Here is a 56787-nt window from a genome sequence, read left to right on the forward strand (position 1 = left end):
TTCGTGAGCCAGTTCGCGCGGCGGACTGTCGCCGGCACGCGCCGCGGTCTCCAGATCGTCGATGATCGCCTGGACCGACGCCGCGTCGGCGACGATCGTCTCCGCCATCGCGCGATAGGGGCCGCTGACCGGGCCGAACATCTGTCCCGAAATGATCTGCGCGAAGCCGGAGATCGCATTGAGCGGACTGCGCAGTTCATGGATCAGCTGGCGAATCGAGTCGCCCGAATCCGCCGCGGCGGGCTGGCCATAGGGGGTTTCGTTGCGGTACGGCCGGCGCGCGCTGCCGCGATAGCCGCGAAACTGTCCCGTCGCCGGATCGAACCAGGGCAAGGCCGAAAAACGCCATTCGCCGGCATCGGCGGGTGAACCGTCGAGGATCATCCGCGCGTTGATCATCTCGGCACGCTGGCGGAATGCGCCCGCCGCGACACCATCGGTACCGGGCTCGCCACCGAACGCCGCCTCGGCAATCGACAGCCCGATCGCGCTGCCGCGCGTGACTCCGTCGACCCAGTGAATGACGCCGTCGGGGCCGGTTTCGAACAGAAAATTCGCGCGCGGCGTCCGGGGCGCCGCGGACTGCCCGCGAGTCGACTGGAATTTGTCGATACGCCGGACCAGTTCGCTGATCTGGTTCGATCCCGTATCATTGGCCGGAACCGCCGCTTCGGCGCTTTCGGCCCCTGTTTCGGCCCCGGGTTCGATCATGGTTTCGACGGGCAGCGGCGGCACCGTTTCGGCGGCAATCATCATCGGCTGCGGCAAGGCCATCGAGCCGCTGCCCAGGCTCGCGAGCGCGCGGCGGACATTGGCCGGAAGATCGTCGCGGCCGGCGAGGATCGAACGCGCCATCGCCCCCGTAGCCGGGAGCAGCGCCAGCCAGTCGGCTTCCGAAAGCCGGGCGCTGCCCAGCATCACGGCCGACACCGCCGGGACGTCATTGGCATAAAGCGCAACGAGCGGCGCAAAGCGGCCGTGCCGCGCGATCGCCCGCGCGCAGTCGCGCCGGACATTTTCGGGGACCTGGGGCCGAAGCACGGCGAGCGCATGCAGGCTGCGGCGAATATCGCCATCAACCAGTTGATTGCCGCGCTGCGCCAGAATATCGGAGAGCTGACGCCACGCGGCGATGCTCGCCCGGCGGTCCCCGGGCGCCTGACGCAAGATGGTCGTAATCATCGAGTCAGCAGTCACGCGAAGCCGGCCCCACCCTCATATCGTTGTTAGCATATGCTTACCGGCTAGCGTGAATCGGCCGGTCATGAAAGCACCTTAACCATCCGCGTCGCATTGTGGGACAATTGCATTCGCCTGAAATATTATTATGGTCATGGCCTTGCTAGGAAAGCGGAAGTTACAAAATGGCGAGCCAAAAATTCGATCAGATCGATTTGCAGATATTGGGCGAGCTGCAGAAAAACGGGCGAATGACGAATGTCGAACTGGCGCAGATGGTCGGCCTGACCGCGCCGCCGTGCCTGCGCCGCGTCCGTGCGCTCGAGGAATCGGGGGTCATCCGATCCTATCATGCCGACCTCGATGCGGCGAAGCTGGGTTATGGCATCACGGTGTTCGCGATGGTCAGCCTGCGCAGCCAGGCCGAATCCGACCTGAAGGCGTTCGAGGATTATGTCGGCGGCCTCGCCGAGGTGCGCGAATGCTACATGCTGAATGGCGAGATCGACTTTCTGCTGAAGGTGGTCGCGCGCGATCTGCAAAGCTTCCAGTCGTTCCTGACCGCGCATCTGACCTCGGCACCCAATGTCACGAGCGTGAAGACGTCGCTGACCATCCGCACCGCGAAACAGCTCGCCGGGATTCCCGTCGAGGATTAGGGCTTCAGCCTGTCAAGTGCGGGTCGTTCGGATATGTCCGTTTCCGGCCGGAAGTGCAGTTCCGTTCCTCGTCACCCCGGACTTGATCCGGGGTCCCGCTTGGCGTCACAAACGGCTCGTTCCTCAAAAAAGCGGGATCCCGGGTCAAGCCCGGGATGACGAGGAAAGAGCGGGAAGCGGCCAGTTGCGGCTGGAAGTGACGTTTGATTTCCTATCCGTGTCATCCCCGCCAAAAAAAGGGCGCCGCTCCCACCGGGAAGCGGCGCCCGTTAATCCGAGTGATGCGTCAGCCGCCCGTCGCAGGGGCGGCGCCATTGCCAAGCTTGATCACCCACAGGTCGGCAAGCCGCTTGCGGGGACCGGCAATCTGCGCGAAGCTCGCCTTGGCGGAGGCCGCGTCGCCGGCGAGAGCCTGTGCCACGCCCATGCGATAGGTCCACAATTCCTTGTCGCCGCCCGCCGCCAGCGCCGCCTTGTAGAGCGGCACGGCGTCCGCATAACGGCCATAGCTGACAAGGGTATCGCCGGTTGCGCCGGCGACCTTCGGATTCGACAGGGTCGTCGGCTTCTGGGCGTAAGCGGTAAGGGTCGATTCCTCGTCGCCGGCGCGCTCGCCCTGCGTCTTTGCGATCGCATCGAACGTCGCGTCGGGGGTCGGGATCACCTTGCTCGCCTTGCCCTCGGCGACCAGCGCGACAACCTCGCCGGGCAGCGCCGCTTCGGTGGCCAGCGCCGCATATTCCGAATATTCGGGCCGCTGGAGCATCGATTTGGTGGCACGCATCAGCCGCAGCGTATCGAGCGCGATCTCCTTGTTCTCGCCCGTCTGCTGGAGCAGGATGAACAGCGTCTGGCGCCATACCTGCGGCTCGCCATAGTCGCGCATGCGCAGCGTCATCATGTCGAGCATTTCGTTGGTCCGCTTGGCGGTCTGAAGCGCCTTGATCGGGCGAACATAAAGTTCGTCCGAGGGACGCTGACCGGCGGCGCGGCTTGCCTCGATGCTTGCCTTGGCCATCGCGATGCCCTGATCGACCTGCCCTTGCTGCAGATAGCTGTCCATCAAGAGCACCGACAATTGGGGCTCGGTCGAGCCCGCGGCCTTCGCCGCTTCGAGGCGCTTGACCGCCTTGGCATAATCCTTTGCGCCATAGGCGAAGTTGCCCGAGAAGAAATTATAGACCGCGACGCTTTCGGGCGGGGTGATGCCCGAATCGATCATCGCGTCGAGTCCCTGCGCCTGCATCGCCTGATCCTTGTTCAGAATCCCGAGCTGGAGCTGGTAATAAGCCAGCCAATAGCGATCTTCATTGGTGCTCGCGCCGCCCTGCCCCTCGGCCAGCGCCGCCTGCAGCGCCGCCGCATCCTTGGCGGTGTTGGCATCCATCATCTTCTTGACCGCGGGCTGGAATCCCTTGCTGACGCTGATCGTCGTGCCCTTGGCCGCTTCTTCCTTCTTGTCCTTCTTTTCTTTCGCACCGGCGGGCGCGGCCGAAATCATCAGTGCGCTGCCCAGCACAGCGGCCATCGCCGTCACCGGCATCGAGCGAAAACGCTTCACCATCGAAATCTCTCCTCAAACAGGCGGCCGCCTTGCCTCAGCACACAAATGGGCTCGGCCGCGGTTCGGTAACGCGGCTAAACCCGTCGCGTTGCCAAGGCAAGACGGCCGGGATCGATATTTATGATAGGAAGGCGCGACTGAACGGGGATTGAACCCGGATCGGCGCAGAACAGGGTCAGGGCCCTGAGGGTCGGGGCCCCAAGCCGATCAGAGTTCGTCGATCGCCCGGTTGATCTGGCGCAGCACGGCAGGGTCACCCGGCGCGCCGGCCATCGCGGCCTCGGAGAGCTGAATCAGCGGAATGATGCCGAACGTCGCGGCCAGCCCTTTCAGGCGCAGCGCCGCGGCGTGCCAGTTCGCGTCGCAGCGCGCGCGGCGCATCAGATCCGAAAGTTCGCGCGCGCTGCCGGTGAAGGCATTGCGCAAATCGATCGCGATCGCCGCATCGTCGCCGACGGCGGAGCTGAGATACCGGTCGAGGGGGCCACTATCGAAAGACATTCCACAGGCTTGGCAGCTTGTCGTTAAGTTTCCGTTTCGTGAAGCGTATTTGGTGCTAAGATGGGGGGATGACGGGGGAAAAGAAAATAGTCGGATTGTGGCGGGATTCTGCGGCAAACCAGGAAACGGACGGCAAGGTCCAGGATCAGGCCGCGGCGCCCGAAGCGACGCCAGCGCCCGGAACCGAGGTGCCTGCCGAACGGGATTGGCTCGATATGTCGCCGCTTACCGATGCCGACACGACCGGCGAAGAATATGACGCAGGCGTCGATGCGCCCCGGCGGCGCGATCGCTTTGCCCCCGCCCTCCTCCTGCTTCTCGGCGCAGGCTGGACGTTGTTCGCGCTTCACGGTGCGACGGGCGGTTTTACCGCCGCGCCCGCCGCCGGCAGCTGGCCGATGCTGATCGCGACGATTTCGATGCCGCTGACGCTGCTCGCCATTTTGTGGATGGTGCTGCTGCGGTCGAGCCGTTCCGAACAGGCGCGTTTCGCGCGCGTCGCGACCGCTTTGCGCAACGAGAATATGCTGCTCGGCCAGTCGATGCATTCGCTGGGCCTGCACCTTGCCGATGCACAAAGGCAACTCGCCGAGCAGGCAAAGATCGTCCAGCAACTCGGCCTCGACACGGTCGCGCGGCTGCACGACAGCAGCGACCGGCTCGCCAGCAATGCGTCGGTGATCGCCAACGCGCACGACCAGCTCGCCCGGTCAGGCGACGTCGCGATGCAGCGGATGGACGGGCTGCTTGCCGGCCTGCCGCGGATCGATGATGTCGCGCAGCGCCTCGCTGTCAATTTCCGTGAAGCCGGGCTCGTCGCGCATCAACAGGGTGCGAACCTCGAAGCACGGCTCGCCGCGCTGGGCGAGGAAGCGGCGAAGACGGCGCAGACCGGCGATGCCGCCACCGCCAGCGTGCTCGAGGCGATGGTCGCGTTGCAGGGACAGGCGAAAGAGACCGAATCGGACCTGCTCGCCGCGTCGGCCCAGGTCGCCGGCGCGCAAGGGGCCGCGCTCGCCCAGATCACCAGGGTCGCGGCATCGGCCCGCGACGACATGACCGCGACCGTCAGCGCGGTGACGGGTCAGATGGACCAGAGCTGGCAGCAGTTCCGCGATGGCGTCGATGCCGCCGCCGCGCAGCTGGACGCGAAACTCGCCGCGGCGCGCGAGGCGGGCGAAGCGATCGGAACCCAGCTGACGGCGCATGGCGAAGCGAGCGAGACGCTTGCGGCGCGGATCGCCGCGCATGTCACCGATGTCGAACGGCAGCTCGCCGGGCTCGATACCAGCGTCGCGAACCGGACCGCCGTCATCGGCCGCGCGATCGACGATACCAAGGCCCAGCTCACCGCCTTCTCCGACCAGGTGACGAGCGGCAACGCATCGGCGCAACAGCTCGTCAGCCATGCCGAATCGCTGCTGCTCGCGCTCGATGCGGTGACGCGTGAACTCGACGAATCGCTGCCGCTGGCGCTGGGCCGGATGACCGCACACGGCAGGACGGCGGAGACCGCTTTGTCGCAGCTGCGTCCGATGCTCGACGCGTCCGAACTCGTCGCGCAATCGACGCTGTCGCACGTCAATGCGGTGCAGGCGACACTCAGGACGAACGAAGACCAGATGGCGAGCCATGCCGAGAAGCAGCGGATGCTCGTCGACCGCGTCAACACGTCGCTTGCCGAAGCCGACGCGGCGCTGGCGAAGCTTCGCGAAGGCGCCGACGAATTCGCCGAACAGGGCGGCGCGCGGATGATCGCGACCTTGGCAGAGGTGCGCGGGACCGCCGATTCGGCGGCAGAGCAGGCCCGAGAGACACTCGACCGGCTGATCGCGGGCGCCCGCGAAGCCATGCAGGCGACCGCGAGCGAGACGATCGATGCCGCCTTCAAGACCGAGATCATGACGCAGCTGGGCGCGATCGAGGACGCATCGCAGCGCGCCGTCGCCGCGGCCAACGGCGCCGCCGACCGGCTGATGCGCCAGTTGATCACGATCATGGACACCAGCGCGAGCGTCGAACAACGCGCGCTCGAAGCCGAGCAGGCGATCGCCGCTTCGGACCGCGATTCGCTCGCGAAACAGGTCGGGGTCCTGACCGAAGCGCTGAAATCGACCGCGATCGATGTCACCAAGATCCTGTCGAGCGAAGTCAGCGACGCCGCATGGGATGCCTATCTCAAGGGTGATCGCGGCGTCTTCGCGCGCCGCGCGGTCAAGCTGGTCGAGAATAGCGAAGCGAAGGAAATCCTGCGCGTCTACCAGAATGACGACAATTTCCATGCCGCGGTGAACCAGTTCATCCACGATTTCGAAGCAATGCTGCGCCTGCTGATCGGCGCGCGCGACGGGTCGGCGATCAGCGTGACCTTGCTGTCGTCCGACATCGGCAAGCTTTACGTCGCGATGGCGCAGGCGATCGACCGCCTGCGGGGTTGAACGCGTCGCGCGTCGAGCGGAGTCTGTCATCTCGGCGAAGGCAGCGATGCCGTTGGTGGTAATTTCCGACCGGCTTCGGTCCGGCAGGAAGCGACAACGGGATTTTTTCTGGTCCCGGCCAGACACGTCCGCTAGATAGACCGGGAAAGATCTTGCGATGAAGCTGCGCCTGGCAGCGTAGGCTTCCTGGCCGACGTTTACCGTGCAGAAACATCGATATGGAGATCCGAGCATGCCCGACAAAGATCCCGCCGCACCGGTCGATGTCACAAAGGACTGGCAAGCAACCCAGGGCCAGACATCGTCAGCCAAGCGTCTTCGAATTTTTGCCCTGCTCGCATGGATCGTCGCCATCGGCGGCGAGGTTGCTGGCATCGTCTTGCTGTACCAGCACAAGTTCGACCACGGAAACCTCGGGCTGCTGATTGGCCTTCTGATCGGGATCGCAGTCTTTGCGATTGCCGGCAGCTTGATGTGGAAGGCGGCCAACAAGCACGATCCGGCGCGTGCGTCGGAAAAGTTCCGGTTCTTTGTCCAGAACCAGCTTGGGGCGATCATCGCCATGGTCGCCTTCCTCCCGCTGGTTCTCCTGATCTTCATGGACAAGGACATGGATCCGAAGAACAAGAAGATTGCCGGGAGCGTCGGGGCCGTCCTGGCTGTCGTCGCGACCCTGATCGGTGTGAGCTATAACCCGCCGTCGGTGGAGCAATATACTCAGGACATGAACCAGTGCGCAGCGCAGATCAAAGGCGGCCAGCCGACAACAGCCTGTTCGCCCGAGGTGGCCGCTCAGGCGCAGGACATCGCCCGTGACTCGAGCGCCGTGGCAGATGCGACGAAGAACGCCGAAAACCCGGCTGGCCAGGATGTCGTATATTGGATCGCGCCGGAAAACGGCGCCAAGAAATCGGAGACCCCGCATGTCTTTCATCTTTGCGCGAATGTGAGTCCGCTGAATGGCAAGACCGTGAATCAAGGCTCCGTGACCGAAGCTTATGCGGAGAATGCCAGCCGTATCACCAAGCAGATCGAGATGGAGCAGGCACAGTGCGGGTTCGCAAAATCGCAGTGAACCCGCCCGACACCAAAGCTCAAATTACTGTTTCTTGGGAATTATAACGTGGGCGCCCCCCGAAACGCCGGAGTGACAGTTTAGCCTTCAGGCCCGCCCGCTGAGTTTGTCGGGGTCGGCCCAGCCGTTCACATAGGCAATATAGTAGATCACGAACCCGATCGTCGCGACGATCGTCATCTGCAGCAATATGCGTCCCGGACGAAAGCTCGCCGGCGCCCCGGGCTCTTGCCCGCGTACCAGCGGCGTGGCGTCATCGCTCGCGCGGCGGCCGTGAAAGGGCAGCACGAAGAAGGCGCTGAACGCCCAGAAAAGCAGGTAGATGGCAAGCGCCGAGGTCCATTTCATCTTCGCTGGTCCGTTCAGATGGTGACAAGCATCACGTCGACAACGGGCTTCTTGCCCGTCCAGTCGGTCGCAATACGACGCACGCCAAGGCGGATCGCCTCGCGCAGCTTTTCCTCGTCGCGCGCGGGACCGGTGGCGGCCTGTTCGGCGGCTTCGCACATCTCGTCGATAAAGGCTTCGCGCTCATCCTCGACCGGAACGCCGCGATAGCTGATCGCGGCCTGCGTAAAGCGCTTGCCGGCAAAGATGGCTGCAACCGTGATATGGCCATGAAGCGACAGTTTGCGCCTCTCGTTGATCGTCTCGCCATCGGCAGGCAGAATCACGTCGCCGTCGAGGATCAGGCGGCCGGAATGAACGCGCTCGACGATCTTCGCCGGTCCGGGCGCAAGGCGGACGAGGTCACCATTTTCCTGGATCAGGGCGTCGGGGACGCCGCGTTCGAGCGCAAAGCGCGCCTGTTCGTGCATGTGGCGAATTTCGCCATGCACGGGCACCACCAGCTTTGGTCGCAGCCAGCCGTAAAGCGCGGCGAGTTCGGGCTGCCCCGGATGGCCGCTGACGTGGATATGCGCCTGTTTCTCGGTGACGGTCAGGATGTCCTTCGCCGCCAGCTGGTTCATGATCCGCCCGATCGCGACCTCATTGCCGGGGATCTGCTTGGACGAGAAAACGACGGTATCGCCCGCTTCCAGCTTGATCTGATGCCCGTCGGCCGCCATGCGCGCCAGCGCCGCGCGTGGTTCGCCCTGCCCTCCGGTCGCGATCACCATGACCTTGTTGCGCGGCAGCCGCATCGCCTCGTCGAAATCGACCGTCGGCGGAAAATCCTTGAGGTAGCCGACCGAACGCGCGACGCCGAGGATGCGGTCGAGCGAACGCCCCGCGACGCACAGCGTGCGTCCCGTCGCCTTCGCTACCTCGCCCAGCGTCTTCAGCCGCGCCGCGTTGGACGCGAAAGTCGTAACGATCACCCTGCCCTTTGCCGCGCCGACCGCCGTCCGCAAGCCATCGAACAACCCGCCCTCGCTGCCCGAAGCCTCGGGATTGAAGGCATTGGTCGAATCGCCGACGAGCACATCGATGCCTTCGTCGCCGAGCTTTGTGAGCGCCGCCGCCGACGATGGGGTACCGAGCACCGGATCGTCGTCCAGTTTCCAGTCGCCGGTGTGAAAGACGCGGCCATAAGGGGTGTCGATCACCGCCGCGCTCATCTCCAGGATCGAGTGCGCGAGCGGCAGGAAACGGATACCAAAGGGGCCGAGTTGGAACGTCGCGTCGATGTCGACGACATGAACCTTGACCTGCTTTTCCAGCCCTTCTTCGATCAGCTTGCCGGCGATCAGTCCCGCGGTGAAACGGTTGGCATAGAGCGGCACACCGAGTTCGGCGGCAAGATAGGGCAAGGCGCCGATATGATCCTCATGCCCGTGGGTCAGCACGATGCCGAGCAGGTCCTTCTTGCGATCCTCGATGAATTCCAGGTCGGGCATGATGATATCGATGCCCGGATAATCATGGGTGCCAAAGGTCACGCCAAGGTCGAGCATGATCCATTTGCCGTCGCAGCCATAGAGATTGGCATTCATGCCGATCTCGCCCGACCCGCCGAGCGCGAGGAAGAGCAGTTCCTTGCCGGGAACGGTCATGCGCCAGTTCCCCGCTGGTTATAGAGGTGCATCAGGCCGTTCAGCGTCAGGTCGGGTTCGATGCGGTCGAACAATTGCCCCTGTTCCTGGAACAGGGTCGCGAGGCCGCCGGTCGCAATGACCGTCAGCGGTTTGCCGATTTCATTCTTCATGCGCCCTATTAGGCCTTCCATCATGGATACATAGCCCCAATAGACGCCGATCAGCATCTGGCTTTCGGTGGTGCGGCCGATGACGCTGTTCGTCGCCGGCGCCTCGATCGCGATGCGCGGCAACTTTGCGGCCGCGGCAACGAGCGCTTCGAGCGAGAGATTGACACCCGGGGCGATGATGCCGCCGAGATAGGCGCCGTCAGGGCCGATATGATCGAGCGTCGTCGCGGTGCCGAAGCTGATGACGAGCTTGTCCTTGCCGGGTTCGACGGCCTGCGCCGAAATCGCGTTGACCGCGCGGTCGGCGCCGACCGATTGCGGTTCGTCGACCTTGAGCGCGATGCCCCAGGTCACCGGCTCACGCCCCGCGACGAGCGCGTCGACGCCGAAATATTTGACCGCGAGCAGTTGCAGATTGTGGAGCGCCCGCGGCACCACGGTCGAGATGATCACCGCGGAGACCCCCGCGCGGTCATAGCCCTCGATCCGCATCAACTGGTCGAGCCACACCATATATTCGTCGGCGGTGCGGCGGTCGTCGGTCGCGATGCGCCAGCGGGTGAGCGGCTGCCCCGCGTCTGCTTCGGGGTCGAAGAGCGCGAATTTGGCGTTGGTGTTGCCGACATCGATCGCGAGCAGCATCCTAATTCCCCTCTTCGACCGGACGCCGCAACTCGACGTCGCCCGCGTGGACAAGCATGGTCTCCCCACCCTCGCGGCGCAAGCGCAGCGCGCCGTCGGGGGCGAGGCCGTCGAAAAAGCCGTCGATACCCTGTTCGGATACGCGAAGCGGTGTGCCGGCGGGGTGCGCTTGCGACAGCCAGGCGCGGATGATCGATCCGATGCCTTCCTGTCGCCAGGTCCACAGCGCGTCGATCATCGCGATCGCAAGCGCCTCGGCAAAGCGATCGCGGTCGATCGCGGCACCGTTGGCGGCCAATGTCGCGGTCGGACGGTCGGGCAGTTCGGGGGCGGCGACCAAATTGACCCCCATCCCGATCACCACGGCGTTGCCCGTCCGCTCCATCAAGATGCCCGCGCATTTGGCGCCGCCCACGAGCAGGTCGTTCGGCCATTTGAGCTGGGCATCGAGACCGGGGGCCAGCGCCGCGACCGCCTTCGCGAGCGCGACCCCGGCGACGAGCGCGAGCGTCGCGGCTGATGGATCGGCGGCGGTCAGGTGGACGACGGTCGAGCCCATGAAATTGCCCTGCCCGTCGTTCCAGCCGCGCCCGAGGCGCCCGCGCCCGGCGGTCTGGCGGTCGGCGACTAGCCAATGGCTCTCGCCGACATGCTCGCCGCTGGCCAGCCGCGCCAGCAGGTCGGCGTTGGTCGAACCTGTCCGCGCTACCCGCTCTATCGGCGGTATCAGAACAGCACCGACGCGGCGCTCGCCGAAGCGATCGCGAGCATGGGAATGAACAGGTAGCCGATCACCGACAGCCACAGCGCGCTTACGGTGACGAGCGTGCCTTCGACAGCGTTGCCGCCGCCCGTCACCTCGACGTCCGACTTGTCGTCGAAATACATCGTCTTGATGATCGCGATATAATAGAAAGCACCAATCACCGAGGCGACGATACCCGCGACCGCGAGCGGCACGAGGTTCGCGTTCACCGCGGCTTCGAACACCAGATATTTCGGCCAGAAGCCGAACAGCGGCGGGATGCCGGCAAGGCTGAACAGGAACACCGCCATCGCCGCCGCAAGGCCGGGGCGACGCTGCGACAAGCCGGCAAGCGCTGCTATGCTTTCGACCTGGTTGCCCGCCGGATCGCGCAGTTGCAGGACGACGAGGAATGCGCCGAGCGTCGTCACCATATAGACGAGCAGATAGGTCAGCACCGCTTCGACCCCCTGCTGCGTTCCGGCAGCGAGGCCGACGAGCATGAAGCCGACGTTGTTGATCGACGAATAGGCGAGCAGGCGCTTGATATTCTTCTGCCCGATCGCGCCGACCGCGCCGAGGATGATCGATGCGAGCGACAGGAAGATGATGATCTGCTGCCACGCGCCGACCGCGGGGCCCATCGCGTCGATGACGACGCGTGTCATCAGCGCCATTGCCGCCACTTTGGGCGCGCTGGCGAAGAAGGTCGTGACCGGGGTCGGCGCGCCTTCATAAACGTCAGGGGTCCACATATGGAACGGCACGGCGCTGATCTTGAAGCCGAGCCCTGCGAGCACGAAAACGATACCGAAGATCAGCCCGATATTCATCTCGCCGCCCATCCGCGCCGCGATGCCCGCGAAATCGGTTGTACCGGTAAAGCCGTAGAGCAGCGAGATGCCGTAGAGCAGCATGCCCGAGGCGAGCGCACCGAGGACGAAATATTTGAGGCCGGCTTCGCTCGACCGCTCGTCGGTGCGCATGAAGCTCGCGAGGACATAGGCGGCAAGGCTGTTGAGCTCGAGGCCGACATAGAGCGTCATCAGGTCGCGCGACGACGCCATGATGCCCATGCCGAGCGCCGCGAACAGGATCAACACCGGATATTCGGCGCGCATGCCACCGGTGAAGAAGCGCGGCGCAACGAGGATGCAGACAAAGCTCGCCGCATAGATCAGCAGCTTCGCAAAGCCGCCGAAACCATCGACCGACAAAGTACCCGAGAAGACGGTCGCATCGACGCCGAACAACGCGATAACGGCCGCCGCAGCCGCGGCCAGCGTCAGCAGTGCGCTGAGCTGATACAGTCCGACCTGCCGGTCACCGGCGAAGGTGCCCAGCATCAGCGTGATCAGCCCGCCGATCGTCAGGATCAGCTCGGGCCAGATGAGGGCGAGATCGGCGCTCATTGGACGCCTCCTGCATGGCTCGGTCCGTGGGCCGCTTCGCCTTCATGGGCTTTCGCGGCTTTCGGCTTGCCCGCGGCAAGATGCGCGTCGCCCGCGGGCTTCGCCGGGGCGAGGCGGGCGACGACCGTGGTCACATCACCGCGCATCGGCGCGAGGAAGCTTTCGGGATAAACGCCCATCCACAATGCCACAGCGGCCAGCGGCGCGAGGATCACCCATTCGCGCGGGTTCAGATCGGCCATCGCCTTCACATCGTCCTTGGTCAGTTCGCCGAACACGACGCGGCGGTAGAGATAGAGCATATAGGCGGCACCGAGGATGATGCCGGTGGTGCAGACGAACGCCACGACGCTCGACGCCTCATAGATGCCGAGCAGGCTCAGGAATTCGCCGACGAAGCCGCTGGTGCCGGGGAGGCCGATCGACGCCATGGTGAACAGCATGAAGAACAGCGCATAGGCCGGCATGTTGACCGCAAGGCCGCCGTAACGGTCGATCTCGCGCGTGTGGAGCCGGTCGTAGATCACGCCGACGCAGAAGAAGAGCGCGGCCGAGACAACACCATGGCTGAGCATGATGATCAGCGCGCCTTCGATCCCCTGCTGGTTGAACGCGAACAAACCCGCGGTGACGATCGCCATATGCGCGACCGACGAGTAAGCGATCAGCTTCTTCATGTCGCTTTGCACCAGCGCGACGAGGCTGGTGTAGACCACCGCGACCATCGACAGGCCAAAGACGATCCACATCAGCTGCGCCGAGGCGTCGGGAAACATCGGCATCATGAAGCGCAGGAAGCCATAGGCGCCAAGCTTCAGCAGCACGCCCGCCAGGATCATCGAACCCGCGGTCGGCGCCTGGACGTGCGCGTCGGGAAGCCAGGTGTGGACGGGCCACATCGGCATCTTGACTGCGAGGCTGGCAAAGAAGGCCAGCCACAGCCACGTCTGCATTTCGGGCGGAAAATTATAGGCGAGCAGGGTCGGGATGTCGGTCGTACCCGCTTCGCGGATCATCGCGATCATCGCGATCAGCATCAGCACCGATCCGAGCAGCGTGTAGAGGAAGAATTTGAACGCCGCATAGATGCGGTTCGCGCCGCCCCAGATGCCGATGATGAAATACATCGGGATCAGGCCGGCTTCGAAGAAGATGTAAAAGAGCAGCAGATCCTGCGCGCAGAACACGCCGATCATGATCGTTTCCATGATCAGGAACATCGCCATGTAGAGGCCGACGCGTTGCTTGATCGCGTCCCAGCTGGCGAGAATGCAGAGCGGCATCAGGAAGACGCTGAGCATGATCAGCATCAGCGCCATGCCGTCGATGCCGAGCGCCCACTGGAAACGCCCGAACAGGTCGGCGCGCTCGGTGAACTGCCATTGCGCACCGCCGATGTCGAACTGCGCCCACAGCACGCAGCCGAGGACGAACGTCACCAGCGTCGCACCAAGCGCGATCAGCCGCGCACTGCGGTCACCGGCGAAGATGCAGACGATCGCCGCGACCAGCGGGACCGCCAGCATCAGCGAAAGGATTGGGAACCCGCCGCTCACAGGAAATTCACCATGGCCCAGCTGGCGAGGCCGACAAGACCGAGCAGCATCACGAACGCATATCCATAAACATAACCCGATTGCAGCCGGACCGCGAGACGGGTCCCCCCTTGCACGAGCGCCGCGGCGCCATCGGGACCGAAGCGGTCGATGGTGCCTTCATCCCCGCGCTTCCAGAAGAAGCGGCCGATCGCGAAGGCGGGCTTCACGAAGAGGAGATGATAGAGCTCGTCGAAATACCATTTGTTGTACAGGAACTGGTGGAGCAGCTTGAACTGCGCCACGAAGCGCGCCGGCAACGTCGTGTTGCGGATATAGCTGTTCCACGCGAGGAACAGGCCGATCGCCATCGCGGTGAACGGCGTCCACTTCACCCAGGTCGGGACTTCGTGCGCGGCGTGCATCAGATGCTCGTCGAACGCGAGGCTGCCCTTCCAGAACGCCATGCCCTCTTCGGGATAGATGAACTGATGGTGGAAGGCGATGCCCGCGAACACCGCGCCGATCGACAGCACGACCAGCGGGATCAGCATGCTCAGCGGGCTTTCGTGCGGGTGATAGCCCGCCGTGCCGTCGCCCTGAACGCCATGGGGCGCGTCGTGGTGGTGCGCGTGCGCATGATCGTGACCCGCATCTTCTTCCGACGGCGCATCGTGATGGTCGCCATGCACCGCATGCTGGATATGCTCGCTCTGTTCCCAGCGCGGCTTGCCGTAGAAGGTCAGGAAGACGAGGCGCCACGAATAGAAGCTGGTGAGGAAAGCCACGAAAATGCCGACCCAGAAGGCCACGACCCCGCCGCCGCCGCTTGCGAAAGCAGCCTCGAGGATGCCGTCCTTCGAATAGAAGCCGGCGAAACCCGCGACACCCGCGATGCCGACGCCGGTGATCGCCAGCGTGCCCAGCATCATCGCCCAATAGGTGATCGGGATCGATTTGCGCAGATTGCCGTAATAACGCATGTCCTGTTCATGGTGCATCGCGTGGATCACCGAACCGGCGCCGAGGAACAGCAAAGCCTTGAAGAAGGCGTGCGTGAACAGGTGGAACATCGCGGCGCCATAAGCGCCCGCACCTGCGGCGAAGAACATGTAGCCGAGCTGCGAACAGGTCGAATAGGCGATGACGCGCTTGATGTCCCACTGCGTCGTCGCGACCGTCGCGGCGAAGAAGCAGGTCGCGGCGCCGACGAACATCACGACGCCCTGTGCGATGGGTGCTGTTTCGAACATCGGCGACAGGCGGCAGACCATGAACACGCCCGCGGTGACCATCGTCGCGGCGTGGATCAGCGCCGACACCGGGGTCGGGCCTTCCATCGCGTCGGGAAGCCAGGTGTGCAGGCCAAGCTGCGCCGACTTGCCCATCGCGCCGATGAACAGCAGCAGACAAAGGATCGTCATCGTGTCGAGACGCATCCCCATGAAAGTGATGGTCGACCCCGCCATGCCCGGCGCGGCCGACAGGATCTCGGGGATCGAGACGGTGCCGAAGACGAGGAAGGTGCCGAAGATGCCGAGCATGAAACCAAGGTCGCCGACGCGGTTGACGACGAACGCCTTGATCGCCGCGGCATTGGCGCTCGGCTTCTTGTACCAGAATCCGATCAGGAGGTATGATGCGAGACCGACGCCCTCCCAGCCGAAGAACATCTGGACCAGATTGTTCGCGGTCACGAGCATCAGCATCGCGAAGGTGAAGAGCGACAGGTAAGCGAAGAAACGCGGCTGGTCCGGGTCTTCCTCCATATAGCCCCAGCTATAGAGGTGGACGAGCGCCGACACCGTCGTGATCACGACGAGCATCACCGCGGTCAGCGTATCGACGCGCAGTTCCCAGTTGAACTGGAGCGCACCCGACGAGACCCAGTGTAGCACCGGCGTCACCGTCGGTTCGCCCGATCCGGTCACGAACGACAGGAAGATCGGCCAGCTCAGCGCACAGCTGGTGAACAGCGCACCCGTCGTGATGATTTTCGATGGCATATTGCCGATCACGCGCTGGCCAAGGCCTGCGACAAGCGCCGCGAGGAGCGGCAGGAAAACGATCGCCTGGATCACCGGTTTACCCCTTCATCCGGTTGGCATCGTCGACGGCAATGGTGCCGCGGCCGCGGAAGTAAATGACGAGAATGGCGAGACCGATCGCGGCTTCACCCGCGGCAACGGTCAGCACGAACATCGAGAAGACCTGCCCGACGAGATCGCCGAGCGCGGCGCTGAACGCAACGAGGTTGATGTTCACCGCGAGCAGGATGAGCTCGATCGCCATCAGGATGACAATGATATTCTTGCGGTTGATGAAGATGCCGAGCACGCCGAGCGTGAACAGCACCGCCGAAACGGCGAGATAATGACCAACCGAAATCACAATTCCATCCCCTGCCCGACGCCCGGATCGACGAGGCGCGTCGCGTCCTCGGGACGGCGCCGGTTCTGCGCCGAAATATTCTGGGTCCGCACGCCGCCGCGCTGGCGGTGGGTGAGCACGATCGCGCCGATCATCGCGACGAGCAGGACGATGCCCGCCGCTTCGAACAGGAAGATGTAGCGCGTGTAGAGCAGCTCACCGATCTGCTGGATATTGCTGGTATCGGTCGCCGCCGGCGCCGCGCGCGCCGCGAGGTCGACCCCGCCTGCCTGCCAGGCTCCCACCGCAAACACCAGTTCGGCGACAAGGATGATCGCGACGAGCGCACCGAGCGGCAGATAGCGCACGAAACCCGCACGCAATTCGGCGAAATCGATGTTGAGCATCATCACGACGAACAGGAACAGCACCGCGACCGCGCCGACATAAACGATGACGAGCAGCATCGCGATGAATTCGGCGCCCGCGAGCAGCATCAGCCCCGCCGCGTTGAAGAAGGCGAGGATCAGCCACATCACGCTGTGGACCGGGTTGCGCGCGAAGATCACCATGGCCGCGGAGGCGATGACGATGGTCGCGAACAGATAGAAGGCAAAGAGCTGGATCATGTGCGCGCGCCCTTATCGATAGGGCGCGTCGGCGGCAAGATTCGCCGCGATCGCACGTTCCCATTTGTCGCCGTTGGCGAGCAGCTTGGCCTTGTCATAGAGCAGTTCCTCGCGCGTTTCGGTCGCGAATTCGAAGTTCGGCCCCTCGACCACCGCATCGACCGGGCACGCTTCCTGACAGAAGCCGCAATAGATGCACTTGGTCATGTCGATGTCGTAGCGCGTCGTGCGGCGCGAACCGTCGTCACGCGGCTCGGCCTCGATCGTGATCGCCTGCGCCGGGCAAACCGCTTCGCACAGCTTGCACGCGATGCAGCGTTCCTCGCCGTTCGGATAGCGGCGCAGCGCATGTTCACCGCGGAAGCGGGGCGACAGCGGGTTCTTTTCGAACGGATAGTTGATCGTCGCCTTCGGCTTCCAGAAATATTTGAACGTGAGGGCGTGCGCCTTCACAAACTCCCACAAGGTAAAGCTTTTGATGAGGTGGGCAATGGTACTCATGAATACCTCGTCAGCATCAGATAGCCGGAGATCAGGAAGATCCAGAGAAGCGAGATCGGCAGGAAGACCTTCCAGCCCAGCCGCATCAACTGATCATAGCGGTAGCGCGGGACGGTCGCCTTGACCCAGCTGAAGATGAAGAAAAACAGCAGGATCTTCGCGAACAGCCAGATGATGCCGGGGACCACATAGAGCGGCGCCCAATCGAGCGGTGGCAGCCAGCCGCCCCAGAACAGGATCGCGTTGAGCGTGCACATCAACAGCACGTTCGCATATTCGCCGAGCCAGAAGAGCGCGAAGCTCATCGACGAATATTCGGTCTGATAGCCCGCGACGAGCTCGCTTTCGGCTTCGGTCAGATCGAACGGCGCGCGCGCGGTTTCGGCGAGCGACGAGATCAGGAACATCACCGCGAGCGGGAAGAGCAGCAGGTTGAAGCCGAAGGCGTTGACGATGCCGAGACCATGGCCGATCTGCGCTTTCACAATCTCGTTCATGTTGAAGCTGTCGGCGAACAGCACGACGCCGATCAGGATGAAGCCGATCGAGACTTCATAGCTGATCATCTGCGCCGAGGCGCGCATCGCCGAGAAGAAAGGATATTTCGAGTTCGACGCCCAGCCCGACAGGATCACGCCATAGACGCCGAGCGACGAGATCGCGAGGATGTAGAGCAATCCGACATTGATGTCGGCGAGCACCGCGCCCGAATTGAACGGGATCACCGCCCACGCCATCAACGCGACGGTAAAGGTGATGATCGGCGCGATCAGGAACAGCCCGCGGTTCGCTGACGTCGGGATGATCGTTTCCTGCAGGAACACTTTCAAACCATCAGCGAAGCTCTGCAGCAGGCCGAAGGGGCCGACGACGTTCGGACCACGGCGCAGCGCGATCGCCGCCCAGATCTTGCGGTCGGCATAGATGATCATCGCGACGCTGAGCATCAGCGGCAGCGCGATGAGCAGGATGCCGCAAATCGTCGCGACGCCCCATGCCCAGGTCGGGTCCATGCCCCAGGAAATGAAAGTCTCGGTCATTGCCCGGCTCCGTCCTGGTTCCGCCAATTGTTATGCGGGCCGGGCCTTTTCGACTTGCGCGGGTTGAAGCCGCGCCACACCGAATAGCCCATTCCGACCAGCAACACGCTGGCGATGGCATGTGCGGGAGTCATTCTGCGGCCTCCGCGAAATCGGCGCCATGGATCAGTTCTTGCGAGCAGCGCTGCATCGTCGGCGACGCGCGGCAGATGGCGTTGGTGAGGTAGAAATCCTTGATCGGCGACGGGATCGCGCGCGCTTCGGGCTTTGCGGGCAGCTTGGGTACCGTCCAGCCATAGTCGGCGATGCCTTCGACGCCGAGCGCGGGCACCGCCGCGATCATCGCCGCGCGGCACGCGTCAAAGCTGTCGAAGCCGAGCGTCACGCCAAGCGCATCGGCGAGCGCGCGGAAGATGCTCCAGTCCTCGCGCGCGTCACCCGGCGCGAACACCGCCTTCTCGCTACGCTGGACGCGGCCTTCGGTGTTGACCGTCGTGAAGTCCTTTTCGGTCCACGCCGCAGCCGGCAGGATGACGTCGGCGGCATGCGCGCCCTTGTCGCCATGATGGCCGACATAGACTTTGAACGTGTCCGGAAGCGCCGCAAAATCCACCTCGTCGGCGCCGAGGAAGAAAGCGAGCTTCGGCTTCGCCACGACGACATCCTTGATCCCGCCCGGCAGGCCGTAGCCGAGCATCAGCGACCCCATGCGCGCGGCCGAGAAATGCACGACATTATAGCCGTTCCAGCCATCCTTGATCGCGTTCACCGACTTGGCGAGCGCGAGGCCCGCGCCGTGGACGCCGGGCACCGACAAAGCGCCGCCGCCGAAGACCAGCATCGGCCGTTCGGCGCCCTTCAGCGCGTCCGTCACATGCGCGGGCAGCTTCGACACGAGCGAAGCGTCGTCGCCGAGCCAATCGGCCTTGTACGTGAGGTCCGCTTCGGGGCCGATGGCGAAAACCTTCGCGCCCTTCTTCCACACCGCCTTGCGGACGCGCGTGTTGATCAGCGGCGCTTCCCAGCGCAGGTTCGTGCCGACGAGCAGGATCACGTCGGCGTTCTCGGCCTCGGCGATCCCGGTGTTGAAATTGACCGCCGACAGGCTGGTGACGTCATAGTCGAGCCCGGTCTGGCGTCCTTCGAGCAGGCTGCCGCCGAGCGCGTTCACCAGCGTCTTGGCTGCAAACATCGTCTCGCAATCGGCAAGATCGCCAGCGATCGCGGCAACCGACGAACCAGCGTTCACCGCCTTGATCGCGGCAAAGGCTTCGGCCCAGCTTGCGGGCTGGAGCGCGCCGTTCACGCGGACATAGGGCTGGTCGAGGCGGCGACGGGTCAGCCCGTCGACATGGTGGCGCGTCTTGTCGTTCGCCCATTCCTCGTTCACGTCGTCGTTGACGCGCGGGAGCACGCGCAGGACCTGACGGCCCCGCGCGTCGATGCGCACATTGGTGCCGACCGCGTCCATCATGTCGATGCCGAGCGTCTTGGTCAGTTCCCACGGCCGCGCTTCGAAGGCATAGGGCTTGCTGGTCAGGGCGCCGACGGGGCAAAGATCGACGATGTTGCCCGACAATTCGCTGCCCACCGCGCGTTCGAGGTAGGAGGTGATCTGCATATTCTCGCCGCGATAGATCGCGCCGACATCCTCGACGCCCGCGACTTCCTCCGCAAAGCGGACGCAGCGCGTGCACTGAATGCAGCGGGTCATCACCGTCTTGACGATCGGACCCATATATTTCTCGGTGACCGCGCGCTTGTTCTCGTCATAGCGCGTCGCGCCGCGGCCATAGGCGACCGATTGGTCCTGAAGGTCGCATTCGCCACCCTGATCGCAGATCGGGCAGTCGAGCGGGTGGTTGATGAGCAGGAACTCCATCACCCCTTCGCGCGCCTTCTTCACCATCGGGCTGTCGGTCTTGATCACCTGCCCCTCGGCAGTCGGCAGCGCGCACGACGCCTGCGGCTTCGGCGGTCCGGGTGCGACCTCGACGAGGCACATACGGCAATTGCCGGCGATCGACAGGCGTTCATGGTAGCAGAAGCGCGGAATTTCCTTCCCCGCCATCTCACACGCCTGCAGCACGGTCGCGCCCTGCGGGACGTCGAGTTCTACGCCATCTACGGTAACTTTAGGCATTATTCGGCTGCCTCCAGCGCGCCGCCATTCTCGCGGATGCGGCGTTCGATTTCGGGGCGGAAATGCTTGATCAGGCCCTGGATCGGCCATGCCGCGGCATCGCCGAGCGCGCAGATCGTGTGGCCTTCGACCTGCTTGGTGACGTCGAACAACGTATCGATCTCGCTGATGTCGGCATCGCCGGTGCGCAGCCGCTCCATCACGCGCCACATCCAGCCCGTGCCCTCGCGGCACGGCGTGCACTGGCCGCAGCTTTCATGCTTGTAGAAATAGCTGATGCGGCTGATCGCCTGAACGACGTCGGTCGACTTGTCCATCACGATCGCGGCAGCGGTACCGAGGCCCGATCCGACAGCTTTCAGCCCGTCGAAGTCCATCGGCGCGTCCATGATCTCGGCCGCGGGGACGAGCGGGACCGACGAGCCGCCGGGAATCACCGCGAGCAGATTGTCCCAGCCGCCGCGGATGCCGCCGCAATGCTTGTCGATCAGTTCGCGGAAGGTGATGCCCATCTCTTCCTCGACGACGCACGGGCGCTCGACATGGCCCGAGATCTGGAAGAGCTTGGTGCCCTTGTTATTCTCGCGCCCGAAGGAGGAGAACCACGGCGCGCCGCGGCGCAGGATCGTCGGGACGACCGCGATGCTCTCGACGTTATTGACCGTCGTCGGGCAGCCATAGAGGCCCGCACCCGCGGGGAACGGCGGTTTCAGGCGCGGCTGGCCCTTCTTGCCTTCGAGGCTTTCGATCATCGCGGTTTCTTCGCCGCAGATATACGCCCCGGCGCCGCGATGGACGAAAACGTCGAAATCATAGCCCGACTTCGCCGCATTCTTGCCGAGCAGGCCGGCGTCATACGCCTCCTGCACTGCGGCAAAGAGCGTCTCGGCCTCGCGGATGAATTCGCCCCGAATGTAAATATACGCGGCGCGCGCGCGCATCGCGAAACCCGCGATCAGCGCGCCTTCGATCAGCTTGTGCGGATCGTGGCGGATGATTTCGCGGTCCTTGCACGAACCCGGCTCGGATTCATCGGCGTTGATGACGAGGAAGCTCGGGCGGTCGGCGCGCGGCTCCTTCGGCATGAACGACCATTTGAGGCCCGTCGGGAAGCCCGCGCCGCCACGGCCACGCAGGCCCGACGCCTTGACCGTCTCGATGATCGCGTCCTGCCCGGCCGCCATCAGGCCCTTGGTATTGTCCCAATCGCCGCGCGCCTGCGCAGATTTGAGGTTCCACGGCTGAAAGCCGTAGAGATTGGTGAAAATGCGATCCTTGTCGGCGAGGCTCATGCACCCTCTCCCACATCGTCACCCCGGACTTGATCCGGGGTCCACGACTTCAACGCTGCGGTGGATGCCGGATCAAGTCCGGCATGACGAAGGAATGAGGTGCTGGTCATGTTCACCACTCCTTCCGGTAATCATGGTTCGACGACACCATTTCCTTCAGCGTCGTCGGGCCGCCCTCGGGCTCGCTCGTGTGGCGCTTTGGATTCTGGGGGCCGGTCTTGGGCTGCTTGCCCGCCGCCAGGGCATCGAGGATGCTCGACATGCTGTCGAAATCGAGATCTTCGTAATTATCGTCGTTGATCTGGACCATCGGCGCATTGGTGCAGGTGCCCATGCATTCGACCTCGGTCAGCGTGAACAGGCCGTCGGGCGTGGTCTTGCCTTTGACCATGCCGCGGTTCTTGCACGCCGCCATGACATCGTCCGACCCGCGCAGCAGGCACGGCGTCGTGCCGCAGACCTGCACATGATAGCGGCCGACGGGGACAAGGTTGTACATGGTATAGAAGGTCGCGACCTCATAGGCGCGGATGAACGGCATATCGAGCGCTGCGGCGACATACTCGATCACCGGCACGGGCAGCCAGCCCTGCGTCTGCGTCTCGGCGCCGACCTGGCGCTGCGCGAGGTCGAGCAACGGCATCACCGCCGAGCGCTGGCGCCCCGCGGGGTAGCGCGCGATGACCGCCTTTGCCTTTTCGGCATTTTCCGCCGTCCACGCAAAAGCGCCCCAGCGCGCGCGGGTTTCGGCCTCGTCGGGGATTTGGGGTGCGTCAGCCATGGGCAACATGTCGCTTGTGAGAGATGAAAAGAACCGACTGCGTCACAACGCAGCCAAGTGCGGCGACTGCCACCGCAAGAACAGCATAGGATCCGATCGCCATAGCCCCTTCAGCCGCAATCAAACCGCCAACGCCAGCCGCCAATACAGCGAAATAGCCCAACAAACTGAGCGCCAGCGCAATGCGAAAGGCAGCTAGCGCCTTCACCGGTCGCACTCCCCGAACACGACGTCGATCGCGCCGATGATCGCGGTGGTATCCGCGAGCATGTGGCCCTTCGACATCATGTCCATCGCCTGCAGGTGCGAAAAGGCTGTCGGGCGGATCTTGCAGCGGTACGGCTTGTTGGTGCCGTCGCTGACCAGATAGACGCCGAATTCGCCCTTCGGGCTTTCGGTCGCCACGTAAACCTCGCCCGCGGGGACGTGGAAGCCCTCGGTATAGAGTTTGAAGTGATGGATCAGCGATTCCATCGACTGCTTCATCTCGCCGCGCTTCGGCGGCACGACCTTGCGGTCGAGGCTGGCGATCGGGCCGGTGGGCATGTCGCGCAGGCACTGCTTGATGATCTTCGCCGACTGATAGACTTCCTCGACGCGCACCATGAAGCGGTCGTAACAGTCGCCGCGCGTGCCGACGGGAATGTCGAACTCCATCGCCGCATAGGCATCATAGGGCTGCGACTTGCGCAGATCCCATGCGATACCGCTGCCGCGGATCATCGGGCCCGAGAAGCCCCAGGCCAGTGCGTCTTCCTTGCTCACCGTCGCGATATCGACGTTGCGCTGCTTGAAGATGCGGTTGTCGATGACGAGGCTCATCGCGTCGCCGAACAGCTTCGGCAGGCGCTTTTCGCACCATTCGCCGATGTCGTAGAGCAACCGTTCGGGCACATCCTGATGGACCCCGCCGGGACGGAAATAGGCGCTGTGCATGCGCGCACCCGAGGCGCGCTCGAAGAAGTTGAGGCAATCCTCGCGCAGCTCGAACACCCACAGGTTCGGCGTCATCGCGCCAACGTCCATGACGTGCGACCCGATGTTGAGCATGTGGTTGCAGATGCGCGTCAGCTCGGCGAACAAGGTGCGCAGATATTGCGCGCGCGCCGGCACTTCGAGGTCGAGCAGCTTCTCGATCGCGAGCACATAGCTGTGCTCCATGCCGAGCGGCGAGCAATAGTCGAGCCGGTCGAAATAGGGCAAAGCCTGCAAATAGGTCTTATATTCGATCAGCTTCTCGGTGCCGCGGTGAAGCAGCCCGACGTGGGGATCGACGCGCTCGATGATTTCGCCGTCGAGCTCGAGCACCAGACGCAACACGCCGTGCGCCGCGGGATGCTGCGGGCCGAAGTTGATCGTGTAGTTGGTGACTGCCTGGTCGCCCGCCGTATCGGCGGTGTCGACCGGATAGCCTTCGAACAGGTCGCCGCCATAGTGATTGACGTGAGGAGAGTCGGTCATGCGTCACCTCCTGTTTTGGGCTTACGCGGCGTGCGCGGCTTTGGCGGCACCTTTTCGGCCTCGGCGGTAGCGGGCGTTTTCGCGGCCTTGGTCGCGGGTTTTGCCTTGGCACCGTCACGGCTCGTCTTCGCGGCCTTGATGTTGGTTTTTGCCCCTGCCCCGGTCTCGGTCGGCTTTTCGGTCGTCTTGGGGGTCGGTGGCGGCGGGGCCTTCGCCTTGTCGTCGGCGGCCTTCACCTGTGCTGCGGTCAGCGGCGACGGCGCGCCCTTGCCCGACGCTTCGCCCGTACCGCCGGCCTTTTCATCGCCCGGCAGCACATAGTCGGCGCCTTCCCACGGCGACATGAAGTCGAAGTTGCGGAAATCCTGCGCCAGCTTCACCGGCTCATAGACGACGCGCTTGTCCTCTTCGCTATAGCGAAGCTCGGTATAGCCGGTCAGCGGGAAATCCTTGCGCTGCGGATGTCCCTGAAAACCATAGTCGGTCAGGATACGGCGCAGGTCCGGGTTGCCGCTGAACAGCACGCCGTACATGTCGAACACTTCGCGCTCGAGCCAGCCCGCGTTCGGCCACACCGGCACGATCGTCGGCACCGGTGTCGCTTCGTCGGTCGACACGCGGACGCGCAGGCGATGGTTCTTCGTGACGCTGAGCAGGTGATAGACGACCTCGAACCGCTCAGGTCGGTCGGGATAGTCGACCCCCGCGATCTCCATCAGCTGCTGATATTCCAGCTTGTCGCGCAGTTCGACCATCACCCCGGCGACGGCTTCGCGCGTCACCGTGATGCTGTCTTCATCGACGGTGAAGACATGCGCGACGAGGTCGGTGCCGAGCAGCGTCTGCAGCGCGGCCGCGAGCGCGGGCTGCGGCGCAACGAGAGGTGCAGGATGGGCCATCAGCGTTCGATCGTCCCGGTGCGGCGGATCTTTCGCTGCAACTGCATCACGCCGTAGAGCAGCGCCTCGGCAGTCGGCGGGCATCCGGGAACATAGATGTCGACCGGTACGATGCGATCGCAGCCGCGCACCACCGAATAGCTATAATGATAGTAGCCGCCGCCATTGGCACAGCTGCCCATCGAGATGACGTATTTCGGGTTCGACATCTGGTCGTAGACGCGGCGCAAGGCGGGCGCCATCTTGTTGCACAGCGTCCCCGCGACGATCATCACGTCCGACTGGCGCGGGCTGGCGCGCGGCGCGGCGCCGAAGCGTTCCATGTCATAGCGCGGCATGTTGACGTGGATCATCTCGACCGCACAGCAGGCGAGTCCAAAGGTCATCCACCAGAGCGACCCGGTCCGCGCCCAGTTGAACAGATCCTCGGTCGAGGTGACGAGAAAGCCCTTGTCGCCGACTTCGCTGTTGAGGTCGTCGAAATAGGACATGTCGGGGTTGGTCCCCGGCGCAACCGGCATCTGGCCGGGCGGCAGGATGATCGAGCTGCTCATTCCCAGTCCAACGCCCCTTTCTTCCACGCATACACAAGGCCGAGCGTCAATTCGGCGAGGAAAATCATCATCGTGGCCCAGCCAGCCCAGCCGATTTCCTTGAGGCTCACCGCCCAGGGAAAGAGGAACGCCGCTTCGAGATCGAAGATGATGAACAGGATGGCGACGAGATAGAAGCGCACGTCGAACTGGCTGCGCGCATCCTCGAACGCGGGAAAGCCGCATTCATATTCGGTGAGCTTTGCCGGGTCGGGCTTGTGTGCGCCGGTCAGCCGGGCGACACCCATCGGCAGGAAAACGAACGCCGACGACAATCCGACCGCGATGGCCAGAAAGATCAGAATCGGTAAATATTGCGTCAGGTCGACCATGGGGGCGCGCAGTCCTGTGTTTGTGGCACTCTTATGGTGCCGTTCTTGCGGGCGCTTTAGGCCAGCAAGCCGCGCCTCGCAAGCGCTGCGGGCGCTAAATTCGCATGATATTGCTCAAAATTGCGCGCGCGGGTGGCGGCAGGCGTCGTCGCTGTGTTACGCCCGCGGCAAGGGTCGGCTTTCCGGGCTGCCAGCGCCCGCTTCAGATGGGGAGTTTCCATGCCAAAATTCATTCTGCGGACCGCGTGCGTCCTCGCCGCCGCCGCGGCGATATCCGCCACCCCGGCCCAGGCCGAACTGGTCAACGCCCAAAATCCGGCAACCATCAAGGCGATCCTCGAGTCGCAAGGCTGGCCCGCGACATTGGTCCAGAAGGCGGGCGAGGATCCCTATATCGAAAGCAGCCGCAACGACCTGAAGTTCCTCGTGCTCTTTCTGAACTGCACCGACAGCAAAAGGTGCAAGACGCTGCAATATTATATGGGGTTCAACGACGCCAAGGATATCGCGCTGACGCGGTTCAACCAGTGGAACAAGGACAAGCGCTTTGCCCGCGCCTATAAGGACGACGAAGGCGATCCGGTGCTCGAAATGGATGTCGACCTCGATTTCGCGGGCATCCCGCGCGAGAATGTCGGCGAAACGCTCAACACCTGGGCGTCACTGATGGACTCGTTCCGCGAATATGTGTTCGAGAAATGATTAACCCGTCATCCCGGCGCAGGCCGGGATCTCGCCGGTTCAGCATGACGCGATGTTGAGATCCCGGCCTTCGCCGGGATGACGACGTGGAAAATCAGGCGTTGCGCAAAGCGCCCGCCACCAGTTTCTGCAGCTTCGAATGCACGGCGGCGCTGCCGGCGATAAACTCGCTGCGCTCGATGGCGCGGTCGCCGCCACGGAAATCGCTGACGAAGCCGCCCGCCTCGCGCACCAGCAACATGCCGGCGGCGACGTCCCAGATGTGAAGGTCGCTTTCCCAGAAGCCGTCGAAACGGCCGGCAGCGACCCAGGCGAGGTCAAGGCTGGCGGCGCCGAAGCGGCGGATGCCGGCGACTTCGGGCGCGATAGCGCTGAAAATACGGCCCCACTGCGCCATATTGCCATGGCCCATGAAGGGAATGCCGGTTGCGACCAGGCATTCATTGAGATGGCGGCGCGATGCAACGCGCAGGCGGCGATCGTGCAGCCACGCGCCGCGGCCGCGTTCTGCCCAATAGCTTTCGTCGGTGACCGGCTGATAGATCAGCGCCGCGGTCACCTCGCCCCAGCCGCCGCCGAGCTTCGGCTCCTGCACTGCGATCGAGATCGCAAATTGCGGGATGGCGTGGAGGAAGTTCGAGGTGCCGTCGAGCGGATCGATAATGAAGCGCGGCTTGCCCGGCTCACCCTCGATCTCGCCGGCCTCTTCCATCAGGAAGCCCCAGCCCGGACGCGCGTGCGTCAGTTCGTCATAGAGCGTACGCTCGGCCGCCTGATCCGCTTTCGACACGAAGTCCGCGGGGCCCTTTTGCGACACCTGCAGATGTTCGATCTCGCCGAAGTCGCGGCGCAGCTTGGTGCCCGCCTTGCGCGCGGCGCGTTCCATGACGGTGATGATGCCGGATACGGCCATGATATATCTCCCCCCTCCCGCTTGCAGGAGGGGTCGGGGAGGGAATGTTTCCATCGCGGCGGAGGCCCGTCCCTCGACAGGCCCTCGCCTAGCCCCTCCCGCAAGCGGGAGGGGAGCTTAATCAGTCCGCGCGGCGGACATATTCGCGATCGTACACATGCACGACGATCCTGGTCCCGCTGGTGATGTGCGGCGGCACCATCACGCGCACCCCATTGTCGAGGATCGCGGGCTTGTACGACGACGAGGCCGTCTGGCCCTTCACCACCGCATCGGCTTCGACAATCGTCGCTTCGATCGTTTCGGGCAGTTCGACCGAGATCGGACGCTCTTCCCAAAGCTCGAGCACGACATCCATGCCGTCCTGCAGGAATTCATGCGCGTCGCCGACGACATCCTTCGAGATGTTGATCTGTTCGAAACTGTCCTTGTCCATGAACACCAGATCGTCACCCTCGGCATAGAGGAACTGGAAATCCTTGGTGTCGAGGCGAACTTTTTCGACCGTATCCGCGCTGCGGAAACGATTGTTGAGCTTGCGTCCGTCGATGAGGTTCTTGGCTTCGACCTGCATATAGGCGCCGCCCTTGCCCGGCTGGGTGTGCTGGATCTTGGTGACTTTCCAGATGCCCTTTTCATATTCGATAATATTGCCGGGACGGATTTCAACGCCAGTGATTTTCATCGCGCACACTCACTCAACAAGGATGGAAAGAGCAAACCGCCGCCACGCGGGCACCGGTATCAGGTGCGCGCCTTTAGCCGCGCAAGCCGCGAAGGGCAAGCCGCCGCGTCAGGGCGTCGCGGTGACCATGGTCCGCGTCCGCTTGTAGCTGAGCCAGACGAGCCCGACGAACAGGACGAGCCCGATCCACGGCGCATAGGGCGCATAACCGTCACCGGCCACGGCAAGCGGAGCATCGCTGCCGCTTCCCGCGACGATGCCGGCATAGAGCACGCCGAACAGGCTCTCGCCGACGATCATGCCCGTGGCGGTCAGCACGCCCATACGGTGGGCGAAGCTCGCGTTCGGGCGCCGCGCCGCCCAGCGATCGTAGAACCAGCCGCCAACCGCGCCGATGATCACCGGCAGGATCACCGACATCGGCAGATAGATACCGATGCCGATCGCGAGCGGCGGCAGCCGCAGCTTGTTCGCGCGGCCGAGCAGTTCGTCGATGATGATGAAGCCGACGCCCGCGAGCGCCCCATAGCCGAGCATCGTCCAGTTGAGATCGCCGCCGAGCACGCCCTGCGCGAGCGATGAGATCAGCCCCGCCTGCGGTGCCGCGAGCGCGTTCGGCCCCGCCCCCGGCGTGCCGACGAAGCCCAATGTCTCGTTGAGGACGTTGAGCACCGGCGGCACGACAAGCGAGCCGAAGATCACACCGATGATCAGCGCGACCTGCTGCTTCCATGGCGTCGCCCCGACGAGTTGCCCGGTTTTCAGATCCTGGAGATTGTCGTTCGAAATCGTCGCGATACCGAACACCAATCCGGTGACGATCAACGCATAGGCGACCATCGCCTTGATTTCCTCGTCGCCGCCCGCGCGGCCGAGCAGGCCGAGGAGCAAAAGCGACGCCGCGATGATCGCGAGGATGCCGATCCCCGACACCGGCGAATTCGATGCGCCGATCAGGCCGGCCATATAGCCGGTAACCGATGCGATCATCAGCCCGATGACGATGATGAACAGGATCGCGCCGGCGATCAGCGTCATCGATGACCCGGCAAGCGGACCGCCCGCGAGCACCGACCACAACAGCCAGCCGATCGGCAGCATGAGGAGCAGCGACCCGCCGAACACCCAGGCGATCGGCATATCCTGTTCCTCGATCGCCAGCGCCTGCCCGCCCTGCCGGGCGCGACTCGCCGCCATCGCCGAGCGGATGCCGCCGAGCACCGGCCCAGCGATCTTCATCAGCGTCCAGATTGCGGCGATCGCAATCACCCCCGCGCCGAAGAATCGCACATCGGAACGGAACACCGTGTTCGCCAGCGTCTCGGCATCGCCTGCGCCGCCCTGCGTCAGGATCGGCAGCAACACCCACCATCCGGTGACGAGGCCGACGAGCTGCGCCATGCCGACCGACAGGCCGACGAGATGCCCGACGCCGAACAGCGCGAAGGCGAGCCCGCCCGCAACTCCGGTCGCACCGGCGCCAACGGTGAACCAGCGCGCGACTTCAGCGCCCGCCAGCTTCATCTGCGTGAGCAGGGTAAAGCCCGCCGCGACGATCGAATTCCACAGCAAGGCCGACAGCCCGGCGCGATTCTCGGCGGCGCCCTCGGCGCTTCCGGCGCCAACCTGCAGCACTTCGGCGGCAGCGCGTCCTTCGGGATAGGGAAGGTCCGAATCGACAACGAGCGCGCGGCGCAGCGGCACCGAAAAAAGGACGCCCAATATGCCGCCCAGCATCGTGATCGCGGTGGTCGTGACCATCGGGAAACCCTGCCAGTAACCGACCATCACCAGCCCCGGCAGCACGAAGATGATCGCCGCGAGCGTTCCCGCCGCGCTGGCGATCGTCTGGACGATATTATTCTCGAGGATCGTGCCGCCCGACATCAGGCGCAAGAGCGCCATCGAGATCACCGCCGCCGGAATCGAGGTGGCAAAGGTCAGCCCGACCTTCAGCCCGAGATAGACATTCGCCGCGGTAAACATCAGCGTCAGAACGCCGCCGAGCAATATGGCGCGCAACGTCAGCTCGCGCATCACGGCGATCGGTCCCGTGGCGGGTCTGGTGGCTTCGGTCATCGAGATTCTCCCCGACCGCTGTCTTGCGGGGCGCCGCGCGCGACGCAAGCGAAAAGGCGACGAAGCGAGGCCGATTTGACGTATCGATCCAATCTCGACGCACAGTTATCTGCGATTCCGCCGGCATGACCCATATTCATCTTGCCGACCGCGACAACCGCCGACGGAATCGCACCGACCGTAAACCGCTGCGCACCGTGATCGCGGCCGGCCTTTTCGGCTGGCGCAAGCAGGACGTGTCGAACGATAGCCTTCGAAAGGGCGAAGAGCCGCGGTGATCGATCGTACCGGTTTTCCGGGAAGGAACCAATGACCGCTATCGGCTGATTGCCGTCATTACCCTTATCGTCACCCCGGACTTGATCCGGGGTCCCGCTTGAAGTCAAAGACGGATTATGCGGTCAAAAAGCGGGATCCCGGATCAAGTCCGGGATGACGAAGGTGCGTTAAGCAGCGTCCGCTCCCCACCCCAATAGCCGACATTTATCGTTTCAGTCGTCGCCCAATCCACCCGCGCCGGCCAGCAAGGGATAAGGATTGACCGGTTCGCCCGCGTTCCAGTCGGCATCCGGCGCGGTTCGCAAAATCTGGAAATGAAGGTGCGGAACGGCGGGATCGGCGTTACCGCTCGCGCCGACGGTCGCGATCACCTGGCCGCGCCGCACCTGTTGCCCCTCGGCAAGGCCGCGGCGATAGCCCTGCAAATGCGCGTAATAGAGCATCAGCGAACCGTCGGCCGAGCGCTGGTAAATGGTCAGTCCGCCGCGATCGGACGCGAACAGCTTTTCAATCTTTCCGTCCATCGCGGCAACCACCGGGGTGCCCATCGGCACGGGGATGTCGATGGCACGGTGCAAGCGGCCTTCTGCCCGGCTTTGGTCCCAGCTGTTGATCAACTCCGACGCGCCTATGCCCTCGACGGGGATGACGATCGCCAGCGGTTTGCTGCGAACCGGCTCCGCATCGAGCGCCGCGCCGCTTGCCGGGACGGCGGCGGCGGGACGAGCAGCGAACAGGTCATAGGCGGTAACCCAATAGATGGAAGTCAGGATCGCGGTGACAGTGGCCGTCCATAGCACCAGCTTGGTGGCGGCCTGCCAGCGCATCAGGCGACGAAGTCCACCTTCGTGCCGACCGACACCATCTGCGCCAGCCGTGCCGCGTCCCAATTGGTCAACCTGACGCAGCCGTTGCTTTCGGTACGCCCGATATTCTGCGGCTCGGGCGTGCCGTGCAGGCCATAATGCTCCTTGTTCAGGTCGATCCAGACGACGCCGACCGGATTGTTCGGCCCGGGCGGCAGGCGGTGCTTGCCTTCGCTCGCCGCCACGCCGCGCAACAAGGCCGGGTCAAAGGCATAATCGGGATTGCGCCCCACCCCGCGCACCTTCCATTTGCCGATCGGCAACGGATCATGCGCAGAACCGGTGGTGACGGTAAACAGCGCGATCAATTTTTCATCGGCACCGAATATTTTCATCGTCCCGGCCTTCTTCGACACTTCGATCCGATCGGCCTTCGGCTGGTCGCTCCCGACGCCGAGCGAGGAGAGCGTCGCAAGCCAGTCGGCATTGTCGACATTTGCCGCGACGATATGGTCGCTCCCAACATTGGGAACACGCAGCTTCGTACCCGCCGCGATCGCGGGCGCCGCCGCCGTTTCGGGCGCATCGGGCGCGGCAAGGCCCGCTTCGGGGTTCAGGCCGCGCAGCACGTCGGGCGTCGTATGGAAACGTTCGGCCAGCTTTTCGAGCAGCGATTCATATCCCATCGTCGCAAGCTTCGACTGGTCGCCGGCCTTGTCAGGCAGGGGCGCGAAGGAAGTTTCGACATAGCTTGCCGGAACCGTGACGACGCGGGTTGCCGGAATTTTGTCCCACTCGCCGAGCGCCGCCTTCGTCGCTGCGTCCCGTTCGCCGGTGGGTTTCAATCCCCTCGCCTCCTGAAAGCCTCTCAGCGCATTGGTCGTCGACAGCCCGGTCTTGCCGTCGACCACGCCCGGCGAAAAGCCAAGGCGGTCGAGTACGACCTGCAACTGCATTTCGGGGCGGGCCAGATCGTCTTTTGCGGCATGGTCATCGCGTGACGTCATGCCGTCGCCGGTCCACACGGCCTTCTCCGGCGCGGTCTCCGCTTTCGACCGAGACTCGGACTTGTCGGCAGCACCTCCGCAAGCGGCCAGCGGAAGCAGGGCGACGGCACAAAGCAAGCGAATGAATTTCATCGGTAATTCCCGTGATTGGACCTTGTCATCCAACGCGCGGAAGCGCCTGCGGTTCACCCGGCCAGCAGTTTTTCGAACCGTTTGACCGCCGCGGCAGGTCCTTCGGGATCATTCCATACAGCGCCGGACACGGCGATGAAGTCCGCCCCTGCCTCGACCAGCCCGGCGGCATTATCGGGGGTAATGCCGCCGATCGCGACGCAGGGCAGTTCGAACATGCCCTGCCACCATATGAGGATTTCGGGGTCGGCCCTATGCTCGACGGTCTTCGTCGTCGTCGGGAAGAAAGCGCCGAAGGCGACATAGTCGGCGCCCGCGTCGCCCGCTTCCATCGCGAGGTGGCGGCTGCCATGGCAGGTGACGCCGATCTGCGCGTCGGGACCCAGGATGCGGCGTGCTTCGCGCGGGTCGCCATCGTCCTGACCCAGGTGGATACCGTCGGCACCCAGCCGTTTGGCGAGCGCGACATCGTCGTTGACGATGAAAGCAACCTCGTGCGCGGCGCAGATTGCCTGCAACGGTTCGGCCAGCCGTGCCGCCTCATGCTGCTCGATATCCTTGACGCGGAACTGGAACGCCGCGACCGGCGCGGCGGTCACCGCCTCCTCCAGCCGGGCGGGAAAATCGCCCCCGACGTCGAGCGGCGAGATGAGATAGAGCTGGCACGGCGTGCGGGTCGTTTGGGTCATGGCGGGTTCATAGCGACGCGGCTAGCAACCGGCAAATGCAGAACATGCTCCGCCTCGCCGCCGCCGCCCTGATCGCCACGCTCGCCCTGTCGGCCTGCGCGGCCACCGGCCAGCAGACGCCGCTCCCGGACGCCGGCAATGTCGCGCTGGGCCAGCGCGCCTATGCCGACGGCCCCATCATCCAGCCGGTCGAAGTGACCGAGGACAGCCGCTGCCCGATGAACGCGCGCTGCGTCTGGGCAGGCCGGGTCAAGGTGAAGATGCTCTGGTGGCGCCCGACCGGCGAGAAGCAGCCTTTCGAAGTAACGCTGGGCGAAGCGACGCCGCTTGCCGACGGCAGCATCACCCTCGAATCGGTCCGCCCCGACAAGCGCACCGACGTCACACTCAAACCCGAAGATTATCGCTTCTCGTTCCGCTTTGCCGGCGGCCTCTAAATCACCCGCGCCAATACGAACCCGTCCCATCCCTTCGCGCCGACGGTCTGCACCGCGGTCGCGGCGAGGCGCGGGTCGGCGGCGAGCATGTCGAACAGCGCCCGCGTGCCGATGATCCGTTCATCGTCGCTACCGGCCTCGATTACCCCGCCCTCACGCACGACATTGTCGACGATGATCGTCGTTCCCGGGCACCCGAGCCGGATCGCTTCGGCGACATAAAGGCTGTTGCTCTGCTTGTCGGCGTCGATGAAAACGAAGTCGAAGGGCACACCATAGGCCATCGCCGCGAGGCTGTCCGCCGCCGGGCCGGTGCGGATTTCGACCTTGTCGGCCAGTCCCGCATTTTCCAGATTGAGGCGCGCGACGGCGGCGTGATGCGCTTCGAGTTCGAGCGTCACGAGCGATCCGCCCTCCGGCAAGGCACGGGCGAGCCAGATCGTCGAATAGCCGCCGAGCGTGCCGACTTCGAGGATCCGTTTCGCGCCCGCCATTTGCGCGAGCAGGCAAAGCATCTTGCCCTGCGCCGCGGAGACATCGATCGGCGGCAGGCCGCGCGCGGCGTTATTCACGAGGGTGGCGGCAAGTACGTCATCGTCGCCGAGCAATTTCGCGGCGATATAATCGTCGACGGCTTGCCACCCCCCGCTCATTTCGGGCGTCCTGTCACCTAGGCCACGGAGGCCGCGTGAATCTCGGTAATCGCCCGGCCAAGCGAGTTGTTGAATTCCTCGTCACTCATCTGGTGGCGCAGGTCCTCGAGCAGCGCGCGGCTGAAGCTTGCGATGATGCCCGGGTTCTTCGCCAGTTCGGCGCAGGCTTCGGGGCGCGCGAAGCCGCCCGACAGCGCGACGACGCGCAGCACCTTGGGATGATCGACCAGCGGCTGGAACAAACCGGCCTCGGTCGGCAGCGACAGCTTCAGCATGACCGGCGCGCCGGTCCAGGCGTCGAGCGCCGCCAGCGTTTCATCGAGCAGCAGACGGTCCGCCGCGGCGCGCTCGGCGCTCTTGATGTTCACTTCGGGTTCGATGATCGGCATCAGGCCGTGCGCCGCAATGCGCTTGGCTTCGGCGAACTGCTGTTCGACGATCGCCTTGACGCCCGCCGGGTTGGCGAGATTGACGACGCTGCGCATCTTGGTGCCGAACACGCCCTTGCCGACCGCCCGTTCGCACAGGGCGTCAAGGTCGGCATTCGGCTTCATCAGCTGCACGCCATTTTCTTCGGCTTCCAGCCCCTTGTCGACCTTCAGGAACGGCACCACGCCGCGTTCCCAGAGCAGCGCGGGGACCGGCTTGCCGCCGGCATCGCCGTCCATCGTGCGCTCGAACAGGATCGCGCCGATCACCTTTTCGCCATTGAAACAGGGTGCGGTCACGATGCGGCTGCGCATCGCGTGGATCAGGCCGAACATTTCCTCGTCGTTCGAGAAGGCGTCTTCTTCGATGCCATAGCCCTTGAGGGCCTTGGGCGTCGAACCGCCGCTCTGGTCGAGTGCGGCGATAAAGCCCTGTCCCGATTTGATCTGGTTCAGCATCTCGGCATTGGCGGTGGTCATAACGTCTCCGATGGTTTGCATACGTATGTGGCGGCGCGCATAGCGATCCGGCGGGCCGGATGCAATGCGGCGAAAATCAGGCTTTGAGGGCGTCGACCCCCGGCAGCGGCTTGCCTTCCATCCATTCGAGGAAGGCGCCGCCCGCGGTCGAAACGAAAGTGAAATCGCCGCCGACACCGGCATGGTTGAGCGCCGCGACGGTATCGCCGCCGCCCGCGACCGAAATCAGCGAGCCTTCGCGGGTCAGCGCCGCCGCCGTCTTGGCCAGCGCGACGGTCGCGGTGTCGAACGGCGGCGTCTCGAACGCGCCGAGCGGGCCGTTCCACACCAAAGTGCGGCAGTTTTTGAGCACATCGGCGAGCGCTTCGACCGCGGCGGGACCGACGTCGAGGATCATCTCGTCGGCGGCGACTTCGTGGACGTTGACGGTGCGCGTCGGCGGATTGGGCGCAAATTCCTTTGCCACGACGACATCATACGGCAGGTGGATCGTGCAATTTGCGGCATCGGCGGCATCGAAGATCGCGTTCGCCGTATCGACCAGATCATGCTCGCACAGCGACTTGCCGACATTGACCCCGCGCGCGGCAAGGAAGGTGTTCGCCATGCCGCCGCCGATGATCAGATGATCGACCTGGCCGACGAGATTGCGCAGCACATCGATCTTGCTCGACACCTTGGCGCCGCCGACCACCGCGGCCACCGGATGGACGGGGTTGCCGAGCGCGGCGTCGAGCGCCTTCAATTCAGCTTCCATCGCACGCCCGGCATAAGATGGCAGCCGGCGCGCGACACCCTCGGTCGAACCATGGGCGCGGTGCGCGGCCGAAAAGGCGTCGTTGACATAGAGATCGCCGATTTCCGCCAAAGCGTCGGCGAAGCCGGGGTCATTCTGTTCCTCGCCGGGATAGAAGCGCGTGTTTTCGAGCACCGCGACATCGCCGGCGGCCAGCACCGCGACGCCGGCCTTGGCGCCTTCGCCGATGCATTCGGGAATGAACATCACCGAATGGCCGAGCACATCCTCGAGCCCGCCCATGACGAGGCTCAAGGATTGCGTCGGGTTCTTCGCGCCCTTCGGGCGGCCGAAATGGGCGAGCAACAGGACGATCGCGCCCTTGTCCGACAGTTCGCGGATCGTCGGCATCGCTGCCTCGATCCGCGTCTTGTCGCTGACCGCGCCCTCGAACATCGGGACATTCAGGTCGACGCGGACAAGCACGCGCTTGCCGGTGACGTCGCCGATATCGTCGAGGGTTTTGAACGCGGTCATTTTCTACTCCGTTTCCGAAACGTGCCCCTGCCGGCAGGGGCACATGCGGATTAAATCAGCTTCGCGATCACACCCGCGGTGTCGATCATGCGGTTCGAGAAGCCCCATTCATTGTCGTACCAGCTGAGCACGCGCACCAGCTTGCCGTCGATCACCGCGGTTTCGAGGCTGTCGATGGTCGAGCTGTCGGCATTATGGTTGAAGTCGATCGAAACCAGCGGCTCGTCGGTATAGCCGAGCACGCCCTTCAGCGGACCTTCGGCCGCGGCCTTCAGCACCGCGTTGACTTCGTCCTTGCTGGTGTCGCGCGAGGCGGTGAAGGTCAGGTCGACCACCGAAACATTCGGGGTCGGGACGCGGATCGACGACCCGTCGAGCTTGCCCTTCAGTTCGGGCAGCACCAGGCCGACGGCGACCGCGGCACCGGTCGAGGTCGGGATCATCGACATCGCGGCGGCGCGGGCACGGCGCGGATCGTCGTGGATCTGGTCGAGGATCTTCTGGTCGTTGGTATAGGCATGGATCGTGGTCATCAGGCCGCGCTCGATGCCGATCGCTTCATGCAGCACCTTGGCAAAGGGCGCGAGACAGTTGGTGGTGCACGACGCGTTCGAGATGATCAGGTGATCGGCGGTGATCTTGTCGTCGTTGACGCCGTAAACGACGGTCAGGTCGACTTCCTTGGCAGGGGCCGAAATCAGCACGCGCTTGGCGCCGGCATCGAGATGCTTCTGGCCGCCAGCCTTGTTGGTGAAGAAGCCGGTGCATTCCATCACGATGTCGATGCCATTGGCGGCATGCGGCAGATTGGCAGGGTCACGCTCGGCGGTCACCTGGATGCGCTTGCCGTTGACGATCAGGTCATTGCCGTCGACGTCGACGGTGCCGTTGAATGCGCCGTGCACCGAGTCATTGCGGAACAGACGGGCATTCGCCTTGGCATCGCCCAGGTCGTTGATCGACACCAGTTCGAGATCATGGTCGGTACGCTCCAGAATCGCGCGCGCCACATTGCGGCCGATGCGTCCGAAACCGTTGATTGCAACCTTCACTGCCATGTCGAAAAATTCCTTTTCTGCGTGGGGCGAGCCGGTCCTTAACTGCCGAGCTTTGCCAGGATCTTGGGGGTGATCGCGTCGACCGTCAGGCCGAAATGCGTGTAGAGGTCGTCGATCGGCGCCGAGGCACCGAAGCTGTCGATGCCGAAACGCAGGCCGTGGCGGCCGGTGTAGCGTTCCCAGCCGAAGGTCGTGCCCGCCTCGATCGACACGATCAGCGCGTCGTCAGGCAGGATATCGGCCTGGTAGGCGGCGTCCTGTTCGTCGAACAATTCGGTCGACACCATCGACACGACGTCGGCGCCATGGCCGGCGGCTTCGAGCTTGTCGGCGATGTCGATCGCAAGCGACACTTCGGAACCCGTTGCGACCAGCACGACCTTGCGCGCCGCGGCGGCATCACGAAGGCGGTAACCGCCTTTCAGGCAAAGATTTTCCGTGACGTCATGACGCAGCGGCGGGAGGTTCTGACGGGTCAGCGCGAGCAGCGACGGCCGATCTTCCTGCGCGAGCGCGAGCGCCCAGCATTCGGCGGTTTCCACGGCGTCGGCGGGACGCAGCACAAGCAGGTTCGGCATCGCGCGGAGCGACTGGAGATGCTCGATCGGCTGGTGCGTCGGGCCATCCTCGCCGAGCCCGATGCTGTCGTGCGTCATCACATAGACGACGCGCTGCTGCTGCAACGCCGACAAGCGGATCGCGGCGCGGCAATAATCGGCAAAGACCAGGAAGGTGCCGCCATAGGGCACCACGCCGCCGTGCAACGCCATGCCGTTCATCGCCGCCGCCATGCCGAATTCGCGGATGCCATAATAGATATAGCGGCCTGAATAATCATTCTTCGTCAGCGGCTTGGTCGATGACGTTTTGGTGTTGTTCGAACCGGTCAAGTCGGCGCTGCCGCCGATCAGCGACGCGATGTCGGCGGTCAACGCGCCGAGCGTATTTTCCGACGCCTTGCGCGTCGCGACCTTCGGCGGTTCGGTGACGAGGCCATCGAGATAGGCCTTGAAGGCGTCGCCCAGAACGACCTTGCCGCTCAGTCGATCAGAAAATTCAGCCTTTTTATCGCTATTTGCGAGGCGATCATTCCACTCCGCATGAAGCTTCTTGCCCTTTTCGCCGAACGCCGCCCATGCCGATGCGATATCGGCGGGAATGGCGAACGGTTCGGCGGTCCAGCCCAGTTCCGTGCGCGCCGCAGCGATTTCGTCGGCACCGAGCGGCGATCCGTGGGTCGCAGAAGTCCCCTGCTTGTTCGGCGCACCGAAGCCGATGATCGTCCGGCAAGCGATCAGCGACGGACGGTCGTCGGCCAGCGCGGCATCGATCGCGCGGCGGATATCGGCGGGATCATGCCCGTCGCAGCTTTCGACGTGCCAGCCGGTCGCGGCATAGCGCGCCTTCACATCCTCGCTCGTCGACAAATCGGTCGACCCGTCGATGGTGATCTTGTTGTCGTCCCACAGCACAATCAGGCGGCCGAGGCCAAGATGGCCGGCAAGCCCGATCGCTTCGTGATTGATGCCTTCCATCAGACAGCCGTCGCCCGCGATCACCCAGGTACGATGATCGACGAGATCATCGCCGTACAGCGCATTCAGATGCCGCTCGGCGATCGCCATGCCGACCGAGGTCGCGACGCCTTGCCCCAGCGGTCCGGTCGTCGTTTCGACACCCGCGAGCTCGAAATTCTCGGGGTGCCCCGCGCACGGGCTGTGCAACTGACGGAAATTGCGAATGTCATCGATCGTCGGGCGCGCATAGCCGGCAAGGTGCAGCGTCGCATAGGCGAGCATCGAGCCATGGCCTGCAGACAGGACAAAACGGTCGCGATCGGCCCATCTCGGATCGCGGGGATCGAACTTCAGATAATCGGAATACAGCACCGTCGCGACGTCGGCCATGCCCATGGGCATTCCCGGATGGCCGCTGTTCGCGGCCTGTACGGCGTCCATCGCAAGCGCCCGGATGGCGTTGGCGAGCTGGCGTTCGGGCAGTGTCATTGGTCCCCCGGGGATGGATTATGGGATGGCCGGATTCGGTGGGACAGCCCTTTGCGGGGGTGGGGGCAGGAGTCAACCGCCTGCAGCACAAAATTGCGCGCATTTCGGCGCGGAGAGGCGATTGCGCGCCCGAAGTCGCGCTGCTACCCCTTGGATATGGAACTCGATCTCGACGAATCCAGCCTGGCCATCGGCCGTATCGAGCGCGCATTGAGCCGTATCGAAAAGGCGCTGGCCGAACGGGCGAACCGCCCCCCCGCCCCCTTGCTGGCCGCCGCGACCGATCAGGGCGGCCTGAAAGCCGAGGTTGCGGCGGTGATCGGTGAACTCGACCGGCTGATTGCGGAGGCAAAGCATGGCTGATGTGAAGCTGACCATCGCGGGGCGCCCCTATGACGTGCATTGCGCCGACGGGCAGGAAGCGCAGCTGCTTCAGCTGGCGACGATCGTCGATGAAAAGGCCCGTGAAATTCAGGGCGGAACCGAGGTCCGTCAACTGCTGTTCGCGGCGCTGATGCTTGCCGACGAAACGCAGGAAGCCCGTGCCAAGGTCGAAAAGGCCGAACCCCAGTCCGATTCGCTGCGTGCCGCCGTCGCCCTCGCCGAAAGCCGCGAAGCGGCGGTGCGCGAGGAATTACGCGAGGCGCTCGAACGCGAAAAGACCGCGCGCAAGGAACTCGAAACCGCACGGCAGGCCGCGCCGGCCGCCCCGGCGGCGACACCCGTGAACGACCGCGCGCTGATCCAGATCGCCGATCGCATCGAGGCGCTGGCGGCGAAGGTCGAGCAAATTCCTTGAGAAACCCGCTGTTTGCGGAGGCGCTATTCCCATATTCGTCGCCCCCGCGAAGGCGGGGGCCGCTGGAGGTTTTGTCCCGCATCGCTGCGTAAACCGACAGCGCCCCCGCCTTCGCGGGAGCGACGCTTTCTTAGCGGCCGCCAAACCCCTTGAGCCGCCGCGTCCGCGCCCCTACATAGGGGACGGCGGGTACTGCCCGGCACGAGCTTTTGCGAAAATCCCTGAGGCGATACATCATCCTAGGGGGCTGTCCCTGCCCGGACCCTGGTCCGACGTACATGGTCCCCACCTGACGTTACTGGCGTCAGAGGAGTTTCCAGCAAACGACCTCGGCGGTCCCGCCAACCGATCGCGTTCCAGATTGCCCAAGCCAGATCCAAGTCTCAGGGGGAGGCGTTGACCCACTTGTCCGCCGACCTGACCCTTCAGAAGCAGAAATTGCGCGAAAAACTCCGCTTTCGGCGGCGCCATTTCGCCGCGAACCTCGACGGCATGGCGCAGCTCGCGGCGTTCCGCGCCCTGCCCGCGCCGCTTGCGACGCGGATTGCCGATCACGCCGTGGTCGGCGTTTATGCCGCATGGGGTGACGAACCCGACATCCTGCCGATGTTCGCCGGGCTCGGCGAAGCCGGAGCGCTCGCCCTGCCGCATCACGCCGCCCGCATCGAGACGATGGATTTTCGCCGCTGGCGGCCGGGCCAGCCGCTGGTGAAAGGCCCTTGGGGTACGCAGCAGCCCGCCGAAGCCACCCTTCCGGTCGTTCCCGGCCTCATTTTCTGCCCGCTCGTCGGCTTCGACCGCCGGGGCGGCCGCCTTGGCCAGGGCGGCGGCCATTATGACCGCTATTTCGCCGTGCACCCCGCGATACCGCGGATCGGCGTTGCCTGGTCAGTACAGGAAGTCGATGCGATTCCGCGCGAATCGACCGACATCGGTCTCGACGCCGTGCTGACCGAACAAGAATTCATCATCTGTGGAGAGCGTTTGTGAACCAGGATCGCCAGACCCCCGCTCAGGACCAGCATCAGCCGAGCTGGCGCAAGCCCGCCGGCATGTTCCTGATCCTGTTGCTGATCGCGGTCTGGGCGGTGATCATCGTCAGCCTGTCGCCGTGGGTCGGCACCTGGCCGGTGCTGGTCCAGGCGGTCTTCTATCTGGTCACCGGGGTGATCTGGATCATGCCGCTCAAGCCCCTGCTGCGCTGGATGGAACTGGGGCGGTGGCGCGGCTGATTAGGGTCAGGACCCTAAGCCGCGCCGATCCACAAATTTCCGTATTGGAATGTCCCAAGCATGCGGTGGCCATTTCCTCCAAAAAGAGGGGAAATGGCGCGAGTGACGGGGCTCGAACCCGCGACCTCCGGCGTGACAGGCCGGCACTCTAACCAACTGAGCTACACCCGCGTGTGCTTGGGAGCCGCGCCAATATGCGCCGCGCTCCACCCTGTCAACCGTCGCTTTCTTCCTTCGTGCGATTTAATCGATCACGCACCTCGTCGGTGGTGGTGAGGGTGCCATGTTCGAAAAGGAAACCCGCCAGATCGGGGGTTCCCGTCGACGCGAGGATCGTCTGCAGGATCAGCAGCAGCGGCACCGCAAGCAACGCGCCGGGCGTGCCCCACACCCAGCCCCAGAAGCTCAGCGACACCAGAATCAGCAGCGGATTGACCGTCAGCCGCCGGCCGAGCACCAACGGCGTGATGAGATTCGCCTCGACGAGGTGGACGCCGATGAAGATCGTCGCGGGCAGCAGCGCCAGCCCCACCGCATCGAACGTCATCAAACCGCCAAGCGCCAGCAGCACCGCGGCAACGATCGGCCCGAGATAGGGCACGAAATTGCAGATGGAGACGATTCCGCCCCACATGAAAGGCGACGGCATCCCCAGCGCCCAGAGCAGCAATGAGACGACGAGGCCCAGGATGGCGTTGATCATCGTGATCGTCGCGAGATAGTCGGCGGTCGCATCGACGACATTCTGGATCACGCGCGCGGTCTGCATCGCGCCGTCGAAACTGCCGCGCCGCCGAATCGTGCCGCGCCGCAGCCGCGTCCAGCCCGCGAGGAAGAAGAAGATCACGAGCACCGCGAAGAAAAGCTGGATCGCCGCCGACGGCGCCGACGAGATGAAATAGTCGACGACCGAGGTCGGCGCGGTATCGGCCACCGCCTGCGCCGTCGCCTCGGTCCCCGTCGCGACCGAGGTCAGCGTCCGGTCGACGAATTTCTGCAGCGTCGAGTAAAAATCGATCAGCGGCGCGAGGTTGCTCTGGATGCGCGGAATCGATTCGGGAAGCCGTGCGAACCAGCCGGTCGCGGGCAGGACGATGATCGCCAGCGCCGCGTTGACGAGCATCAGGAACGCCGACAGCGACAGGAACGACGCCAGCGCCGACGGCACGCCGCGCCGCTCGAGCCATTCGAGCAGCGGCACCAGCGCAATCGCAATCACGATCGCGGCGGTCAGCGGCAGGAAAAACTCGGCGCCGGCCTGCAGCGCGAAGGGAAGCCCGAGGCAAAAACTGGCGCCCAATATCAGCGCCAGCGCCGCGAGCAGCCGATCGCGGCGGAAATCGTCGATTTCGATCTGGTGCAGGGGATTGTTGCGCGGCACTTTGGCGTCCCGCTTCCCCCTCTCCTCGGCCACGCCCCGTCGCTCCCATATTTTTGACCGCGCCGTCTTACGCGACCTTCGCCTTGCGCGCCAGCAACTCCCGAGGGCGGCCTTCCAATCGCTTTCTGTCCTCATTTGAGCCAGAACACTGATTCCTACTGCCAATTTAACCAGAAATTACCCTTTCGCCGTCATGACAGGCTCCGGACCAGCCATTTGGAGTCAATATTGTCATGATGAAAGCGCCTGTGGGGGGCGTGCAGCATCAGCTTCGCATAACCTCCTCTTCAGCCATCGCCCTGCTCGCCGCCCTCGCGCTGCCGATGCAGGCGCATGCCGCCGGCACGCGCGCCGGCTCGACGATCAGCAACACCGCGAGTGCCAGCTTCGATGCCGGCGGCGGAACGCAGACGATCGATTCGAACAAGGTCGACCTGCTCGTCGACGAGCTGCTCGACGTCACGGTCGATTCGAGCAACCCCGCCGACGTACCGACCACGCCCGGCGCGACCAGCCAGGTTCTGACCTTTTCGGTGACGAACAACGGCAACGGCCAGGAGGCCTTCGTGCTCAGCACGATCGCCAATGGCGGCGGCGACCAATATGATCCGACGGTCACCCAAATCTATCTCGACAATGGCGACGGTGTCTTCGACGCCGGCACCGACACGCTCTACACGCCCGGTTCCAACAATCCGGCCCTGAATCCCGACCAGAGCATCACCGTCTTCGTTATCGCGACGACGCCCGGCACGGTGAGCGACGGCAATCGCGGCATCGTCAGCCTTGTCGCGGCAGCCGAGACCGGAACCGGCGCGCCGGGACGGAGCTTCGCCGGCAAGGGTGAAGGCGGCGGCGATGCGGTGGTCGGCTCCACCGGCGCCGACGGCCAGGACAATGGCGCGTTCGTCGTGTCGGCCGCCACGGTGACGCTCGTCAAATCGGCCGTCGTCGCCGATCCCTTCAGCGGGACCGAGCCGGTTCCGGGTGCGACCATCACCTATACGATCACCGCGACGGTGGCGGGCAGCGGATCGCTGAACGGGCTGACCATCTCCGACAACATCCCGGCGAACACCAGCTATGTGCCGGGTTCGCTGAAGCTCGGCAGCACGGCGCTGTCCGACGCCACCGACGGCGACGCCGGCAATTACGACGGGACCAAGGTCGCGGTGTCGCTCGGCACCATTGCGGGCGGCCAGACCCGCGCCGTCACGTTCCAAGCCAAGATCAACTGATGGAGATGCGCATGCGTACCGCTCTTTTCCTGATTCTCGCCGCGCTGATGCCCGGGCAGGCGCTCGCCGCCAACCAGGTGGCGCTCGACAACAGCGTGTTCATCGAACGCGTCATGACCGATGCCGCCGGCAAACAGCGCGTGCTGCTCGAGGAACCGAAGGTCGTCGTTCCCGGCGACAAGCTCCTCTTTGTGCTCAACTATCGCAACGCCGGGGCGCAGCCCGCCGACAAGTTCGTGATCACCAATCCGCTACCCTCGGCGGTCCGCTTCGCCGATGCCGGCGATACGCAGCCGCTCGTTTCGATCGACGGCGGCCGGGCGTGGGGCCGGCTTGGTGAACTGACCGTCCAGCAAGCCGACGGCACCCGCCGCGCGGCGCAGCCCGCCGATGTCACGCACATCCGCTGGGCGTTCCAGAAACCCATTCCCGCCGGCGCAAGCGGCAAGCTCATGTTCCGGGGGGTCGTCAAATAGACGCGTAAGGCAAACCGCTTAACGGTCGCCAGCGGTGGGGAAATGGCGACCAACCAAAGCCTAGGAGCTCAGCTATGACCAGCAAGCTGACTTATATGGGCACCATCGGTCTGGCGGCGTTTTCATGCGTCGCTGCCGCCCCGGCCTTCGCCGCGGCGGGAACGACCGCGGGTACCCAAATCATCAATACTGCCACCGTCAACTATCAGGTCGGCGGCATCGCACAGGGTTCGCAGAACGCATCGAACACGATCATGGTCGACCGCAGGGTCGAACTGCTGGTCGAAGAGGACGGCACGACGACGACCGAAGTGTCGCCGGGCCAGACCAATGCGGTCACGACCTTTCGCCTGACCAACAAGACGAACGAAATACTCGACTTCGCGCTGACGGCGTCGCAGATCAGCGGCATCGCGGCCGCGCATGGCGGCACCGACTCGTTTGACGTCACCAATGTCCGGATTTATCGGGACAATCCGGCAGGCGCGGGCGTCGGGACGTATGACGCCAGCGATACGCTCGTCGCCTATGCCGATGAAGTGGGGATCGATGCCTCGATCCGCCTGTTCGTCGTCGCGGACATTCCCGCAGGCCTTGGCACCAATGCCGTCGCCGGGGTCCGCCTGACCGCCACCGCCGCCGAGGGCGGCACGGCGGGATCGCCGGGTGCGCTTGTCACCCAGACGGCTGGCGCCAATACCGCCGGCAAGGACACGGTATTCGCCGACGCGGCAGGCGTCACCGACGCCGCGCGCGACGGTTCACACAGCGACGACGACGATTATACCGTCAAGACGGCGACGCTGACGGTGACGAAAAGCAGCCGCGTCGTTTCCGACCTGGTGAACGGTACGAGCAATCCGAAGATGATTCCGGGGGCGGTGATCGAATATTGCATCGCCGTCGCCAACGCGACCGGCGGCGTCGCCGCCACATCGGTCGCGATTACCGATAGCGTGCCGACCCAGCTGACGTTCGTCCCGAGCACGATCAAGCTCAACGGCACCGTCACCGGCACGACGTGCGATTTCAACGGGACGGCGGGGGGCAGCTATGCGGCGCCGGTGGTGTCGGGAACGCTCCCGACCATCAACCCGGGGCAGACGCTGACGCTCGTCTTCCAGGCTACGGTCAACTGATCGGAAACGGACGGAGCAGCGAGTTTTCCGGTGCAATCCGGTAACCGCTGCTCCCTTCGGCGCTGACATGCGGCTGTCTCCGAAACATCTCGGCCACGTGACCGCCCTGGTCGCGGCAGCGATGCTGCCCGCGGCAGGCGCAAGCGCGCAGGTCATTTCCAACACCGCTTCGGCCGCGTGGAACGGCGGCGCGGGCCAGGTGCTGTCGAATCGCGTCGACTTGACGGTTCGCCAACGCCCGCCCGAACCGCCGCGGATCACGACCTATCGCCTTGGGGAACAAGGCGCCAAATCGGCGCCGGTGGTTCCCACGCAATGCGACGGCAGCGATGGTGGCAAGCTCATCCAGCTCGCTGGACCCTATGCCGGCATCGCCACGACCCCCGCCGCCTTGCAGAGCAGCGACAGCTTTCGCGCCGGCGAAGTGGTGGTGGTCGGGGTGGTCCTCGCCTCGGCAAACCATGATCCGCAGCAGCGCGATGCCTTGCCCGTCACCCTCGCACTCGAAAATGGCGACCGCGAACAGATCACGCTGACCGAAACCGCGGCGAACAGCGGCGAATTCATCGGCATCATCAACACGATCGGCGTCCCGCCCGCAATCGTCGCGGGCGATTGCCGGCTGTCGGTGACCCCCGGCACGCCGGTCCGCGTGCAGGTCAGCGACCGCGCCGACGCCAGCCTCGTTGCGCTGGCGACCCTCAATTTCCTCGTCGACCCGTTCGGTATCGTCTTCGACAGCGGCGACGGTGCGCCCGTCGCGGGCAGCCGCGTGACAATCGTCGACGCCGCGACCGGCCAGCCGGCCCAGGTGTTCGGCGACGACGGCGTGTCCGCTTATCCGTCGAGCGTCGTCACCGGCCAGAGCGTCCGCGACGCGGGCGGCACAACCTATGATTTCCCGCCGGGCGATTATCGCTTCCCGTTCGTCGCCCCCGGCACCTACCGCCTCGTCGTCGAGCCGCCGGCGCCCTATACCGCACCGTCGAAATCGAGCGCGGCCGACCTTGCCGGCCTCCGCCGCCCCGACGACGGCCTGCCCTTCGATATCACCGGGGCCAGCTATGGCAACGCCTTCACGCTGAACAGCCCCGCGCCCGTGCGCGTCGACGTTCCTGTCGACCAGCCCGGTCTGCCGTTGATCCTCCGCAAGACCACCTCGACCGCGGTCGCGGTGCCCGGCGACGTCATCCAATACCGGATCGAAGTCGCCAATCGCGACACGCGTCGCAATACGGGCGCGGTGACCGTGCGCGACGTCCTGCCCGCCGGCATGCGCCTGCGCGCGAACACCGTCCGCGCCGACGGCGTGTCGATCACCCCCGATGTCGCGGCGAATGGCCGCGAGTTTGCCGTCACGCTGCCCGGCGTCGCGGCGGCGCGCTCGGTCCTGCTCACCTATCTGGCCGAAGTCGTCGTCTCGGCGCAGCCTGGCAACGCGCTCAACCGCGCCACCGCGACCGACAATCGCGGCACTTCGAGCAATATTGCCGAAGCGACGATCGCGATCAAACGCGACCAGCTCGGCGACCGGATGACGATCATCGGCCGCATCGCCGACGGCGGCTGCGGCGTCGATCCCGGCAAGGCAGCAGGCATCGCCGGCGTGCGCGTGATGCTGCAAGACGGCAGCTACACCGTCACCGACGAAGGCGGCCGCTATCATTTCGAAGGCGTCCGCCCGGGCATCCATGTCGTGCAGATCGACCCGTCGACGTTGCCGCTCGACCGCGAGGCGGTCGATTGCGCGCGCTCGACGCAAAGCGCGGGCAGCGCAATATCGCGCTTCGTCGAAGGCCGCGGCGGCGCGTTGAAGCGCGCCGACTTCCGCGCCGTCGCCAGCACACCACGCGCGGCGCCCAAAACCGGCGCCATCTCCGCGCCGATCATACTCAGCGACCAGGAAGCCGCCGGTGCGGGCCGCGACTGGCTGGCGGGCGAAACGCCGGGCACCGGCTGGATATTCCCCGGCACCGACCACAATCCACGCTCGAAATCGGTGCGTGCCATTGTCAAGCACCTGCCCGGCCAGACCGTCACCTTGCGCGTCAACGGCAAGCCCGTCGACGACATGACCTATGAAGGCGAACGCAAGTCGGCGGATGGCAGCGTCATTGTCGGCATGTGGCGCGGCATCGAAATCCGCGAAGGCGAAAACCGCCTCAGCGCCGAGATAAAGGATGCGAGCGGCGTTACGATCCAAACCATCGACCGCGCCGTGCATTATTCGATCACGCCGATGCGCGCGACGCTGATCCGCGAGCGGTCGGTGCTGATCGCCGACGGCGTGACGCGCCCCATGCTCGCCGTTCGCCTCACCGACCGCGACGGCAAGCCGGTGCGCAGCGGACTGACCGGCGATTTCAGCGTTCCCGCCCCTTATTATCCGGCGATCGAGGCCGATGCGCAGCAGGCCCGCCAGCTCGCGGGCCTCGAACGCGCCCGCCCGATCTGGAAGATCGATGGCGACGACGGCATCGCTTATATCGAACTCGAACCGACGACCGCGTCGGGCACGCTGGCAATGGATTTCACCTTCCGCGACGACAAGGTCGAACGCAAGCAGACGGTCGAGACCTGGCTCGATCCGGGTAATCGCCCGTGGACCGTCGTCGGTTTTGCCGCGGGCACGCTCGGTTATAATACGCTCGACGACCGGATGGAGCCGGTGGCGGAAACGCTGGACGACCTCAGCGCCGACGCGCGGCTCGCGCTCTATGCCAAGGGCCGGGTGCGTGGCAAATGGCTGATGACGCTCGCCTACGACAGCGACAAGGACAAGGACGATGCGCGTTTCGGCGGCGTCATCGACCCGCGCGCTTATTATACCATCTACGCCGACCGCAACGAGACCCGCTACGACGCGGCGTCGGTGCGCAAACTCTATCTTCGCCTCGAACGCCCGCAATTCTATGCGATGTTCGGCGATATCGAGACGGGCATTTCAGAACCGCAGCTCGCCCGTTACCAGCGCGCGCTCAACGGCGGCAAGGCCGAATATCGCGGCCGCAACCTCGCCGCGACCGCCTTCGCCGCCGACACACCCTATCGTTTCCGCCGCGACGAGATCCAGGGCAATGGCCTGACCGGCCCGTACCAGCTCGGCGCAAAGGATATATTGCCGAACAGCGAACGCATCGTCATCGAAACGCGCGACCGGCTGCACAGCGAGCGGATTGTCGAAACCGTCACGCTGACGCGTCATGTCGACTATGACATCGACTATCTCGCCGGCACGCTCCGTTTCCGCGACCCGGTGCTCAGCCGCTCGTCCAGCCTCGACCCGAAGTTCATCGTCGCCGAATATGAAGTCGACGGCGTCGGCCAGCGCGTCCTCAACGCCGGCGGCCGCGTCAGCTACCGGTCGAATGACGAAAAATTGCGTGTCGGCGCCACGCTGATCCACGACGAAGACGGTAATGCCAAGACCAATCTCGGCGGGGTCGACGCGCGCTACCGCCCCGGTATCGACACCGAAATCCGCGCCGAAGTCGCGGTGAGCGACGCGAAAGCCCAGAATGGCAGCCCCGCCGCCACAACCGGCAGCGCCAAGGCCTGGCTGATCGAGGCCGAGCATCACAGCAGCAAGGCCGATCTCCTCGCCTATGTCCGCGAGCGCGAGACGGGTTTCGGTGCGGGCCAGCTCAATCGCGGCGAGGACGGCACGCGCAAGTTCGGGTTCGATGCGCGGCTGCGCGCCACCCGCGCCCTCTCGGTCACCGGCAGCGCCTGGCAGGAGGATTATCTCGATGCCGGATCGCGCCGCCGCGCCGCACGGATCCTCGCCGAATATGACAATGGCACGACCGTCGGCCGCGCCGGCCTGACCCACGCCGACGACCGGCTCAGCGACGGCACCCGCAACCGGTCGAACCTCGTCCAGTTCGGCGCGACACAGCGGCTGTTCAATAAACGCCTCGAACTCGACGCGCAGACCGAATTCGCCCTCGGCGGCAAGGATGCGAGCGTCGATTTCCCCACCCGCCACCGCCTCGGCGCGCGCTTCGCGATCACCCGCGACGTCAATCTGGTCGGCAGCTACGAGATCGCCGATGGCGATACGATCAAGGCGCGCACCGCCCGGCTCGGCTTCGACCTTGCCCCGTGGGCCGGCGCGCGGCTGCTCGCCACCGCGAACCAGCAGGACATCGGCGAATATGGCCCGCGCAGCTTCGCGGCCTATGGTCTGTCGCAGTCGCTGAAGCTTGGCCAGCATCTGTCGGTCGACGTCTCGGTCGACGGCAACCGGACCCTCGGCGGCATTCGCGCGAAAGATGTGCTCAATGCCGACCAGCCGGTCGCATCGGGCGGCTTCCTCGGCGCCGGCGGCACCCTGACCGAGGATTTCCTCGCGATCAGCACCGGCGCCACCTGGCGCGCCGACCGCTGGACGCTGACCGGACGCGCCGAATATCGCGATGGCGAGCTCGCCAATCGCTACGGCCTGACGCTCGGGGGCTTACGCCAACTCGGCGAAGGCCGTGCGCTCGGCGCGCTCTTCACCTATGCCAAGGCGAGCGGCGCCGGCACGACGCCGACGACCGAGGTGATCCAGTTCGAAATGAGCTGGGCGCACCGCCCCGCGGATTCGCGGATTTCCTGGCTCAACAAGAGCGAGTTCCGTTCGGACAAGGTCCGTGACGCGATCGCGGGTCAGGCCGGACCGATCGGAGGCCCCTCGCTGACGATCGACGGCGACGCGACAAGCCGTCGCCTGCTCAACAGCCTGTCGGTCAACTGGACGCCGCTCGGCGATCGCGGGTTCGGCGAAGGCTGGTACGAGCGCGCCGAAATCGGCTTCTTCTGGGGCACGCGCTATAATTTCGACCGTTTCGGCGCCGATGATGTCAAAGGCTGGTCGAACCTGATCGGCGCCGACTTCCGCTTCAACCTCGGCGAGCATGTCGATGTCGGCGCGTCGGGCACCGTGCGCGTCGGCACCGATGCCGACACCGTCAGTTGGGCGGGTGGCCCGACGGTGACGCTCGCGCCGATGACGAATGCGAACATCACCTTCGGCTATAATTTCGCCGGCTTCCACGACCGCGATTTCGAAGATGCACGCTATGCCCGTTCGGGCGCCTATGTGACCTTCAAGCTGAAGTTCGACCAGACGAGCTTTCAGGGGCTGGGGCTGTAAAATCCCGTCGCCCCCGCGAAGGCGGGGGCCGCTGGCAACCTTGCGCTAGGCCGATGGCGGCCCCCGCCTTCGCGGGGGCGACGGTTTAGCTCAATCCGCGAACAGCAGAACCGGCGTCTCGACCAGCTTCTTCAATGCTTGGACATAGCTGGCTGCATCCCAGCCATCGACGACGCGGTGGTCGCAGCTGATCGACAGGTTCATCAGCTTCGCACGGCGAATCTCGTCGCCGTCGAAGACCGGGCGCTCGACGATCTTGTTCGGACCGATGATCGCCACTTCAGGACGGTTGATCACCGGCGTCGTCGCGATGCCGCCCAGCGGGCCGAGCGAGGTGACGGTCAGCGTCCCGCCGGTCAGTTCCGCGGGCCTGGCCTTGCCGGTGCGTGCGGCTTCGGCAAGCCGCGTGATCTCGCTCGCGAGTTGCCACACATTCTTGTCCTGCGCGTCGCGGATGACCGGGACCATCAGCCCTGCGTCGGTCTGCGTCGCCATGCCAAGATGCACCGCGCCGTACCGCGTCACCACGCCGCCCTCGTCGTCATAGCGCGCGTTGATCATCGGAAACTGCGGGATCGTGCGGCAGATCGCGACGATCAGGAAGGGCAGCATCGTCAGCTTCGGACGGCCGCCGCGATTGGCGTTGAGGTCCGCGCGCATCTCTTCGAGCGCGGTGACGTCCATTTCCTCGACATAGGTGAAGTGCGGGATCGCGCGCTTCGATGCCGCCATGTTTTCGGCGATCTTGCGGCGCATGCCGATGACCTTGATCGGCTCGTCGGCGCGCGCGCGGCTGGCGCCGGGCGCATGATAACCCTGCCCGCCGCTGTAGCGCAGGAAGGCATCGAGATCGGCATGACGAACGCGATCGCCTTCGGCCTGCACCTGACCCAGGTCGACGCCGAGGTCCTTGGCGCGAGCACGGACGGCGGGCGATGCGAGGACCGGCTTTTTCTCCCTCTCCCCTTCAGGGGAGAGGGCCGGGGAGAGGGGAACATCGGCGGGAGCAGGAACCGCAACAGCCCCCTCTCCCAACCCTCTCCCCTGAAGGGGAGAGGGCTTTTCGACAACCTCGGCCACCGAAACTTCTTCAGCCCCCGGCGTTTCCGCCACGATTTCCTGCTCGGCCGGCGTGTCCGCCGGCGGCGCCTCGACATCGCCGTCACCATCGGTCTCGATCACCGCCAGCGTCGATCCGATCGCGATCAGGTCGCCGACCTCGCCCGCCAGTTCGACGACAACCCCCGAAACGGGCGATTCCATTTCGACCGTCGCCTTGTCGGTCATCATGTCGGCAAGCTGCGCGTCTTCCTCGACGCGTTCGCCGATCTTGACGTGCCAGGCGACGATTTCGGCCTCGGCAATGCCTTCGCCGATATCGGGCAGACGGAATGAATAACGGGCCATGGCGTCAGTCCTTCAAAATCTTGGTCAGCGCAGTCGCGATGCGCACCGGGCCGGGGAAATAGGCCCATTCGAGGCTATGCGGATAAGGTGTGTCGAAACCGGTCACGCGTTCGACCGGGGCTTCGAGGTGATAGAAGCAACGCTCCTGAACGAGCGCGGCCAGTTCGGCGCCGAAGCCCGAGGTGCGCGTCGCTTCGTGGATGATCAGGCAGCGCCCGGTCTTCTTCACCGAGGTTTCGATCGCGTCGATATCGAGCGGCAGCAGGGTGCGCAGGTCGATGATTTCGGCATCGATACCCATTTCCTCGACGATCGTCTTGGTCACATGAACCATCGTGCCATAGGCAAGGATGGTGAGCGCCTCACCCTCGCGCACCGTCGCGGCCTTGCCGAGTTCGATGCGGTAATGACCTTCGGGCACCGCGCTGGCGGCATGCTTCGACCACGGCTCGACCGGGCGGTCGTAATAGCCGCTGAACGGGCCGTTGTAGATGCGCTTGGGTTCGAGGAAGACGACGGGGTCGTTATCCTCGATCGCGGCGATCAGCAGGCCCTTGGCATCATAGGGGTTCGACGGGATCACCGTCTTCACGCCGCAGATGTGGGTCATGATGCTTTCGGGTGACTGGCTGTGCGTCTGGCCGCCGAAAATGCCGCCCCCGAACGGCGTCCGCACCGTCATCGGGCAGATGAAATCCGCCGCCGAACGGTAGCGCAGGCGCGCCGCTTCGCTGACAAGCTGGTCAAGCCCCGGGTAGATATAGTCGGCGAACTGGATCTCGGGGACGGGCCGCAGGCCATAGGCCCCCATGCCGACCGCGACACCGATGATGCCGCATTCGTTGATCGGCGTGTCGAACACCCGCGTCTTGCCGTGCTTTTTCTGCAAGCCCGCGGTGGCGCGGAACACGCCGCCGAAAAAGCCGACGTCTTCGCCCATCACGACCATCTTGTCGTCGCGGCCGAGCATGACATCCATGGCGCTGTTGATCGCCTCGATCATGTTCATCGTTTTGGTGCTGGTCTGGGATTCGGGGGCCATTATTCGGGCTTCCAGTTGGGGCCGAACTTGGCCTCTTGCTCGGCGAGCAGCTGCTCGCTCTGTTCCTTGAGATGCCAGGGCATGTCCTCGAACACGTCCTGGAACATCGTTTCGAACGGCTGGTGCATGCCATGGCCCAATATGCCAAGTTTTTCAGACTGTTTCTGGGTCGTCTTGACCAGATCGTCGAGCTCTCTCGCCTGCGCCTCATGGCGCTCGCCGTCCCATTCGCCAAGCGTTTCGAGATGCTGGCGCAACCGGTCGATCGGATCGCCGAACGGCCAGATCGTCGGCTCTTCGGCGGGACGATAGGCGCTTGGATCATCCGAGGTGCTGTGGCCCTCGCTGCGATAGGTGAAATGCTCGATCAGGGTCGGACCATTGTTCGTCCGCGCCCGGTCGGCCGCCCATTGCGTCGCGGCATAGACCGCAAGCGGATCATTGCCGTCGATGCGCAGCCCGGCGATGCCATATCCCACCGCGCGTGCCGCAAAGGTCGTGCGCTCGCCGCCGGCAAAGCCCGAAAAGCTCGAAATCGCCCACTGGTTGTTGACGATGTTGAAGATCACCGGCGCATTATAAACGGTCGCAAAGGTCAGCGCCGAATGGAAGTCGCCCTCGGCCGACGAGCCTTCGCCGCACCACACGGTCGCGATGCGGCTGTCGCCCTTCGACGCCGACGCCATCGCCCAGCCCACCGCCTGCGGATATTGCGTCGCAAGGTTGCCCGACACGCTGAAGAAACCATGTTCGGGCGCCGAATACATGATCGGCAGCTGGCGGCCGAGCAGATGATCGCCGCGGTTCGAATATATCTGGTTCATCATCTGGATCAGCGGATAGTCGCGCGCGATCAATATGCCCTGCTGGCGATAGCTCGGAAAACACATGTCGCCGCGGTCAAGCGCCATCGTCGAGGCGACCGAGGTCGCCTCTTCGCCCGTGCACTTCATATAGAAGCTGGTCTTGCCCTGCCGCTGGGCACGGAACATGCGATCGTCGAACGCGCGCACTAGCATCATGTAGCGCAGCATCGTCCGCAGCCGTTCGGGCGAGAGCTTCGGATCCCACTGGCCCTTCGCCTCGCCATCGAAATCGAGCACGCGAACGAGGCCATAGCTGAGCTCGCGCATCGCGTCGGGCTTGGTCGCCTCGCCGGGGCGCGGGGTCGCATCGACCGCGGGTATGGCAATGTCGCCGAAATCGGGCGTATCACCGGGGCGATAGCGCGGTTCGGGGATATGGAGCGACAGCGGCGGCAGATTGCTCGCCGGGCGCCCCAAATTCGCCTTGGGAGGCGTTTCAGTCATCTCTTCATCCCTTCACGGAGCGAATCATCGCGCCGTCTATTAATATTTCAAAGCGGCGACATATTATTACCGCCACCTGCGCATTGCAATGCCCGCTTCAAACGGCAACGGGCGCGGAAATATGCGCTTGCGGCGCATAGGCTTCGACGGTGAAATCCTCGAACTTGTAATCGAAAATGCTGTCCGGCCGGCGCATGATGCGAAGCTTCGGCGCTCCCTCGGGCACCCGCGACAATTGCTGTTCGACCAGTTCGGCGTGATTGAGATAAAGATGGACGTCACCGCCGGTCCAGACGAGTTCGTGCGCGTGAAGATCGCATTGCTGCGCGATCATCCGCGTCAGCAGCGCCGCCTCGAAAATGTTGAAAGCGAAGCCAAGGCCAAGGTCGCACGACCGTTGGAACAACAGGCATGACAGGCCGCCGTCGCTGCGGACATGGAATTGATAGGTCATGTGGCACGGCGGCAGCGCCATGCGATCCAGGTCGGCGACGTTCCAGCCGGTGAAAATATGCCGCCGTGAGCCCGGGTTGCTGCGCAGTCCGTCGATCAGCGCGGCGATCTGGTTATGCCCCTGCGCGGCGCGCCGATACAGCCCCTCGCCCGCTTCGCCCACCGCCTCATAACGCGGCCAGTTGACCCATTGATGGCCGTAAACGGGTCCCAGGTCGCCCCACCGCTCCGCAAAAGCGTCGTCGGCGACGATCCGCGCTTCGAAATCGGCAGCACTGATCGCATCCCCGGTCTCGCGGCGATATTTTTCGAGCGGCCAGTCGGTCCAGATTTTCACGCCCTGCGCCACCAGCGGCCGGATATTGGTATCGCCGGTCAGGAACCACAAAAGCTCGCGCAGCGCGGTCTTCCAATAGACGCGCTTGGTTGTGAGCAGCGGGATCGCGTCGTCCTGCAGCGAGAATCGCATCGTTTCGCCGAACAGCGAACGCGTTCCGACGCCGGTGCGATCGACGCGTTCGTCGCCCTCCACCCAGATGCGGCGCATCAGGTCGAGATATTGCAGCTCATAATGGATGGAATCAGGCAAGATTCGCTCCCTGGTTTGGAAGCTCTTTGCTAGGCCTCGCGCCGAGAGGCGACAAGGGCGCGGGCCAATGCGCCGGCGCCATATGTCCGATATGGCGCGACCCGGCGTTGGACTTTGCGGCGGGCCGTGCTTGATCGCCGCAATGACCCTGTACGAACCCGTCGGCAAAGCGCCCGATCCGCTGGCGCTGGCCGGATTTGTGCCGCGCGAATCCGAAGGCGGCATCGCGCGCGACCTGCTGCGCCCGTACTTCCCGCCCGACCGCGAAATGTTGCTGCTCGCCGGATTCGACGGTTACGAACGCCTGGTGCGCCTCGAACATGCCGAAGGCGACCGCAGCGGGCGTTGCGTCATATCCGCGCGTAGCTGGCGCGCCCTGCTCGACAGCGACATTACGACCGCCTTGATGGCGCACAACCACCCGTCGGGCGCCGCCTGGCCGAGCAACGCCGACCGGCGCTGTACGCAGGAGGCGGCGCTTTTCCTGCGCACCTTGGACGTCGATCTGGTCGATCATCTGATTTTCGTCGCGAGCGGTCATTTCAGCTTTCGCCGTGCCGAATTCATGTAGAAACGGCAATCGCGGCGAATGTGCCGATTGGCGCTTGAAGTTCGCAGATTGCGCGTCTAGAGGACCGCCCTGCCTCGCGGCGACCCTCGGTCGGCGCAAGATCGGTCGGGGAGTAGCTCAGCCTGGTAGAGCACTGTCTTCGGGAGGCAGGGGCCGGAGGTTCGAATCCTCTCTCCCCGACCAGTATCTTCACTTGGTTGAAGATTTTATGCCGCTTGTTCTTGTAACGCGGCACATTACGTCCTAAATCGGTTTCACACCGCTATGGTTTTCCCCCTTTCCATTGCGGTCAGTGCCCCGTCTTCGTGACGCGGGTGCGTCCTCCCTGGACCCTGGCCACCTCGTACTTCGGTACGGGGTGGTTTTTTATTGGGCGTATGTCATTTGGTTGCTCCTGGGAAAATAACGGTTTTGGGGTGGGAGGCTGTCGTTCCTATAACCGT

54 protein-coding genes and 2 tRNA genes (1 of these 56 cut by a window edge) are annotated in these 56787 nt (G+C 64.4%); 16 read left to right on the plus strand and 40 right to left on the minus strand.

Annotation, left to right across the window (positions count from 1 at the left end; translation table 11 throughout):
* Positions 1–1182, minus strand: the 5' portion of a protein-coding gene (locus FHR22_RS08225; RefSeq protein WP_166941033.1) for a histidine kinase dimerization/phospho-acceptor domain-containing protein. Its footprint begins 489 nt before the window's first position; only the first 1182 of its 1671 coding nucleotides appear in the window; the start codon lies at positions 1180–1182; its stop codon lies beyond the left edge, outside the window.
* Between the two features lie 182 nt (positions 1183–1364).
* On the opposite strand from FHR22_RS08225, the gene FHR22_RS08230 reads away from it, so the two are divergent.
* Positions 1365–1838, plus strand: a complete 474-nt coding sequence (locus FHR22_RS08230; RefSeq protein WP_166941035.1) for an Lrp/AsnC family transcriptional regulator — start codon at positions 1365–1367, stop codon at positions 1836–1838.
* 286 nt (positions 1839–2124) lie between these two features.
* On the opposite strand, the gene FHR22_RS08235 is transcribed toward FHR22_RS08230, so the two are convergent.
* Together FHR22_RS08235 and FHR22_RS08240 are read right to left on the minus strand one after the other, a co-directional pair.
* Entirely contained in the window at positions 2125–3402 is a 1278-nt protein-coding gene (locus tag FHR22_RS08235) for a tetratricopeptide repeat protein (RefSeq protein WP_166941037.1), read from the minus strand.
* Between the two features lie 207 nt (positions 3403–3609).
* On the minus strand, positions 3610–3903 hold the full coding sequence (locus tag FHR22_RS08240) for an Hpt domain-containing protein (protein ID WP_166941039.1): 294 nt from the start codon (positions 3901–3903) through the stop codon (positions 3610–3612).
* Between the two features lie 95 nt (positions 3904–3998).
* Between FHR22_RS08240 and FHR22_RS08245 the strand changes: the two genes are divergently transcribed.
* On the plus strand, positions 3999–6341 hold the full coding sequence (locus tag FHR22_RS08245; RefSeq protein ID WP_243853615.1) for a coiled-coil domain-containing protein: 2343 nt from the start codon (positions 3999–4001) through the stop codon (positions 6339–6341).
* Between the two features lie 232 nt (positions 6342–6573).
* Entirely contained in the window at positions 6574–7416 is an 843-nt protein-coding gene (locus FHR22_RS08250) for a hypothetical protein (RefSeq protein ID WP_166941043.1), read from the plus strand.
* Between the two features lie 87 nt (positions 7417–7503).
* Here FHR22_RS08250 and FHR22_RS08255 read toward each other — a convergent pair whose 3' ends face one another.
* The 20 genes from FHR22_RS08255 to FHR22_RS08350 all read right to left on the minus strand — a co-directional run bounded on the left by FHR22_RS08255 (position 7504) and on the right by FHR22_RS08350 (position 25940).
* Entirely contained in the window at positions 7504–7764 is a 261-nt protein-coding gene (locus FHR22_RS08255) for a DUF1467 family protein (RefSeq protein ID WP_166941045.1), read from the minus strand.
* 14 nt (positions 7765–7778) lie between these two features.
* A complete protein-coding gene (locus tag FHR22_RS08260; RefSeq protein ID WP_166941047.1) occupies positions 7779–9413 on the minus strand; it encodes a ribonuclease J in 1635 nt (544 codons plus the stop codon).
* Positions 9410–10207, minus strand: a complete 798-nt coding sequence (locus tag FHR22_RS08265) for a type III pantothenate kinase (RefSeq protein ID WP_166941049.1) — start codon at positions 10205–10207, stop codon at positions 9410–9412. Before FHR22_RS08265 ends, FHR22_RS08260 begins: the two co-directional genes overlap by 4 nt.
* 1 nt (position 10208) lies before the next feature.
* Positions 10209–11012 carry a biotin--[acetyl-CoA-carboxylase] ligase gene (locus tag FHR22_RS08270; RefSeq protein WP_166941051.1) on the minus strand — a complete coding sequence of 268 codons (804 nt, stop codon included), beginning with the start codon at positions 11010–11012 and terminating at the stop codon, positions 10209–10211.
* Positions 10934–12364 carry an NADH-quinone oxidoreductase subunit NuoN gene (gene nuoN / locus FHR22_RS08275; protein ID WP_166941053.1) on the minus strand — a complete coding sequence of 477 codons (1431 nt, stop codon included), beginning with the start codon at positions 12362–12364 and terminating at the stop codon, positions 10934–10936. Before nuoN ends, FHR22_RS08270 begins: the two co-directional genes overlap by 79 nt.
* Positions 12361–13920: an NADH-quinone oxidoreductase subunit M gene (locus tag FHR22_RS08280; RefSeq protein WP_166941055.1), complete on the minus strand. Its 1560-nt coding sequence runs from the start codon at positions 13918–13920 to the stop codon at positions 12361–12363. Before FHR22_RS08280 ends, nuoN begins: the two co-directional genes overlap by 4 nt.
* Complete coding sequence (gene nuoL / locus FHR22_RS08285) at positions 13917–15980, minus strand: NADH-quinone oxidoreductase subunit L (protein WP_166941057.1); 2064 nt, start codon at positions 15978–15980, stop codon at positions 13917–13919. Before nuoL ends, FHR22_RS08280 begins: the two co-directional genes overlap by 4 nt.
* Before the next feature lie 4 nt (positions 15981–15984).
* Positions 15985–16290, minus strand: coding sequence for an NADH-quinone oxidoreductase subunit NuoK (gene nuoK / locus FHR22_RS08290; RefSeq protein ID WP_003051614.1), 306 nt, complete (start codon positions 16288–16290; stop codon positions 15985–15987).
* Positions 16287–16898 carry an NADH-quinone oxidoreductase subunit J gene (locus FHR22_RS08295; RefSeq protein WP_166941060.1) on the minus strand — a complete coding sequence of 204 codons (612 nt, stop codon included), beginning with the start codon at positions 16896–16898 and terminating at the stop codon, positions 16287–16289. The genes nuoK and FHR22_RS08295 overlap by 4 nt, the downstream gene beginning before the upstream one ends.
* Before the next feature lie 12 nt (positions 16899–16910).
* The gene (gene nuoI / locus FHR22_RS08300) at positions 16911–17399 is read right to left on the minus strand and encodes an NADH-quinone oxidoreductase subunit NuoI (RefSeq protein ID WP_166941062.1); all 489 of its coding nucleotides are present in this window, start codon (positions 17397–17399) and stop codon (positions 16911–16913) included.
* Positions 17396–18439: an NADH-quinone oxidoreductase subunit NuoH gene (gene nuoH, locus FHR22_RS08305; RefSeq protein WP_166941064.1), complete on the minus strand. Its 1044-nt coding sequence runs from the start codon at positions 18437–18439 to the stop codon at positions 17396–17398. The genes nuoI and nuoH overlap by 4 nt, the downstream gene beginning before the upstream one ends.
* Positions 18436–18573, minus strand: a complete 138-nt coding sequence (locus FHR22_RS08310; protein ID WP_166941066.1) for a hypothetical protein — start codon at positions 18571–18573, stop codon at positions 18436–18438. Before FHR22_RS08310 ends, nuoH begins: the two co-directional genes overlap by 4 nt.
* A complete protein-coding gene (gene nuoG / locus FHR22_RS08315) occupies positions 18570–20582 on the minus strand; it encodes an NADH-quinone oxidoreductase subunit NuoG (RefSeq protein WP_166941068.1) in 2013 nt (670 codons plus the stop codon). The genes FHR22_RS08310 and nuoG overlap by 4 nt, the downstream gene beginning before the upstream one ends.
* Positions 20582–21874 carry an NADH-quinone oxidoreductase subunit NuoF gene (gene nuoF, locus FHR22_RS08320; RefSeq protein ID WP_166941070.1) on the minus strand — a complete coding sequence of 431 codons (1293 nt, stop codon included), beginning with the start codon at positions 21872–21874 and terminating at the stop codon, positions 20582–20584. The genes nuoG and nuoF overlap by 1 nt, the downstream gene beginning before the upstream one ends.
* 112 nt (positions 21875–21986) lie before the next feature.
* On the minus strand, positions 21987–22655 hold the full coding sequence (locus FHR22_RS08325) for a complex I 24 kDa subunit family protein (protein ID WP_166941072.1): 669 nt from the start codon (positions 22653–22655) through the stop codon (positions 21987–21989).
* Positions 22648–22863, minus strand: a complete 216-nt coding sequence (locus FHR22_RS08330) for a hypothetical protein (RefSeq protein ID WP_166941074.1) — start codon at positions 22861–22863, stop codon at positions 22648–22650. Before FHR22_RS08330 ends, FHR22_RS08325 begins: the two co-directional genes overlap by 8 nt.
* A complete protein-coding gene (locus tag FHR22_RS08335) occupies positions 22860–24116 on the minus strand; it encodes an NADH-quinone oxidoreductase subunit D (protein ID WP_166941076.1) in 1257 nt (418 codons plus the stop codon). Before FHR22_RS08335 ends, FHR22_RS08330 begins: the two co-directional genes overlap by 4 nt.
* Entirely contained in the window at positions 24113–25015 is a 903-nt protein-coding gene (locus FHR22_RS08340) for an NADH-quinone oxidoreductase subunit C (RefSeq protein ID WP_166941078.1), read from the minus strand. Before FHR22_RS08340 ends, FHR22_RS08335 begins: the two co-directional genes overlap by 4 nt.
* Entirely contained in the window at positions 25015–25569 is a 555-nt protein-coding gene (locus FHR22_RS08345; protein ID WP_166941080.1) for a NuoB/complex I 20 kDa subunit family protein, read from the minus strand. Before FHR22_RS08345 ends, FHR22_RS08340 begins: the two co-directional genes overlap by 1 nt.
* The gene (locus FHR22_RS08350; RefSeq protein ID WP_166941082.1) at positions 25566–25940 is read right to left on the minus strand and encodes an NADH-quinone oxidoreductase subunit A; all 375 of its coding nucleotides are present in this window, start codon (positions 25938–25940) and stop codon (positions 25566–25568) included. Before FHR22_RS08350 ends, FHR22_RS08345 begins: the two co-directional genes overlap by 4 nt.
* Positions 25941–26159: 219 nt before the next feature.
* Between FHR22_RS08350 and FHR22_RS08355 the strand changes: the two genes are divergently transcribed.
* Positions 26160–26642, plus strand: a complete 483-nt coding sequence (locus FHR22_RS08355) for a YbjN domain-containing protein (RefSeq protein ID WP_166941084.1) — start codon at positions 26160–26162, stop codon at positions 26640–26642.
* 94 nt (positions 26643–26736) lie between these two features.
* Here FHR22_RS08355 and FHR22_RS08360 read toward each other — a convergent pair whose 3' ends face one another.
* The 3 genes from FHR22_RS08360 to FHR22_RS08370 form a co-directional block, all read right to left on the minus strand.
* Positions 26737–27555, minus strand: a complete 819-nt coding sequence (locus FHR22_RS08360; protein ID WP_166941086.1) for an inositol monophosphatase family protein — start codon at positions 27553–27555, stop codon at positions 26737–26739.
* Between the two features lie 121 nt (positions 27556–27676).
* Positions 27677–28240, minus strand: coding sequence for an elongation factor P (gene efp, locus FHR22_RS08365; RefSeq protein ID WP_166941088.1), 564 nt, complete (start codon positions 28238–28240; stop codon positions 27677–27679).
* 108 nt (positions 28241–28348) lie between these two features.
* Entirely contained in the window at positions 28349–30319 is a 1971-nt protein-coding gene (locus FHR22_RS08370) for an OPT family oligopeptide transporter (RefSeq protein ID WP_166941090.1), read from the minus strand.
* A gap of 125 nt (positions 30320–30444) precedes the next feature.
* Between FHR22_RS08370 and FHR22_RS08375 the strand changes: the two genes are divergently transcribed.
* Positions 30445–30597, plus strand: a complete 153-nt coding sequence (locus FHR22_RS08375; protein ID WP_166941092.1) for a hypothetical protein — start codon at positions 30445–30447, stop codon at positions 30595–30597.
* 213 nt (positions 30598–30810) lie between these two features.
* Here the strand turns inward: FHR22_RS08375 and FHR22_RS08380 are convergent, their stop codons facing one another.
* The 3 genes from FHR22_RS08380 to thiE all read right to left on the minus strand — a co-directional run bounded on the left by FHR22_RS08380 (position 30811) and on the right by thiE (position 33232).
* Complete coding sequence (locus tag FHR22_RS08380; protein WP_166941094.1) at positions 30811–31425, minus strand: M23 family metallopeptidase; 615 nt, start codon at positions 31423–31425, stop codon at positions 30811–30813.
* On the minus strand, positions 31425–32411 hold the full coding sequence (locus tag FHR22_RS08385; RefSeq protein ID WP_243853616.1) for a L,D-transpeptidase family protein: 987 nt from the start codon (positions 32409–32411) through the stop codon (positions 31425–31427). The genes FHR22_RS08380 and FHR22_RS08385 overlap by 1 nt, the downstream gene beginning before the upstream one ends.
* 185 nt (positions 32412–32596) lie before the next feature.
* Positions 32597–33232, minus strand: coding sequence for a thiamine phosphate synthase (gene thiE, locus FHR22_RS08390; protein WP_166941097.1), 636 nt, complete (start codon positions 33230–33232; stop codon positions 32597–32599).
* Between the two features lie 35 nt (positions 33233–33267).
* Here thiE and FHR22_RS08395 point away from each other — a divergent pair, with 35 nt between their 5' ends.
* Positions 33268–33669 (plus strand): hypothetical protein, encoded by a 402-nt coding sequence (locus FHR22_RS08395; RefSeq protein ID WP_243853617.1) that lies wholly within the window; start codon positions 33268–33270, stop codon positions 33667–33669.
* Here FHR22_RS08395 and FHR22_RS08400 read toward each other — a convergent pair.
* The 5 genes from FHR22_RS08400 to tkt form a co-directional block, all read right to left on the minus strand.
* On the minus strand, positions 33666–34322 hold the full coding sequence (locus tag FHR22_RS08400; protein ID WP_166941099.1) for an O-methyltransferase: 657 nt from the start codon (positions 34320–34322) through the stop codon (positions 33666–33668). The genes FHR22_RS08395 and FHR22_RS08400 overlap by 4 nt on opposite strands.
* A gap of 17 nt (positions 34323–34339) precedes the next feature.
* The gene (locus FHR22_RS08405) at positions 34340–35230 is read right to left on the minus strand and encodes a fructose bisphosphate aldolase (RefSeq protein ID WP_166941101.1); all 891 of its coding nucleotides are present in this window, start codon (positions 35228–35230) and stop codon (positions 34340–34342) included.
* 76 nt (positions 35231–35306) lie between these two features.
* Complete coding sequence (locus FHR22_RS08410; protein WP_166941103.1) at positions 35307–36503, minus strand: phosphoglycerate kinase; 1197 nt, start codon at positions 36501–36503, stop codon at positions 35307–35309.
* A 50-nt stretch (positions 36504–36553) separates the two neighbouring features.
* Entirely contained in the window at positions 36554–37561 is a 1008-nt protein-coding gene (gene gap, locus FHR22_RS08415) for a type I glyceraldehyde-3-phosphate dehydrogenase (protein WP_166941105.1), read from the minus strand.
* Between the two features lie 38 nt (positions 37562–37599).
* Positions 37600–39567, minus strand: coding sequence for a transketolase (gene tkt, locus FHR22_RS08420; RefSeq protein ID WP_166941107.1), 1968 nt, complete (start codon positions 39565–39567; stop codon positions 37600–37602).
* Between the two features lie 156 nt (positions 39568–39723).
* Here tkt and FHR22_RS08425 point away from each other — a divergent pair, with 156 nt between their 5' ends.
* From FHR22_RS08425 to FHR22_RS08440, 4 genes are all read left to right on the plus strand, one after another.
* Positions 39724–39930, plus strand: a complete 207-nt coding sequence (locus FHR22_RS08425; RefSeq protein WP_166941109.1) for a hypothetical protein — start codon at positions 39724–39726, stop codon at positions 39928–39930.
* On the plus strand, positions 39923–40366 hold the full coding sequence (locus FHR22_RS08430) for a cell division protein ZapA (protein ID WP_166941111.1): 444 nt from the start codon (positions 39923–39925) through the stop codon (positions 40364–40366). Before FHR22_RS08425 ends, FHR22_RS08430 begins: the two co-directional genes overlap by 8 nt.
* Before the next feature lie 396 nt (positions 40367–40762).
* Positions 40763–41356 (plus strand): 5-formyltetrahydrofolate cyclo-ligase, encoded by a 594-nt coding sequence (locus tag FHR22_RS08435; RefSeq protein WP_166941113.1) that lies wholly within the window; start codon positions 40763–40765, stop codon positions 41354–41356.
* Positions 41353–41598 (plus strand): DUF2842 domain-containing protein, encoded by a 246-nt coding sequence (locus tag FHR22_RS08440; protein WP_341786581.1) that lies wholly within the window; start codon positions 41353–41355, stop codon positions 41596–41598. The genes FHR22_RS08435 and FHR22_RS08440 overlap by 4 nt, the downstream gene beginning before the upstream one ends.
* 94 nt (positions 41599–41692) lie before the next feature.
* Here the strand turns inward: FHR22_RS08440 and FHR22_RS08445 are convergent.
* Both FHR22_RS08445 and FHR22_RS08450 read right to left on the minus strand, forming a co-directional pair.
* A tRNA-Asp gene (locus FHR22_RS08445) sits at positions 41693–41769 on the minus strand.
* Between the two features lie 43 nt (positions 41770–41812).
* Entirely contained in the window at positions 41813–42979 is a 1167-nt protein-coding gene (locus FHR22_RS08450) for an AI-2E family transporter (RefSeq protein WP_341786582.1), read from the minus strand.
* Between the two features lie 233 nt (positions 42980–43212).
* Between FHR22_RS08450 and FHR22_RS08455 the strand changes: the two genes are divergently transcribed.
* The 4 genes from FHR22_RS08455 (at position 43213) to FHR22_RS08470 (ending at position 50972) form a co-directional block, all read left to right on the plus strand.
* Positions 43213–44217: a DUF11 domain-containing protein gene (locus tag FHR22_RS08455; protein ID WP_166941115.1), complete on the plus strand. Its 1005-nt coding sequence runs from the start codon at positions 43213–43215 to the stop codon at positions 44215–44217.
* An 11-nt stretch (positions 44218–44228) separates the two neighbouring features.
* The gene (locus FHR22_RS08460) at positions 44229–44693 is read left to right on the plus strand and encodes a hypothetical protein (protein WP_243853618.1); all 465 of its coding nucleotides are present in this window, start codon (positions 44229–44231) and stop codon (positions 44691–44693) included.
* 74 nt (positions 44694–44767) lie between these two features.
* The gene (locus FHR22_RS08465) at positions 44768–45832 is read left to right on the plus strand and encodes a DUF11 domain-containing protein (protein ID WP_166941119.1); all 1065 of its coding nucleotides are present in this window, start codon (positions 44768–44770) and stop codon (positions 45830–45832) included.
* A 97-nt stretch (positions 45833–45929) separates the two neighbouring features.
* Positions 45930–50972, plus strand: coding sequence for a hypothetical protein (locus FHR22_RS08470; protein ID WP_341786583.1), 5043 nt, complete (start codon positions 45930–45932; stop codon positions 50970–50972).
* A gap of 90 nt (positions 50973–51062) precedes the next feature.
* Here the strand turns inward: FHR22_RS08470 and FHR22_RS08475 are convergent, their stop codons facing one another.
* The 4 genes from FHR22_RS08475 to thyA form a co-directional block, all read right to left on the minus strand.
* Positions 51063–52379 (minus strand): dihydrolipoamide acetyltransferase family protein, encoded by a 1317-nt coding sequence (locus FHR22_RS08475; protein ID WP_166941123.1) that lies wholly within the window; start codon positions 52377–52379, stop codon positions 51063–51065.
* Positions 52380–52383: 4 nt separating this feature from the next.
* Positions 52384–53388, minus strand: a complete 1005-nt coding sequence (locus FHR22_RS08480; RefSeq protein WP_166942530.1) for an alpha-ketoacid dehydrogenase subunit beta — start codon at positions 53386–53388, stop codon at positions 52384–52386.
* A 32-nt stretch (positions 53389–53420) separates the two neighbouring features.
* Positions 53421–54731 (minus strand): 3-methyl-2-oxobutanoate dehydrogenase (2-methylpropanoyl-transferring) subunit alpha, encoded by a 1311-nt coding sequence (locus FHR22_RS08485; protein ID WP_166941125.1) that lies wholly within the window; start codon positions 54729–54731, stop codon positions 53421–53423.
* 97 nt (positions 54732–54828) lie between these two features.
* Positions 54829–55773 (minus strand): thymidylate synthase, encoded by a 945-nt coding sequence (gene thyA / locus FHR22_RS08490; RefSeq protein ID WP_243853619.1) that lies wholly within the window; start codon positions 55771–55773, stop codon positions 54829–54831.
* A 130-nt stretch (positions 55774–55903) separates the two neighbouring features.
* Between thyA and FHR22_RS08495 the strand changes: the two genes are divergently transcribed.
* Together FHR22_RS08495 and FHR22_RS08500 are read left to right on the plus strand one after the other, a co-directional pair.
* On the plus strand, positions 55904–56344 hold the full coding sequence (locus FHR22_RS08495; protein WP_243853620.1) for a JAB domain-containing protein: 441 nt from the start codon (positions 55904–55906) through the stop codon (positions 56342–56344).
* Positions 56345–56450: 106 nt separating this feature from the next.
* A tRNA-Pro gene (locus FHR22_RS08500) sits at positions 56451–56527 on the plus strand.
* The last annotated feature ends 260 nt before the right edge of the window (positions 56528–56787 follow it).

Origin of the sequence: Sphingopyxis panaciterrae (assembly GCF_011762125.1) — a bacterium.
Lineage (GTDB): Bacteria > Pseudomonadota > Alphaproteobacteria > Sphingomonadales > Sphingomonadaceae > Sphingopyxis > Sphingopyxis panaciterrae.

Excerpts from the sequence above, each read along its gene's own strand:
- nuoF (WP_166941070.1), bottom strand. The coding sequence starts at position 21,874 with ATGAGCCTCGCCGACAAGGATCGCATTTTCACCAATCTCTACGGCTTT.
- FHR22_RS08310 (WP_166941066.1), bottom strand. The coding sequence starts at position 18,573 with ATGACTCCCGCACATGCCATCGCCAGCGTGTTGCTGGTCGGAATGGGC.
- FHR22_RS08250 (WP_166941043.1), top strand. The coding sequence starts at position 6,574 with ATGCCCGACAAAGATCCCGCCGCACCGGTCGATGTCACAAAGGACTGG.
- FHR22_RS08475 (WP_166941123.1), bottom strand. The coding sequence starts at position 52,379 with ATGGCCCGTTATTCATTCCGTCTGCCCGATATCGGCGAAGGCATTGCC.
- FHR22_RS08335 (WP_166941076.1), bottom strand. The coding sequence starts at position 24,116 with ATGACCGACTCTCCTCACGTCAATCACTATGGCGGCGACCTGTTCGAA.
- FHR22_RS08255 (WP_166941045.1), bottom strand. The coding sequence starts at position 7,764 with ATGAAATGGACCTCGGCGCTTGCCATCTACCTGCTTTTCTGGGCGTTC.
- FHR22_RS08455 (WP_166941115.1), top strand. The coding sequence starts at position 43,213 with ATGATGAAAGCGCCTGTGGGGGGCGTGCAGCATCAGCTTCGCATAACC.
- FHR22_RS08360 (WP_166941086.1), bottom strand. The coding sequence starts at position 27,555 with ATGGCCGTATCCGGCATCATCACCGTCATGGAACGCGCCGCGCGCAAG.
- FHR22_RS08405 (WP_166941101.1), bottom strand. The coding sequence starts at position 35,230 with ATGACCACCGCCAATGCCGAGATGCTGAACCAGATCAAATCGGGACAG.
- nuoH (WP_166941064.1), bottom strand. The coding sequence starts at position 18,439 with ATGACCGAGACTTTCATTTCCTGGGGCATGGACCCGACCTGGGCATGG.
- FHR22_RS08460 (WP_243853618.1), top strand. The coding sequence starts at position 44,229 with ATGCGTACCGCTCTTTTCCTGATTCTCGCCGCGCTGATGCCCGGGCAG.
- FHR22_RS08400 (WP_166941099.1), bottom strand. The coding sequence starts at position 34,322 with ATGAGCGGGGGGTGGCAAGCCGTCGACGATTATATCGCCGCGAAATTG.
- thiE (WP_166941097.1), bottom strand. The coding sequence starts at position 33,232 with ATGACCCAAACGACCCGCACGCCGTGCCAGCTCTATCTCATCTCGCCG.
- FHR22_RS08240 (WP_166941039.1), bottom strand. The coding sequence starts at position 3,903 with ATGTCTTTCGATAGTGGCCCCCTCGACCGGTATCTCAGCTCCGCCGTC.
- FHR22_RS08485 (WP_166941125.1), bottom strand. The coding sequence starts at position 54,731 with ATGACTGAAACGCCTCCCAAGGCGAATTTGGGGCGCCCGGCGAGCAAT.
- gap (WP_166941105.1), bottom strand. The coding sequence starts at position 37,561 with ATGGCAGTGAAGGTTGCAATCAACGGTTTCGGACGCATCGGCCGCAAT.
- FHR22_RS08375 (WP_166941092.1), top strand. The coding sequence starts at position 30,445 with ATGACCCATATTCATCTTGCCGACCGCGACAACCGCCGACGGAATCGC.
- FHR22_RS08370 (WP_166941090.1), bottom strand. The coding sequence starts at position 30,319 with ATGACCGAAGCCACCAGACCCGCCACGGGACCGATCGCCGTGATGCGC.
- FHR22_RS08325 (WP_166941072.1), bottom strand. The coding sequence starts at position 22,655 with ATGGCTGACGCACCCCAAATCCCCGACGAGGCCGAAACCCGCGCGCGC.
- FHR22_RS08430 (WP_166941111.1), top strand. The coding sequence starts at position 39,923 with ATGGCTGATGTGAAGCTGACCATCGCGGGGCGCCCCTATGACGTGCAT.
- tkt (WP_166941107.1), bottom strand. The coding sequence starts at position 39,567 with ATGACACTGCCCGAACGCCAGCTCGCCAACGCCATCCGGGCGCTTGCG.
- nuoN (WP_166941053.1), bottom strand. The coding sequence starts at position 12,364 with ATGAGCGCCGATCTCGCCCTCATCTGGCCCGAGCTGATCCTGACGATC.
- nuoI (WP_166941062.1), bottom strand. The coding sequence starts at position 17,399 with ATGAGTACCATTGCCCACCTCATCAAAAGCTTTACCTTGTGGGAGTTT.
- FHR22_RS08385 (WP_243853616.1), bottom strand. The coding sequence starts at position 32,411 with ATGACGTCACGCGATGACCATGCCGCAAAAGACGATCTGGCCCGCCCC.
- FHR22_RS08355 (WP_166941084.1), top strand. The coding sequence starts at position 26,160 with ATGCCAAAATTCATTCTGCGGACCGCGTGCGTCCTCGCCGCCGCCGCG.
- FHR22_RS08230 (WP_166941035.1), top strand. The coding sequence starts at position 1,365 with ATGGCGAGCCAAAAATTCGATCAGATCGATTTGCAGATATTGGGCGAG.
- FHR22_RS08380 (WP_166941094.1), bottom strand. The coding sequence starts at position 31,425 with ATGCGCTGGCAGGCCGCCACCAAGCTGGTGCTATGGACGGCCACTGTC.
- FHR22_RS08295 (WP_166941060.1), bottom strand. The coding sequence starts at position 16,898 with ATGATCCAGCTCTTTGCCTTCTATCTGTTCGCGACCATCGTCATCGCC.
- FHR22_RS08465 (WP_166941119.1), top strand. The coding sequence starts at position 44,768 with ATGACCAGCAAGCTGACTTATATGGGCACCATCGGTCTGGCGGCGTTT.
- nuoG (WP_166941068.1), bottom strand. The coding sequence starts at position 20,582 with ATGCCTAAAGTTACCGTAGATGGCGTAGAACTCGACGTCCCGCAGGGC.
- FHR22_RS08410 (WP_166941103.1), bottom strand. The coding sequence starts at position 36,503 with ATGACCGCGTTCAAAACCCTCGACGATATCGGCGACGTCACCGGCAAG.
- FHR22_RS08340 (WP_166941078.1), bottom strand. The coding sequence starts at position 25,015 with ATGGCCCATCCTGCACCTCTCGTTGCGCCGCAGCCCGCGCTCGCGGCC.
- FHR22_RS08235 (WP_166941037.1), bottom strand. The coding sequence starts at position 3,402 with ATGGTGAAGCGTTTTCGCTCGATGCCGGTGACGGCGATGGCCGCTGTG.
- FHR22_RS08265 (WP_166941049.1), bottom strand. The coding sequence starts at position 10,207 with ATGCTGCTCGCGATCGATGTCGGCAACACCAACGCCAAATTCGCGCTC.
- efp (WP_166941088.1), bottom strand. The coding sequence starts at position 28,240 with ATGAAAATCACTGGCGTTGAAATCCGTCCCGGCAATATTATCGAATAT.
- FHR22_RS08425 (WP_166941109.1), top strand. The coding sequence starts at position 39,724 with ATGGAACTCGATCTCGACGAATCCAGCCTGGCCATCGGCCGTATCGAG.
- FHR22_RS08345 (WP_166941080.1), bottom strand. The coding sequence starts at position 25,569 with ATGAGCAGCTCGATCATCCTGCCGCCCGGCCAGATGCCGGTTGCGCCG.
- FHR22_RS08350 (WP_166941082.1), bottom strand. The coding sequence starts at position 25,940 with ATGGTCGACCTGACGCAATATTTACCGATTCTGATCTTTCTGGCCATC.
- FHR22_RS08260 (WP_166941047.1), bottom strand. The coding sequence starts at position 9,413 with ATGACCGTTCCCGGCAAGGAACTGCTCTTCCTCGCGCTCGGCGGGTCG.
- FHR22_RS08480 (WP_166942530.1), bottom strand. The coding sequence starts at position 53,388 with ATGAACATGATCGAGGCGATCAACAGCGCCATGGATGTCATGCTCGGC.
- FHR22_RS08395 (WP_243853617.1), top strand. The coding sequence starts at position 33,268 with ATGCAGAACATGCTCCGCCTCGCCGCCGCCGCCCTGATCGCCACGCTC.